Here is a 57671-nt window from a genome sequence, read left to right on the forward strand (position 1 = left end):
GCAGTTCCCCGCGCCCCTGAAAGACACGGCCCCTGCGGGCCGAAAAGCAAGGGGCGCAGCCCCTGCTTTTCAGGGGCGCGGGGAACTGCGCGAGCAACCACACACGACCCGCAGTCGCCCCACAACCCCCACCCCCGAGCCAATTGACGGGTCCAGGGGCGCAGCCCCTGGGCCGGGCGGGGTCGAAGGGGCAGCCGCCCCTGGGGACGGGACGGGTAGGGGCGGCGGGGGCGGAAGAACACATACGGAAGGAGACGGTGGCCGATGGTCAACGCGCACAAGGACCCGGGAACACCCGACTGTCGAGGCGGCACCCGCTACCTGTGGTGGTTGGTCAGACAGCAGGCCGACCGGTCCGTGGCCGCGGCCCTCATCTCCTGCGTATGGATGGTGTTCCTGGCGACGAGCCCGTATCTGCTGTCCCAGGCGATCGACGAGGGGCTGCTGCCCGGTGACCACCGGGCGCTGCTGAAGTGGACGGCAGCGCTGTTCGTGGTGGGGGCCTTGAGTTCATGGCTCAACATCCTGCGGCATCGCACGATGATCCGGTTGCGGATGGACGCCAACTTCCGCACGGTCGAGGTCGTGGTCGCTCACGCGGTGCGGCTCGGCGCCGCGCTGCCACGCCGTGTCGGCTCCGGGGAGGTCGTGACCATCGGTGTCAGCGACGTGACCACGATCGCCACCTCCTTGACGGTCATCGGCCCCGGAGTGGGCGCGATTGCCGCGTACGGGGTGGTCGCCGGTCTGCTGGTGCCGCTGTCCCTGCCGATCGCGGCGGTCGTACTGCTCGGCATTCCACTGATCGCCGTGATCGTGGGGCCGCTGCTGCGGCGGTTGCAGAGCATCGAAACGGATTACCGGGAACGCCAGAGCGTGCTGACCGCGCGGATCGCGGATCTCGCGGGTGGACTGCGCGTGCTCAACGGGCTGGGCGGCAAGGGGCCCGTCCGGGACGCGTTCCGGCATGACTCCCGGCAACTGCGGGCCCAGGGCTACCGGTTCGCGGCGACGGCGAGCTGGGTGCAGGCGCTCGGTGTGGGCCTGCCGACGCTGTTCCTCGCCGTGGTGACCTGGCTCGCGGCTCGACTCGCCGTCCAAGGCGCCCTCACCGTGGGCGAGTTGGTGTCGGTGTACGGGTACGTCACCGTGCTGGTGCGGCCGACGGGGTACTTCGTCGAGTGGGGCTATCAGGTCAGCAGCGGCGTGGTGGCGGCGAGGCGCGTCATCCGGTTCCTGCTCCTGGAACCCCTACCGGACCACGGAATCCGGAACGCCCCCGCGGCACCCTCGGCACTGCACGACCCCGTCTCGGGCGCGCGGGTGCTGCCGGGACGGCTGACGGCGCTGGCCACCGCCCGGCCGGCCGAGGCCACGGCCCTGGTGGACCGCCTCGGCCGGTACGCCCCCACAGCGGTCACCTGGGGCGGGACACCGCTCGACGAGATCCCGTTGGCGCAGATCCGCGAGCGCATCCTCGTCGCGGACCACGAGGCGGACCTGTTCGCCGGGCCGATCCGCGCACTCGTCGGTGGACGACACGACCGCGATGACGTCACCATCACACGGGCTCTGCACGCGGCCGTCGCGGAGGACATCGTCCAGGGCCTGCCGGACGGGCTCGACTCGGCCATCGAGGCCCAGGGGCGCAACCTCTCCGGCGGGCAGCGCCAGCGCGTACGGCTGGTGCGGGCACTGTTGAGCGACCCCGAGATCCTCCTGGCCGTTGAACCGACCTCGGCACTCGACGCCCACACCGAGGCGCAGGTGGCGAGGCGGCTACGGGCAGCTCGCGAGGGCCGTACGACGGTCGTCACCAGCACGTCCCCGCTCATGCTGGATCACGCGGACACCGTCCACTATCTGGTCGACGGCAAGGTCGTCGCCACGGGCAGACACCGCGAACTGCTGGCGGAGGAGCCGGGGTACAGAGCGCTCGTGGCACGGGATTCGGGAGAGGACGGAGACACACCAGGTCTCCGCCGTACGACCCCGGCCGAAGACACACCAGGCATCCGCCATACGACGGCCCAAGACACACCAGGCATCCGCCATACGACGGCCCAGGACACACCAGGCCTCCACCGCACGGCGACCGAGGACACCCTCGACCGTCCGGCACCGCGCACGAGCATGACTCCGCCGCCCGAGGAGGCCGTACGGTGACCACGGATTCCCTGAGGAAATCCGCCAGTTCTTCCAGGACGCCTGCCGCCGTGGCCGTTCCCGGCCGGCTGCCCGTCGCCGAACCGGCCGAGGTGAGGCGGGCTGCCGTACAACTGGTGCGGACCGATGGACGGGCCTTTCTCGCCGTGCTGGTCCTGAACTCGGCCGCCGCCGGGGCGGGGTTGGCAGGGCCGTGGCTGCTGGGCCGGATCATCGATGAGGTGCGCGGCGGAGGTGGTGTCGGCACGGTCGACCGGCTGGCCCTGGCGATTCTGCTCGGTGCGGGAGCCCAACTGCTGCTGGCACGCTGGGCCCGGTATCTGGGGCACCGGTTCGGGGAACGGACCCTGGCGCGGGTGCGCGAGGAATTCGTGGACCGGACACTGGCGCTGCCCGCGTCGGTCGTGGAGCGGGCCGGGTCCGGTGATCTGACGGCACGCGGAACCGCCGATGTGGCGACGGTCGGTAAGACACTGCGTGATGTCGCCCCGGAGATCCTCATCAATGGCGTGCAGGCGGTGTTCCTTCTCAGCGCCGTGTTCGTGCTGGACCCGTTGCTCGGTGCCTTGGCGCTGTTCGGACTGAGCGGCATCTGGTTCGTGGTGCGCTGGTACATGCGCCGGGCGCGCGCCGGCTATCTCGCCGAGGGGCAGGCGAATTCCGAGGTCGCCGAGATCGTCGCCACGACCGCGTCCGGCGCCCGCACCATCGAGGCGTTGCGTCTGGAACAGCGGAGGATCGCCGCGAACCGGGACGCGCTTGAGGTGTCCCGGCGACGACGCATGTACACGCTGTTCCTGCGCACGGTGTTCTTCCCCGGTATCGACTTCTCGCATCTCGTGCCCGTCGTCACGGTCCTGCTGGCCGGTGGGGTACTGCACGAGCGTGGATCGATGAGCCTGGGCGCGGTCGTGGCGGCGTCACTGTATCTGCAACAGCTCAGAGGACCGCTCGACGAGATCTTGATGCGCGTCGAGCAACTGCAGAGCGGCAGTGCCTCGTACGCCCGGGTAGAGGGCCTGGCCGGGGCTCCACGGGCCGTCTCGCGCGAGTACCCGGTACCTGCGGACGACCGGATCGAGGTGGCCGGCGTGCGCTATGCCTACGATCACGGCGGCGAAGTCCTCCGCGGTGTCGACCTGACCGTCCGGCCCGGTGAGCGGCTGGCCGTGGTCGGGCCGTCGGGTGCCGGCAAGACCACGCTCAGCCGGCTCCTGGCCGGGATCGACGCGCCGACCGCCGGCACGGTGACGGTGGGCGGCGTCCCGATCACCGGCCTCGACCCCGAACGTCTGCGCCGCCAAGTCGTGTTGGTCACCCAGGAGCACCATGTCTTCCTGGGCACGGTCCGCGACAACCTCCTGATCGCCGAACCGGCCGCCACGGACGGGGAGTTGTGGGCGGCGCTGACGGCCGTGGGCGCGGACCAGTGGGTCCGTGACCTTCCTGAGGGCCTCGACACCCCGCTCTCCGAGGGCGGTCGCCGTACGGACGGCCCCCAGGCCCAGCAACTCGCCCTGGCCCGTGTGGTCCTGGCCGACCCGCACACCCTGATCCTCGACGAGGCGACCGCCCTCCTCGACCCCACGACCGCCCGTCACACCGAACGCGCTCTCGCCGCAGTCCTCCGGGGCCGCACCGTCATCGCCATCGCCCACCGCCTCCACACCGCCCACGATGCCGACCGCGTGGCCGTGATGGAGAACGGCCGCGTCACGGAACTGGGCACCCACGAGGAGTTGGTGGCGGCGAAGGGCGCGTACGCGGCGCTGTGGCGGAGGTGGCACGGGGAGGGGGCGCGCTGACTGCGGAAAACCGTACGATTCGCCTCCCCCCGCCGGTCCTGACGTGGCACTCTGGCCCAAGGTCATGGCGGTCGGGAACGGGAGGGGCTGGGCGATTTGGGTGTGGTGGGCAAGGGGGAACCGTACGTCTCGTTCATCGAGGCGGCGGGCGAACGCGTCCAGGTGGAGGTCCAGCCGCCCCAGGGCGGGTTCCGCCCGGTCTCCCGGGAGCGAGGGCTCGGCCATCTGTCGGAGACGTTCCGACCGGTGATGCGTGTGGCGGAGACGTTCGTCCGGGAGGTGAGGGACTCCCCGGCGCGGCCTGACGAGGTGCAACTGCGCTTCGGCGTCAAGTTGGCCGCGACCGGCGAGGCGGTGCTGTCGCAGGGCATCGCCGACGGGCACTTCGAAGTGACGCTCAGCTGGAGCCGGACCGAGCCGGTCACGGTGGAACGGGCGGCCCGGCTGGACGACTACGCCGACGCGGAGGAACCGCCTCGGCTGCGCGGCCCGGAATCGGACGACGTCTGGTGAGAGTCTTCATCAGCTGGTCGGGCCCCCAGGCACAACTGATGGCGGAGTCGCTCAAGGAGTGGCTCCCGCTCGTCATCCAGGTCGCTCAGCCCTTCGTCTCCTCCCAGGACATCTCCGTGGGCGATCGGCCGCTGCCGGTGATCGCCCAGGAGCTGGAGCAGACCTCCTCGGGGATCATCTGTGTCACCCGCGAGAACAGTCTCAAGCCCTGGATCAACTTCGAGGCGGGAGCCCTGTCGAAGACGGTGGGGCAATCCCGGGTGATCCCCTGTCTGCTGGATCTGCCGCCCAGCGATCTCACCGGCCCGATCGCGCAGTTCCAGGCCGTGCCCAGTAGCGACAAGGCCAAGGTCCTCGCCATGGTGCAGTCCCTGCGGGACCACGCCGGTCTGTCGCATCCGACGGACGCGCAGCTGGCCGCGACGTTCAACGCCTTCTGGCCGAACCTGGAGGCCAAGTTCGACGAGGCGCGCAGTGTGGCCGCTCCGGCCGACTCGGCGACTCCGACGCGTGACGCCGGCGAGATCCTCGAAGAGGTCCTGGTCCTGGCCCGCCGCCAGGAGAGCGTGCTGCGCACCATCGCCGAGCGCGTCGACTCCGCCGCACCGCTCCAGCACATCAGCAAGGGCAGAGCGAGCGCGTCGAGTGAGAGACCCGAGACGGACCGGCTGATCCTCGACGAACTGCTTACGGCTCTCTCCCTCCCCGCCGACCGCGCGACGGCCTACAGCTACGACCCCCATCGCCTCCCGGAGTCGTTCCAGGCCGTGTACGAGGCGGAGACGATCTCCACGGACAACATGGACGCGATCCAGGCGGAGGTGGAGGCGTTCGCCACTCTCAAGAGCCTGTTGGTGACGGTTCGTTCCACGGACGGCTACGAGATCATCTCCAGCCCCGGCAAACCCTCGGTCGTCCTCACCCCGCCCAAGCCGCCCGAGCCGGCGCCCGAGCCCCCTGGGCCCGCACCGACCGAGGCCCTACCGATCGAGGCGCCGAAGCACACGTGAGTCCCCTGCGTTCCCCTTGAGTTCCCCGGCCCCCGAGCCAACGGTCCGCATAGCGAACATGACCACCCGGCCAACGAACGATTTCCGGCCAACTTTTTGACGCGCTCCTGACAGGACCGCCACACTCCTGCCACTCTGCCCACAACCGCGTCACAGCAACCTCACAAGCGCCGTTTGCCGTGCCGCGCGGCACCCCCCACTCATGTGGTCGCGACACCCGTACACACCGCGTGCTTCCCGCACAACCGCACGACCCGCACGCGCCCCGTACACCCCGTTCTGCCCGGGCGGCGTCCACCCGCCCGGTCTCCCCTGGCCGTGCCAGTGGCGCGCGGCCGTGCAGAAGGAGTCAGTGTTGAGACGCCAGTCCCACAGACGCACCTCCCACACCGGCAACACCCCCCGCACCACCCCGCGACGCGCCGCCGCCGGCGCGCTCGTCGCCGTGACCGCCCTGTTGGCCGCGGCCGTCCAGACGGGCGCCGCCACCGCCGCCCCGGAGAAGGCACCGTCGGCCGCGGACAAGGCCGACTCGGGCTCGGTCTCGGTGAAACTCACCCCCGCCCAGCGCGCCGAGCTGATACGCGAGGCCAACGCCACGAAGGCGGAGACCGCCGACGAGCTGAGCCTCGGCGCCAAGGAGAAGCTGGTCGTCCGCGATGTCGTCAAGGACGCCGACGGCACCGTGCACACCCGGTACGAGCGGACGTACGACGGTCTCCCGGTCCTCGGCGGTGACCTCGTCGTGGAGACGACCAAGGCGGGCGAGACCGAGGGCGTCGTCAAGGCCACCAAGGCGAAGATCGAGGTCAAGTCCCTCACCCCGGCCGTCTCCGCCGGCAAGGCCGAGCGGCAGGCGCTCGGCGCGGCGAAGGCGGAGGACGCCAAGAGCCCCGACATCAACCGCGCCCCGCGCAAGGTGGTCTGGGCGGCGAGCGGCAAGCCGGTCCTCGCGTACGAGACGGTCGTCGGCGGCTTCCAGCACGACGGCACCCCGCAGGAGCTGCACGTCATCACCGACGCCACCTCCGGCGCCCAGTTGTACGAGTGGGAGGCCATCGAGACCGGCACCGGCAACACGGTGTACTCGGGCACGGTCGACCTGACCACCACACAGTCGGGTTCGACGTACAACCTGACCGACGGCGCGCGCGGCAACCACCGTACGTACAACCTGAACCGGGGCACCTCCGGCACCGGCACGCTCTTCTCCGGCTCGGACGACGTGTGGGGCAACGGCTCGCCGTCGAACCTGGAGTCGGCCGCCGCCGACGCCCACTACGGCGCGGCGCTGACCTGGGACTACTACAAGAACGTGCACGGCCGCAATGGCATCCGGGGCGATGGCGTCGGCGCCTACTCGCGGGTCCACTACGGCAACAACTACGTCAACGCGTTCTGGTCCGACTCCTGCTTCTGCATGACGTACGGCGACGGCTCGGGCAACGCCAACCCGCTGACGTCGATCGACGTGGCCGCGCACGAGATGACCCACGGGCTGACGTCCAACACGGCCGGGCTGAACTACTCCGGCGAGTCCGGCGGTCTGAACGAGGCCACCTCGGACATCTTCGGCTCGACCGTCGAGTTCTACGCGGGCAACTCCTCCGACGTCGGTGACTACCTCATCGGCGAGGAGATCAACATCAACGGAGACGGCACCCCGCTGCGTTACATGGACCAGCCGAGCAAGGACGGCTCGTCCAGGGACAGCTGGTACTCGGGCATCGGCTCGATCGACGTGCACTACTCGTCGGGCCCCGCGAACCACTTCTTCTATCTGCTCTCCGAGGGCAGCGGTGCCAAGACCATCAACGGCGTCAGCTACAACTCGCCCACCTCGGACGGCCTCGCGGTGACGGGTATCGGCCGCGACAAGGCGGAGAAGATCTGGTTCCGCGCGCTGACCACGAAGTTCACGTCCACGACCAACTACGCTGCCGCCCGCACCGGCACCCTCGCGGCGGCCGGTGAGCTGTACGGGACGACGTCCGCCGAGTACACGGCGGTCGCGGGCGCCTGGGCGGGCGTGAACGTCGGCACCCGGCCCGGCGGTGGCTCGGGCGGCGGCACCTCGTTCGAGAGCACGACCGACGTATCGATTCCGGACAACGGCTCGGCGGTCACATCGTCGATCACCGTCTCGGGCCGTACGGGCAACGCGCCCTCCAACCTCGCGGTCGCCGTGGACATCGTCCACACCTATGTCGGTGACCTCCAGGTGCAGTTGGTGGCCCCGGACGGCACGGCGTACACGCTGAAGGCGTACGGCACCGGTGGCAGCGCGGACAACCTCAACACCACGTACACCGTGAACGCGTCCTCCGAAGTCGCCAACGGGGTCTGGCAGTTGCGGGTCCAGGACAACGCGGCGCAGGACACCGGGTACATCAACAGCTGGAAGCTGACGTTCCCGTAGGCCCCGCGGATTCCATGGGACCGACGCGTCGTCAGGGCGCCGCCCCGGAGGTTCGACTCTCCGGGGCGGCGCCTTTTTTACCCGACGACGAGGGCCGCTTGGGCTTCCCTTTACCGCGCGTGACCTGCTTTTACGTGGCCGCAACATGGCCGGACCGTTGACTTTCGGCCAACATCACCGACCCCTCCTGACATGCACACGCCCCAGGTGTCACTCTTCCTCCACCCGCCGCACCAGCACCAGTACTTCCCCCACATAAGGAGCTTGTGTGACTCCCCTCTACGCGCGTCACAAGCGCACCACTCTGGCCATCGCGACCGCCGTCGCCGCCGGAGCCCTGCTGACCACCGGTCTGACCACGACCGGTGCCACCGCCCAGCCCACCGCCCCCGTCGCCGACAAGGCCGACCCGGGCGGCGCCCAGGTCCTGCTGACGCCGGCCGCGCGCACCGCGCTGATCAAGCAGGCCGACGCCACCACGACCGAGACGGCGGACGAGCTGAACCTCGGCGCCCAGGAGGAACTGGTCGTCCGCGATGTCGTCAAGGACGCCGACGGCACGGTCCACACGCGCTACGAGCGCACCTACGGCGGACTCCCGGTCCTCGGCGGCGACCTGGTCGTCCACGAGTCGAAGGCCGGCGACATCCAGAGCGTCACCAAGGCGACGAAGGCCGCCATCGAGGTCACCGACCTCACCGCGGACATCACCAAGGCCGCCGCCGAGAAGCAGGCGCTGAAGGCCGCCAAGGCCGAGGGCTCCACCAAGACGGCGGCCGACAAGGCCCCGCGCAAGGTCGTCTGGGCCGCGAGCGGCACACCCGTCCTCGCGTACGAGACGGTCGTCGGCGGCTTCCAGCACGACGGGACCCCGCAGGAGATGCACGTCATCACCGACGCGGAGTCCGGCAAGAAGCTGTACGAGTGGGAAGCCATCCAGACCGGCACCGGCAACAGCCAGTACAACGGCACGGTCACCCTCGGCACGACCCTCTCGGGCTCGACGTACCAGCTGAACGACACCACGCGCGGCAACCACAAGACGTACAACAAGGCCCGCGCGACATCCTCCTCCGCCGGCACCCTGTTCACCGACACGAACGACATCTGGGGCACCGGCAGCGCCTCCAGCTCCTCCACCGACCAGAACGCCGCGGTCGACGCCCATTACGGCGCCCAGGTCACCTGGGACTTCTACAAGAACGTCCTCGGCCGCAACGGCATCAAGAACAACGGCGTCGCCGCCTACTCCCGCGTCCACTACGGCAACGCGTACGTCAACGCCTTCTGGTCCGACAGCTGCTTCTGCATGACGTACGGCGACGGCGAGGGCAACGTCAAGCCGCTGACCTCCCTGGACGTGGCGGGCCACGAGATGACCCACGGCCTGACCTCGAACACGGCTGGCCTGAACTACTCCGGCGAGTCCGGCGGTCTGAACGAGGCCACCTCCGACATCCTCGGCACGGCGGTCGAGTTCTACGCGGCCAACTCCTCCGACGTCGGTGACTACCTCATCGGCGAGAAGATCGACATCAACGGCGACGGCAGCCCGCTCCGCTACATGGACCAGCCGAGCAAGGACGGCTCGTCGGCGAACTACTGGTCGTCGTCGCTGGGCAACCTGGACGTCCACTACTCGTCGGGCCCGGCGAACCACTTCTTCTTCCTGCTGAGCGAGGGCAGCGGCAGCAAGACGATCAACGGCGTCTCGTACAACTCCCCGACCTCCAACGGCTCGACCCTCACGGGCATAGGCCGGGACAAGGCCGTACAGATCTGGTACAAGGCCCTGTCGACGTACATGACCTCGACGACCAACTACAAGGGCGCCCGCACGGCGACCCTGAACGCGGCGTCCTCGCTCTACGGCTCCAGCAGCACGGAGTACGCGGCGGTGAACGCGGCCTGGGCGGCGGTGAACGTCACGGCGTAACCCCGACGTGGTGGTGTAGGTGAGTGGGGCGGCCCCCGGAGAGAAGGCGACTCCGGGTGCCGCCCTACGCTGTCCCCCATGCCCGGAACCGACAGCCCGTCCCCCGAAAACCCCTTCACCTACACCGAGGTGGGCGCCACCCGAGAGGGCCGCACCCCACCCGGCTTCAACCCCCTCCATGTCCGCACCCGCATCGGCGAGGGCGAGGCGGTCTTCGCGCGGGCGGCGGAGGCGGTCATGACCTGGGAGATGCACAGGGCGATGGGCGTGGGCATCAGGACGGACGCGCCGGAGGCGACCCCCGGCGCGGACGTGACGGTGACGCTGGCCGGCGTCATCAAGGCCCCTTGCCGAGTCGTCTGGACGGTCGACGAACCCCGCCGCAAGGGCTGGGCCTACGGCACGCTCCCCGGCCACCCGGAGTGCGGCGAGGAGTCCTTCGTGGTCGACCGCACGGGCGACGGCACGGTCTGGCTGACGGTGACGGCGTTCAGCCGGGGCGCGAAGTGGTACGCCCGCGCGGCCGGCCCGGCGACGCGAGGCTTGCAGCACGCGTACGCGAAGCGGTGCGGGGCGGTACTGCGGAGGTTGGCGGGGGACCCGGAGGACTGAGACCGCGCGTCACCCGCCGCCGATGAACCTCCGCCCTCGGCGTCTCCTGGTCGCCCGCACCCGGCCTCACCGCATCAACACCCCCGCCCCCTCGCCCACCCCCTCCAAAGGCACCGCCATCAACCCCAGTTCGGCGGAGGAGGCGAGCAGGCGGTGGGACGGAAGGACTCGGACCGTGTAGCCGAAGGGGCCGGTGCGGTCCAGGGTGAGGGGGCCCTCGTAGGTCCAGCGGCCTCCTTCGTTCGGGCCGCCCGCCGATTTCAGGGGGACGTAGGTCGCGTCCGTGATCCGGTCGTCGCCGTTCACCCGGCCCGAGACCGCTTGGACCTCGACGTCGTCGGGGGAGAGGTCGCCCAGGCCCACCTGCACCCGCAGCACCAGGGAGGCCCCGAGTTCCGCCGCCGTCACGTTCGTCGGGATCGCCGAGGTCTCCACATGGTCCACCGTCACCCGGTGCCAGGCGCCCCGGACGCGGGCCTTCCACTCGGCCAGCTCCCGCGCCGTGTCCGGCGGCAACGCGCGATGGGCGCGCGCGGCCGGGGCGTACAGGCGCTCCACGTACTCGCGGACCATCCGTCCGGCCAGCACCTTCGGGCCCAGATGGGTGAGGGTCTCGCGGACCATCTCGATCCAGCGGTCCGGCAGTCCGCTGCGGCCCCGCTCGTAGAAGCGGGGCGCCACCCGCTGTTCCAGCAGGTCGTACAGGGCCGCCGCCTCCACATCGTCCCGGCGGTCCTGGTCCAGCGTCGTACCGTCCGTCGCCGTGCCGTCCGCCGTCGGGATCGCCCAGCCGAAGTCCGGCCGGAACCATTCATCCCACCAGCCGTCCAGGACGGAGAGGTTGAGGCAGCCGTTGAGGGCCGCCTTCATCCCGCTCGTGCCGCACGCCTCCAGGGGGCGCAGCGGGTTGTTCAGCCAGACGTCGCAGCCGGGGTACAGCTTCTGCGCCATCGCCATGCCGTAGTCGGGGAGGAACACGATCCGGTGGCGTACGCGCGGGTCGTCGGCGAAGCGGACCAGTTCCTGGATGAGGCGTTTGCCGCCGTCGTCCGCCGGGTGGGCCTTGCCCGCGACCACGATCTGGATCGGGTGTTCGGGGTGCAGGAGCAGGTCCATCAGACGGTCCTGGTCGCGCAGCATGAGGGTCAGGCGTTTGTAGGAGGGGACTCGGCGGGCGAAGCCGATCGTCAGGACGTCCGGGTCCAGTACGTTCTCGATCCAGCCCAACTCGGCGGTCCCCGCGCCGCGTTGGCGCCAGGAGGCGTACAGGCGCTCCCGTACCTCCACCACCAGCTGTTCGCGCAGGACCCGCCGTAGCTCCCAGATGTCCTGGTCGGGGATGTCGCCGACGGCGTCCCAGCGCTCGGAGCCGCCCACCGTCATCGCGTCCTCGGTGCGCTCGGCGCCGATCTGGCGGGCGCCGAGGCGGAACACCTCGGGGGCCACCCACGTGGGCGCGTGCACCCCGTTCGTCACGGAGGTGATCGGGACCTCGTCGGCGTCGAAGCCCGGCCACAGGCCCGAGAACATCTCCCGGCTGACGTTGCCGTGCAGCAGGGAGACACCGTTGGCGCGCTGGGCGAGCCGTAGGCCCATCACGGCCATGTTGAAGACGTTCGGGTCGCCGCCCGAGTACGTCTCCATGCCGAGGCCGAGGACGCGTTCGACGTCGATGCGCGGGAGTTCGGCGTCGGGGCCGAAGTGGCGGGCGACCAGTTCGCGGTCGAAGCGGTCGATGCCGGCCGGGACCGGGGTGTGGGTGGTGAAGACCGTGCCGGCCCGGGCGGCCTCCAGGGCGGCGTCGAAGTCGAGGCCCTGGTCGCGGAGTTCGGCGATGCGCTCCAGGCCGAGGAAGCCGGCGTGGCCCTCGTTGGTGTGGAAGACCTCGGGGGCGGCGTGGCCGGTGAGGCGGCAGTACATGCGTACCGCGCGGACTCCGCCTATGCCGAGCAGCATCTCCTGGAGGAGGCGGTGTTCGCTGCCGCCGCCGTAGAGCCGGTCGGTCACCCCGCGTTCGCCGAGGTCGTTCTCCTCGACATCCGAGTCCAGCAGCAGCAACGGCACCCGGCCCACCTGCGCCTGCCAGACGCGGGCGTGCAGCCTGCGGCCGCCGGGCAACGCCAGATTCACCTGGGCCGGGGAGCCGTCCGCCTCCCGCAGCGGGACCAGGGGCAGCTCGTTGGGGTCCAGCACCGGATAGTGCTCCTGCTGCCAGCCGTCCCTCGACAGGGTCTGGCGGAAGTAGCCGTGCCGGTAGAGCAGACCGACGCCGATCAGCGGTACGCCGAGGTCGCTGGCCGCCTTCAGATGGTCACCAGCGAGGATGCCGAGGCCGCCGGAGTACTGCGGCAGCGCGGCCGTGATGCCGAACTCGGGGGAGAAGTAGGCGATGGCGGAGGGGAGTTCGGCGGACTGCCCTCGCAACGGGGTGTGCCCCTCCCCTTGCCCCAGCCCTTGCGTCTGCGTCTGGTACCAGCGGTCGCCGGTGACGTAGTCGCGCAGTTCGTCGGCGGCCACCGTGAGGCGGCGCAGGAAGCGGCGGTCCTCGGCGAGTTCGGCGAGGCGGCCGGTGGAGACGGAGCCGAGGAGTCGTACGGGGTCGCCGCCGGAGGCGGTCCAGCGCTCCGGGTCGACCGACTGGAAGAGATCACGGGTCTCCGCGTGCCAGGACCAGCGCAGATTGCGCGCCAGTTCGCTGAGCGGACGCAGGGCTTCGGGGAGGACGGGTCGGACGGTGAATCTGCGGATGGCCTTCACAGAGGATTCCACCTTCACGCCAGGACGTACGGGCCGGAAGGACGCACTCCGCTGTGCGCCCGCTCGTCACCCACGACGGTAACGGCGGAAGCGGCTCGGCAACTACGGTGCGTCCCACGGCTGTGCGGTTCGGTTGTCGGTACGGGGTGTCGTCTGTTGGTACGGGGTGTCGCCTGTTCGGTACGAGGTGTCGCCTATCGCTACGAGGTGCCGCCTCCGGGCAACTGCGACCCGTATGCGAGCACGGCGCATCCGTACCCCGGCTCCCCCGGCGGACAGTCCATCCCCCCACGTTCAGTCCTGAATTCGCCGCAACCTCCACATGTACCCCACGGGCGATATGGCCGATTCCGCCCCTCTGCACGACCTTGTGGCACTTCACACCGCACGAGAGGCTGCCGAGTGGCGTACCGGCCGACCTCGGCCGGTACGCCGACTTGAGGAGGGGGTACGCACACATGCCATATCTGTCAGCGGCCAGAGACAGGTGTCCGCGCCGGCCGGGAGGGCTGACGGCGGCCGTCACGGCGGTGGTGCTTTCGGCCATCGCCCTGCCCGCGCACGCCGCCGCCCCGGAGGGGGTCGTCCTCGGAGCCGGTGCCCCCGGTTCCGTCAGCGACAGTTACATCGTGACACTGAAGCCGGGCACACGGGCACCGTCGGAGGCGGGGAAGAGTGTCGCGGAGCGGTACGGGGCGAAAATACGCCACACATACAGCTCGGTCCTGAACGGATATTCCGTGAAGGTCAGCGAGAATCAGGCCAAACGACTCGCGGCGGACTCCCGGGTGGCGTCGGTCGTCCAGGACACGAAGGTCGCGTACGACCACAACCAGCGAAACCCGCCCTCCTGGGGCCTGGACCGCCTCGATCAGCCGAACCTGCCGCTCGACAAGAGCTACACCTGGCCGGAGTCGGCGGGCCGGGGCGTCACCGTGTACGTGATCGACACCGGCATACGCACCTCCCACAAGGACTTCGGCGGCCGGGCCTCCTCCGGCTGGGACTTCGTCCAGAACGACAGGAACGCCCAGGACGGCAACGGCCACGGCACCCATGTCGCCGCCACCGCCGTCGGCACCCGGTACGGCGTCGCCAAGAAGGCCGAGGTGGTCGCCGTACGCGTCCTCGACAACGCGGGCGCCGGGACGACGGCCCGGGTCATCGCGGGCATCGACTGGGTGACCAGGCACGCCGAGAAACCGGCCGTCGCCAATATGAGCCTCGGCGGCTACCGCAACGCGCAGTTGGACGCCGCCGTCCGCAACTCCATAGCCTCCGGGGTCACCTACACGGTCGCGGCGGGCAACGACGGGCTGCCCGCCGCCCTGTACTCGCCCGCGGGGGTGAAGTCGGCCATCACCGTCGGCGCCACCGACAAGAAGGACGCGCGGGCGAGCTTCTCCAACCTCGGCACGGCACTGGATCTGTTCGCGCCAGGCGTGGACATCACTTCCGCGTCACACAGGAGCGACACCGGAAAAGTGACCTATTCCGGTACGTCCATGGCGACCCCGCATGTCACCGGGGCCGCCGCGCTCTATCTCGCCGACCATCCGAAGGCGACACCGGCCCAGGTCAGCGAGGCGCTGGTGGGGCAGGCGGCTTCGGGCAAGGTGTCCGGGCGGGGGCTCGGCTCGCCGAACAAACTCCTCCAGGTCGACAATCCGTAGACAGCTGTAACACCACAGGTGAACAACCCTTTACCCAGAGCGACTAGAGTGGCCGGCCTCGTCCCCCTCGGACGAGGCCGGTCTTCTGTGTAGACATACGCGTGAGTAGTTAACAAAGTGCCGGAATGCCCACCCGCACTCCGTGGGAAGGCTCCACCGGTACGTCCCGCTGGCCCCACCTCCCCACACTCTCATCCGCCCACCCACGTTGACGCGGACAGGAGCGGTCATGCCCGCCACGCACCACTCGTCAGCACCCCCGACGACCAGTACCACCGGCGCGTCCAGTACCACCAGCACGTCCCGTACGCCCCCGGCCGCGCCCGACACCACCCCGGACGCGACCGACAGCACCCCCGCAAGCCCCGCGCGCCCGGCGCACACCGCCTCGCACGCGCCCACGAACACCGCCTCGCCTCCGGAGTTCCCGGCCATCGGCCGCATACCGGTCCTCGACGTACGGCCGTTGGTCCAGCGGGGCCGCCGGCCGGCGAAGGCCGTCGTGGGCGAGGCGTTCGAGGTCTCGGCCACCGTCTTCCGCGAGGGCCATGACGCGGTCGCCGCGAACGTCGTCCTGAGGGACCCGGAGGGCCGCCCGGCCCCGTGGACCCCGATGCGGGAACTCGCCCCCGGCACCGACCGCTGGGGCGCCACCGTCTCCGCCACCGGCGAGGGCCTGTGGACGTACACCGTCGAGGCCTGGAGCGACCCGGTCGCCACCTGGCGCCACGCCGCCCGCATCAAGATCCCGGCCGGTATCGACACCGAACTGGTCCTGGAGGAGGGCGCACGCCTGTACGAACAGGCCGCCGCCGGGGTCCCCGAGCAGGAGGTCGGCCATGACATCCTGCTCGCCTCGGTGGACGCCCTCCGCGACCCCGCCCGCCCGGCCGCGTCCCGCCTGGCGGCCGCGCTGACCCCGGAGGTGGACGAGGTCCTGGCCCGCCACCCCCTACGGGAGCTGGTCACCTCCTCCGACCCGCTGCCCCTGCTGGTCGAGCGCGAACGGGCCCTGTTCGGCTCCTGGTACGAGTTCTTCCCCCGTTCCGAGGGCACCCCCGAGCAGCCCCACGGCACCTTCCGAACCGCCGCCCGCCGCCTGCCCGCCATCGCCGCCATGGGCTTCGACGTCATCTACCTCCCCCCCATCCACCCCATCGGCACCACCCACCGCAAAGGCCGCAACAACACCCTCTCCCCCACCCCCGACGACGTCGGCGTCCCCTGGGCCATCGGCTCCCCCGAAGGCGGCCACGACACCGTCCACCCGGGCCTGGGCACCCTCGACGACTTCGACCACTTCGTCGACCGGGCACGCGAGCTGGGCCTTGAGGTGGCCCTCGACTTCGCCCTCCAGTGCAGCCCGGACCACCCCTGGGTGGAGAAGCACCCCGAGTGGTTCCACCACCGCCCCGACGGCACCATCGCCTACGCCGAGAACCCGCCCAAGAAGTACCAGGACATCTACCCCATCGCCTTCGACGCCGACATGCCCGGCCTCATCGCCGAGACCCTGCGCGTCCTGCGGCACTGGATGGACCACGGGGTCCGCGTCTTCCGCGTCGACAACCCCCACACCAAACCCGTCGTGTTCTGGGAGAAGGTCATCGCGGACATCAACCGCACCGACCCCGACGTCATCTTCCTCGCCGAGGCCTTCACCCGCCCCGCGATGATGCACACCCTCGGCGCGACCGGCTTCCAGCAGTCCTACACCTACTTCACCTGGCGCAACACGAAACAGGAACTCACCGAGTACGCCACCGAACTCGCCGGCGAGGCAGCGGCGTACATGCGGCCGAACTTCTTCGCCAACACCCCCGACATCCTCCACGAGTTCCTCCAGCACGGCGGACGCCCCGCCTTCGAACTCCGCGCCGTCCTCGCCGCCACCCTCTCCCCCACCTGGGGCATCTACTCCGGCTACGAACTCTGCGAGAACACCCCCCTCAAACCCGGCAGCGAGGAATACCTCGACTCCGAGAAATACCAACTCAAGCCCCGCGACTGGGAAACCGCCGAACACGACGGCCGCACCATCACCCCCCTCATCACCAGGCTCAACGCGATCCGGCGTCGGAGCCCGGCGCTGCGCCAGTTGCGGGACCTGCACTTCCATCACGCCGACAAGGAAGCGGTGATCGCCTACTCGAAACGCGCGGGCTCGAACACGGTTCTGGTGGTCGTGAACCTCGACCCCCACCACACCCAGGAGGCCACGGTCTCGTTGGACATGCCGCGACTCGGGCTCGACTGGCACGAGTCCGTGCTGGTGCGCGACGAGCTCACCGGCGAGGTCTACACCTGGGGCAGGAGCAACTACGTACGTCTCGAACCGGGCCGCGCGCCCGCGCACGTACTGACCGTCCTGCGACCGTCCAACCCGCAGATCGGAGGGTCACCCGCAAAATGATCGTCAACGAGCCCGTTCCGGACACCTTCGAGGACACTCCGCAGAAGGACCGGGACCCGGACTGGTTCAAACGCGCCGTCTTCTACGAAGTCCTCGTGCGCTCCTTCCAGGACAGCAACGGCGACGGCATCGGCGACCTCAAAGGCCTCACCGCCAAACTCGACTATCTGCAATGGCTGGGCATCGACTGCATCTGGCTTCCGCCCTTTTTCAAATCCCCGCTGAGGGACGGCGGTTACGACGTCTCCGACTACACCGCCGTACTCCCCGAATTCGGTGACCTCGCCGACTTCGTGGAATTCGTCGACGCCGCCCACCAGCGCGGAATGCGCGTCATCATCGACTTCGTCATGAACCACACCAGCGACCAGCACCCGTGGTTCCAGGAGTCGAGAAGGGACCCCGAAGGCCCCTACGGCGACTACTACGTCTGGGCCGAGAAGGACGACCAGTACCAGGACGCCCGGATCATCTTCGTCGACACCGAGGCGTCGAACTGGACCTTCGACCCGGTCCGCAAGCAGTACTACTGGCACCGCTTCTTCTCCCACCAGCCGGACCTCAACTACGAGAACCCGGCCGTCCAGGAGGAGATCATCTCGGCCCTGCGTTTCTGGCTGGACCTGGGCATCGACGGCTTCCGCCTCGACGCCGTGCCCTATCTGTACCAACAGGAGGGCACCAACTGCGAAAACCTTCCGGCTACCCATGACTTCCTGAAGCGGGTACGGAAGGAGATCGACGCCCACTACCCCGACACGGTGCTGCTGGCCGAGGCGAACCAGTGGCCGGAGGACGTCGTCGACTACTTCGGGGACTACACGAGCGGCGGCGACGAATGCCATATGGCGTTCCATTTCCCGGTGATGCCGAGGATCTTCATGGCGGTACGCCGTGAATCCCGCTACCCGGTCTCGGAAATCCTCGCCAAGACCCCCTCGATCCCGTCCAGCTGCCAGTGGGGCATCTTCCTCCGCAACCACGACGAACTCACCCTCGAAATGGTCACGGACGAAGAACGCGACTACATGTACGCGGAATACGCGAAAGACCCGCGTATGCGCGCGAACATCGGCATCCGCCGCCGACTGGCCCCGCTGCTGGACAACGACCGGAATCAGATCGAACTGTTCACGGCCCTGTTGTTGTCCCTGCCGGGTTCGCCCATCTTGTATTACGGAGACGAGATCGGCATGGGCGACAACATCTGGCTCGGCGACCGGGACGCCGTACGCACCCCCATGCAGTGGACCCCGGACCGCAACGCGGGCTTCTCGTCCAGCGATCCGGGGCGGCTGTTCCTGCCCACGATCATGGACCCGGTCTACGGCTACCAGGTGACGAACGTCGAGGCGTCCATGTCCTCGCCGTCGTCGCTGCTGCACTGGACCCGGCGCATGATCGAGATCCGTAAGCAGAACCCGGCGTTCGGGCTCGGCACCTACACGGAGTTGCAGTCGTCGAACCCGGCGGTGCTGGCGTATCTCCGGGACTACCAGGACGACTTGGTGCTGTGCGTGAACAACTTCTCGCGCTTCGCCCAGCCCACCGAACTCGACCTGAGCGCCTACAAGGGCCGCCATCCGGTCGAGTTGATCGGCGGGGTCCGCTTCCCCGCCATCGGTCAACTGCCCTATCTCCTCACCCTCGCGGGCCACGGCTTCTACTGGTTCCGCCTGCGGAAGGACACCGTGTAGACCGACCGGAACCCTCGCGCGGGCCGGTTTCCCCCGGCCCGCCCGGGGCACGCACACAGCAAACCCCGACCACCCGGGGAAAGGACGCGACGCCATGTCGGAAGCCGCCACGCACTCCACAGCTGCGACAAGTCCTGCCGCACCGCCCACCGCCGCCACACCCGCCCCCGACTGGCTCGCCTCGTTGGAGCCACTGCTGAGGGAGTGGTTGCCACGGCAGCGGTGGTTCGCGGGGAAGGGGCGGCCGATCAGCGGGTTCGGGCTGGTGGCGGCGACCGAGGTACTCCCCGCGGAGTCGGCCAAGGCGGGGCTGCTGCATCTCCTCGTACGCGCCCGGCAGCCGCTCGTACCCACCCAGAGCGCCGCCCCATCCGCCCCGGGCGACTGCTACCAACTCCTGCTCGGCGTACGACGGACGCTGCCGCCCCGGCTCGCCCCCGCCCTCATCGGCCACGTCACCGAGGGCCCGCTGTCCGGCCGTACGGTCTACGAGGCACTGCACGACCCCCGCCTCACGGACGTCCTCCTGGAGGCACTGCGCACCAAGGCCCGCATAGGGGAACTCCGCTGCGAGCGGGACATGCGCCACGACATCCCCCAGGGCCTGGTGCCGCGCCTGGTGACGTCGGAGCAGTCCAACTCCTCGCTCGTCTACGGGGATACGTTCATCCTGAAGCTCTTCCGGCGGGTGGTGCCCGGGGCCAACCCGGACCTGGAACTGCCGTTGACGCTGTCGCGCGAGGGCTGCCCCCGGGTGCCCGCCCCCGCGGCCTGGATGCTGGCCGACCTCGACTCCGCGCCCGACAGCCATGTCCTCGGCGTGCTCCAGCCGTATCTGCAGGGCGCGGCGGACGGCTGGGAGCTGGCGCTGAGCGTGCTGGCCAAGGGTGAGGACTTCTCGGCGGAGGCACGGGCGCTGGGCCGGGCCACGGCCGAGGTGCACCTGGCGCTCGCCCAGGCCCTGCCGACGGTCACGCTCGGCCGGGCCCAACTGGAGTTCCTGGTCGGCGGCATGACCGAGCGCCTGGAGGCCGCCGCCCAGGCCGTACCGGCGCTCCGCCCGTACGCGCCCGCGCTGCGCACGGCGTTCACGGCGCTCGCGGATCTGGCCGCCGAGGGGCGCACCTGGACGGCTCAGCGCATCCATGGGGATCTGCATCTGGGGCAGTGTCTGAGGTCGCCGGCCGACGGCCGGTGGTCGCTCATAGATTTCGAGGGCGAGCCGTCGAAGCCGCTGGCCGAGCGGCGCATGCCCTCGCCGGTCGCCCGCGACATCGCCGGGATGCTCCGCTCCTTCGACTACGCGGCGCACTCCGTACGCCCCCCGGCCGACGACTGGTCGTCCGTGTGCCGGGCCGCGTACTGCTCCGGCTACGCGGAGGCCGCCGGGGAGGACCCGCGTACCGATCCCGTCCTGCTGCGCGCCTACGAAACCGACAAGGCGGTGTACGAGGTCGTCTACGAGGCCCGCCACCGCCCCGACTGGCTGCCCGTCCCCCTGGCCGCGGTCCACCGCCTCGCCACCAACACCGAACCCGCTCCCTGACCCCGTATCCGCCCCGTATCAGCTCCGCCGAGGAGGCCGTACCTGTGACTCCCCGCCCGTCGTCCGACGACAGCACCCCGCACCCCGAAGCCGCCACCACCGAACTGCCGACCCCGGCGAGCCCCTCCGGGAAGAAGGCCGCGACAAAGAAAACGGCGGCAAAGAAGACGACGACGGCCGACAAGGCCCCGGCGAGGCCCACCGGGAAGAAGACCACGACAGAGGGGACAACGGCGAAGAGGGCGACGGCGAAGAAGGCGACGGCGGGCAAGCCCCCGGCCAAGAAGGCGGCAGCCAGGACGGCGGCAGCCAAGAAGAGCCCCGCGAAGAAGACGGCGGCGAAGGTCGCTGAGGGGACGGAGTCGGCGCGGGCGACGACGGCCGAGGGAACGGGGGCCGAGGGGACGGCCATTGGGGGGACGGTTGTAGCCGGGCAGCCCGCCACCGAGGGGACGGCTGCGGCCAAGAAAACGGCCGCCGCAGGGAGGGCCACGGCCAAGAGGACAGCCACCAAGGAGACGGCCACCAAGGGGACGGCTGCGGCGGGGAGCACGGCCGCCGAGGGAAGGAACGCGGCGAAGAAGACCGCCGCCGGGAAGAGGGCTACGGCTAAGAAGACGGCCGCCGGGGGGACGGCTGTAGCCAGGGAGACCGCCGCTGAGGGGACAGCTGCGGCCAAGAGGACGGCTACCGCGGGGAGGGCCACAGCCAAGAAGACGGCCGCCAAGAAGAGCGCCGCGAAGAAGGCGACGGCCAAGAAGGCTCCGGCCAAGAAAGCCGCTGCCAAGAAGACCACGGCCAAGGTTGCGGCGGTCAAGAAGACCGTCGCGAAGAAGGCGGTTGGGTCGCGGGGAGGGGCGGCGAAGCCGCAGACCGAGGCGGTGGGGCCACTGGCAGCGGCAACCGAGGCTCCGGTAGAGGCCGTCGAACCGCAGGCCGCAGCGACCGATGCGCGGCCCGCAGCAGCCGTGCCGCAGGCAGAGGCTGTCGTGCCACGGGCAGCGGCAGCCGAGGGGCGGGCACCGGCCGTCGAACCACAGGCAGCGGCAGCCGAGGCGCCGACACCGGCCGGCGAACCGCTCGCCGCAACAACCGCAGCGGTGCCGGCGACGGCCGAGGTGCCGGCACCGGCGGTCGAGGTGCCCGAGAAGGCCGAGCGGGCGGCGCTGGTTTCGGCTGGTTCGGCGGCCTCCGGAAGGGCCGCCGTCACCGGCTCTTCGCCCAGCGAGCCCACGGCCACCGCCCCCACCATCCCCGGCCCCTCGCCCGCCGGCCCCTCGGACACCGGCCCCACCGCCATCCCCGCCCCGGCCACCGAGCCGGACAGCACGCCCACCCCCACCCCCACCGCCGAGCCGATCAGCATCCCCTCCCCGGCCGGCGAACCCACCGGCGCGGCCACCCCACCCCCCACCTCCGCCCCGATCCTCACCCGCCCCGCCTACACCCCCGCCATGGACGGTCACGACCGGCAGCGGCTGCTGGACGGGAGCCATCACTCACCGCACTCGGTCCTCGGGGCCCACCCGGCCCCCGGTGGTGTCGTGTTCCGCGCCTTCCGGCCGTACGCGCTCGGGGTGAGTGTGGTCGTCGGATCGTTGCGGGCCGAGCTGCACGACGACGGGGAGGGCTTCTTCTCGGCGCTGTTGCCGCTGCGGGAGGTTCCGGCCTCGTACCGCCTCCTGATCTCGTACGAGGGCAGCGAGCAGGACACGGAGGACGCGTACCGCTTCCTGCCCGCTCTCGGGGAACTGGACCTGCACCTCATCAATGAGGGTCGCCACGAGGAGTTGTGGCAGGCGCTCGGGGCGCGGCCGATGACCCACCAGGGCGTCACCGGCACCCGTTTCACGGTGTGGGCGCCGAACGCGCGGGGCGTACGCCTGGCGGGGACGTTCAACTTCTGGGACGGCACCGGATATCCGCTGCGCGCCCTCGGCTCGTCCGGTGTCTGGGAGCTGTTCGTGCCGTCGATCGGCGAGGGCGAGCTGTACAAGTTCGAGATCACCCGCCCGGACGGCTCCAGGACCCTGCGCGCGGACCCGTTGGCCCGCCGTACGCAGGTCCCGCCCGAGACGTCGTCGATCGTCCACGCCTCGCACTACGAGTGGGGCGACGAGGAGTGGCTGTCGAAGCGGGCCGAGACGCCGGTCCACGAGGCGCCCTTCTCCGTCTACGAGGTCCATCTCGCCTCCTGGCGGCCGGGATTGACATACCGTCAGCTCGCTGAGCAGCTCCCCTCCTATGTCTCCGACCTCGGCTTCACCCACGTCGAACTGCTGCCCATCGCCGAGCACCCCTTCGGCGGCTCCTGGGGCTACCAGGTCACCGGCTTCTACGCCCCCACCGCGCGCCTGGGCACCCCGGACGACTTCAAGTACCTGGTCGACTCCCTGCACCGCGCCGGGATCGGCGTCCTCATGGACTGGGTTCCGGCGCACTTCCCGCGCGACGACTGGGCGTTGGCGGAGTTCGACGGGCGGCCGCTGTACGAGCACCAGGACCCGGCGCGGGCCGCGCACCCCGACTGGGGAACGCTGGAGTTCGACTACGGTCGGCGCGAGGTGCGCAACTTCCTTGTGGCGAACGCCCTTTACTGGTGCGAGGAGTACCACATCGACGGTCTGCGGGTGGATGCCGTCGCGTCGATGCTGTATCTCGACTACTCGCGCGAGCCGGGGCAGTGGTCGCCGAACGAGCACGGCGGCCGGGAGAACCTGGACGCCGTCGCCTTCCTCCAGGAGATGAACGCGACGGTGTACCGCAAGGTGCCGGGCGTCGTGACGATCGCCGAGGAGTCCACGGCCTGGGACGGCGTCACCCGCGCCACCCATCACACCGGCCCCGGCGGCTTCGGCGGTCTCGGCTTCGGGCTGAAGTGGAACATGGGCTGGATGCACGACTCACTGGGCTACATGGCGCACGAGCCGGTGCACCGCAAGTACCACCACAACGAGATGACGTTCTCGATGGTGTACGCGTACAGCGAGAACTACGTCCTGCCGATCTCCCACGACGAGGTCGTCCACGGCAAGTCCTCGCTGGTGTCGAAGATGCCGGGCGACTGGTGGCAGCAGCGTGCCAACCACCGCGCCTACCTGGGCTTCATGTGGGCCCACCCCGGCAAGCAACTCCTCTTCATGGGGCAGGAGTTCGCCCAGGGCGCGGAGTGGAGCGAGGCACACGGCCCGGACTGGTGGCTGCTGGACCCGGCGTACGGCGCGGAGGCCGACCACAGGGGCGTACGCGACCTCGTCCGCGACCTGAACCGGACCTACGTCACCACCCCCGCCCTCTGGCAGCGCGACACCCACCCCTCGGGCTTCTCCTGGATCACCGGCGACTCGGCCGAGGACAACGTCCTGGCCTTCCTCCGCTACGACGCCACCGGCACGCCTCTCCTCGCCGTCTCCCACTTCTCCCCGGTGGTCCGCCACAACTTCCGCCTGGGCGTCCCCGACGAGATCCCGGCCTGGCACGAACTCCTCAACACCGACGCGGCGTCGTACGGCGGCACCGACGCCACCAACCCCGCCCCCCTGAAGCCCGACCCCCGCCCCTGGCACGGCCGCCCGACGAGCATCACCCTCACCCTCCCCCCACTGTCCACACTCTGGCTCCGCCCGGCCTAGTACTCCAGCAGGACTCGACGTTGAAACCAGACAAGATCACTTCACGCAAAGACCCTCGAACGCCTTCCTCGCCCTGTCCGATGTCACTCCAAAGAAGGGGATTTAAGCGGCCGTCACACGAAAAGCCGAACCTGAAATGTTGAATCTTAAAACCGGAATCCGCTCAGCTGCGCTTTCTCCTTCCGAAGCCCCTGATCGGATCGTGAATCCATCCTGTTCTCACGCGAGTTGACAGAAAATCATGAGGAACTCAAAGTCCTCTTAGGTGCCCATCACAGTGCCCGGCGATCAGATTCCCCCGTCCCCAGAAAGGCGATGAAAGGAATCTGAGTTGCAAGCCAAAAACGCTCACCGCAGGTCGTCGCGGCGTGGCAGGAAGACGGCCGCCGCCATCGCCGCCGCCACGGCCCTCCTGGGCGGCGTGCTCTACGCCAGCGCGAACGCCGCCCCCGTCCAGGACAGCGGCACCTCCGCCGCCGCCTCGGCCGAGCCGACCGCCTCGACCGCCGCCTCCTCCTCCGCCTCGGACCTCGTGGACGCCGCCAGCGCGTTCGTGGCCACCCTGGACGAGGACCAGCAGGCCGAGGTGCTCCTCGACCTCACGGAGGAGAACGCCACCGCGTGGTCGAACCTGCCGTGTGGATCGACGTGCCGGGTCGGCATCGAGCTCGGCACGCTCAGCGACACCCAGCTCACCGCCGCCAAGGCGGTGCTGGAGGCCGCGACGGGCACCGGTACCGACACCGGGTACGACCAGATCTCGCAGATCCTGGCGGCCGACGACTACCTCGGCGAGACCGCCAGTGGCTACAGCAGCGACAACTACTACCTGGCGTTCCTCGGCACCCCGAGCACGGACGGCAGCTGGCAGTTGCACTTCGGCGGCCACCACCTCGCGGTGAACCTCTCGTACAAGGACGGCGAGGTCGAGGGAAGCACCCCGTACTTCGTCGGTGTCGAGCCGACCACCTGGACCGGCGACGACGGCACCTCTTATGCCCCCCTGGCCGGGATGTACGACGGGATCAAGGCCATGGTCGACGGCCTGACCGACGACGAACTGACGGAGGCGAAGCTCTCCGATTCGTTCAGCGACGTGCTGCTCGGCCCGGACGAGGACGGCCAGTTCCCGGCGACCAAGGAGGGCCTCGCGGTCAGCGAACTCACCGATGACCAGAAGGAACTGGTGCTCGACGCCATCAAGCCGTGGGTCGAGGTGGCGGACGACGACACCGCCGCCTCCCTGCTGAGCGACTACGAGTCCGAGCTGGACGAGACCTACATCTCGTACTCCGGTACCACCGACCTGGACACCCAGGGCGACTACGTCCGTATCGACGGACCGGGCGTCTGGATCGAGTTCGTCTGCCAGGACGGCGTGATCTACCAGAACCAGATCCACTACCACACGGTCTACCGTGACCACACCCGCGACTACGGGGGAGAGTTCTCGTTCTGATGAGTCGCCTGCCGATCCCACTGTCGTCCGCACTGCGCGGGCTCGCCGGGATCGCGCTGGCGGTGACGGCGGCGCTGCTCCTGGCAGCGCCGCCGGCCGTCGCGCATCCCATGCCCCACTCGGTGCTCCTGCTCGACGTGCACGAGACCTCGGTGACCGCCGAACTCGAACTGCCCGTCCAGGACTTCGCCACGGCGAGCGGCATCGACCTGACCGACGCGACCGACGCGGGCGGGCGATCCGGGGCGATCCGCCGCTACCTGGCCGCCCACCTGCGCCCCACCACCGTCCAGGGCAAGGCCTGGACCGTCACGTTCGGTGACATCACGCTGACCCAGGCGGAGCAGACCTCCACCGGCCCCTACCGCGAACTGACCGTTCAGGCCACACTCACCGCGCCCTCGGGCGGGGACACCCGCCACTTCATCCTCGGCTACGACGCCGTGGTGCACCAAGTCGTCACGCACACCGCACTGGTGTCGATCGGCCAGGACTGGGCGGCCGGCCAAGTCGCCGAAGAGGACCAGGAGTCCGCCACCCAGGTGGGTCTCATCCGCGTCGACACCCGCACCATGGAGGTCACGCCCCTCACCATCGACCTGGAGACGGGGAGCGCCTGGAACGGCACGTACGCGATGTTCCGGCTCGGCGCCGACCACATCCTCGAAGGCACCGACCACCTCCTGTTCCTGCTGATCCTTCTGCTGCCGGCGCCTCTGCTGGCGGCCGGACACCGCTGGCGCACAGCGGTGGGCGCGAAGACCGCCATGGGCCGTATCGCCCGCACGACGCTCGCGTTCACGGCCGGGCATTCTCTGGCGCTCGCTCTGAGCGCTTTCGGAAAACTCGATATTCCGGCCCAACCGGTGGAGGCGTTCATCGCCTTCAGTATTCTGGTCGGCGCGGTCCATGCCGTTCGTCCGCTTTTCCCCGGCCACGAGGCGGTCGTAGCGGGTTTCTTCGGTCTGGGGCACGGAATGGCGTTCTCTTTCGTGCTGGCGGACATGCGGCTCTCCACGGCCCAACTGGCCCTCAGCCTGGCCGGCTTCAACCTCGGCATCGAGGCGATGCAGCTCCTGCTGGTCCTCCTCGCTCTGCCGAGCCTGCTCCTGCTGACCCGACTGCCGCATCACTCCGCCGTGCGCCGCGTCTGCGCGACGCTGACGGCCCTCGCCGCCCTGGGCTGGTTGCTGGACCGCCTAGGCCTGCCGAACCCGGTGGCCCGCGCGGCGGACAGCGCCGGAACCCACACCTCCCAGCTGCTCCTCACCCTCACGGTCACGGCCGCCCTCTCCCTGCTGGGCCTGACCATGCTCCGTCACCGTCACCGTCACCGTGACCGGGCACGGCCGGAGGCAAGCCCGGCCCCGCTCCCGGAGCAGGGTCTGTGCGTGAAGTGATCTCCCGACGATCAGCCCGCCCGGGCCACGGTCGACTCCAGCGCACGACTTGGAGGGCCTGGCGGGCGTCGGGGCAGTCGAGGTCGAGGTGGGCGAACGCGGCGGTCTTCAGCCGGCGAATCCCGTCGCGGTCATGGGTACCTTCGCGACTGGCCGGGGCCAAAGGGCCCGACGGGCGGCTTCTTCGACGCGGCCGGCTTCGGTGCCCTGGTGAGACGCCGACCGACATCCCGCCCCGTAGCCGTCATTCCCCCTTCCTGCCCCCGAACATCAGCCTCCGCAGGGCCCCCAACAACCCACTCGGCTGTCTCCCACCGGAGGCGACAGTCTCCATCGGCGCGGCCGAGATCAGCTCTTCGTTCCCCCGCCGAACGGCCGGCACCCGTACCGCCGAGCTGTTGGGGCTCAGCTCGTACCGAACCGGCAGCAGGCGCAGCCCCCGCACCACCGGCCCCGACCGCCACGGCAACTGATCCGGCGGCAGCGTCAGTTCCGCCCGGGCGAAGTGGTCGAAGACCCGCCCCACGGCGGTGGTGACGATCGTCCCGGCCAGCTCGCGCGCGGCGCTGGGGCACTGGTGCGCCCCGGCCCCCCACGCGAGATGCGCCCGGGTACTGATCGTGGAGTCGACGAGGTGGGACGACTGCGCGGCGATCAGATCACGATGGGCGGCGGCCACGGACGGCGAGACGATGTCCCCGGCGCGAATCCAGAAGTTGCCCAACCGCACATCCCGCGCCGCGAACCGGAAGCAGAGGTTGGCGACCGGCGGATTGGCGAGCGCCGCCCGGTTGACGGTCTCGCCGATCTGCCCGGCGGACAGACTGCGCCGTACGTTCGCGTTGCCGCGCAACACCTCCAGCAGGGTGTTGCAGACCATGTTCCCGGTGACGTCGTTGAGGTAGACGGCGTTCATGAACAGCTCACGCCCCAACTGCTCATCACTCAGGGAGGGGTTGGACAGCAGCATGTACGAGGTGAGGTCCTCCCCGGGCCGTGATCGCCGGTGCGCGGCCAGCCGGATCATCGCGCCGAGCGCCCGCCCGGTGGCCGGCCCGGCGTCGGGGCCGCCGTCCAGCATCCGCCACATGTCCATCACCATCTCGTCGCCCATGTCGACCGGGTAGCCGAAGAGCTTGGTCGTGACCATGAGCAGCAGCGGCCGGGTGTACTGCGCGGCGAGATCGGCGAAGCCACTCGTGCCGGACTCGGCGGCGAGCATCCCGATCAGTTCGTCGGCGTACTTGGCGACGGCGGCCCGCAGTTCCCAGCCCTCGGGGCTGTGCCCGTCCTGGAAGGGCCGCATCGCCGAGTGGTAGGTCCCCCTGGCGGCGCGGTGCTCGTCGTCGTCGAAGAACATGGTCTGCCGCACCTCGTACCCGGCGAGCAGCGGCCAGTCCCTGGGCAGCCGCCCCTCCGCGCGGGCCCGCCAGTGCCGTACGTCCCGCCGCCACAGAGTGTCGTTGCGCAGGACCTCCAGCACCTCGCGGTAGTCGAGAACCAGCCACACCGGCACGCCCATCAGCCCCACCGGCGCCACGGGGCCGTACGTACTCCGCAGTCGCTCGTAGACGCTGCCCGGGTCCGTGTCGAACTCCGAGGTCAGCAACGGCTCCACGGGCAGCTGGTCGAGCGTCGGGCTGCCGGGCGGAGCGGCCGCGAACGGATGAGTTTCCATGACCGACACGCATACCGCATCGGACATGCACTGGCAGTGACGGTGACGAGAACTGTTACGGCTTGGTGATCCCTGATGCACCTGTGGTGACGGGGACGGATGGGAGGCGGCGCGCGACGAGGGCGCGTGCGCCGGGTCCCATCCCGCGCCTCACGCTCCGAAGCCCGTCAGCAAGCCGCGCCCGCAGCCTTCCCGCAAGCCCCTCCCAAGCCCCTACGCGACCCCCTCCGCCAGCCCCTCCGCCAATGCCTTCGGCAGTTCCTCGGCGTGCACCACGCCCAACGCCTGTGTGGCCCTCGTGAGCGCCACATACAGATCGCTGATCCCGAAGCGACCCGGCTCCACCACCAGCACCGAGTCGAACTCCAGCCCTTTGGCCTGACGGGGGTCGAGGAGGACGACGCCCCTGGTCAGGTCGGGTTCCGCGCCGGCCGTCACCCCGTCGAGCCGGGTGGCGAGCGCCCGGTGCAGTTCGCGCGGCGCGATCACGGCGAGCCGCCCCTCGGCCGGGGCCAGCTCGGCGACCGCCTCGGCCACGGCCCCCGGCAGCTCCCGTACGCCCGCACACCGCGCCCAGGGCCGTACGCCCGTCGACCGCACGGAACTCGGCGGCTCGAAGTCCGGCCGTTCGGCGCGTACGACGGCGGCGGCGACCTCCATGATCTCGGCGGGAGTGCGGTAGTTGACGCCGAGGCGGGTGTGCTGCCAGCGGTCCTCGACGTACGGGGCGAGGATGTCCGCCCAGGAGCCGACACCGGCCGCCTCCGCGGTCTGGGCCGGGTCGCCGACGAGGGTCATCGAGCGGGTCGGCGAGCGCCGCATCAGCAGCCGCCACGCCATCGGCGACAACTCCTGCGCCTCGTCGACGATGATGTGCCCGAACGCCCAGGTCCGGTCGGCCGCCGCCCGCTCGGCCGCGCTGCGGTGGTCCCCCTCCTCGTGCCGCTCCGCGAACCGCTCGGCGTCGATGATGTCGTGCGCGGACAGCACCTCCGAACCGTCCCCGTCCGGGTCGCTGCCCTCCCTGTCCTCGAACTCGTACGTCCGGGACGCGTACGACACCTCCAGCACGCCCTGCGCGTAGGCGACCTGGGTCTCCCGCTCCCGTTCGGCCCGCGCCCGCGCCATCCGGTCGTCCACGCCCAGCAGCTCCGCCGCCTCGTCCAGCAGCGGCACGTCGGCGACCGTCCACGCGCGCGTGACGGGACGGCGTACGGCGTCGGCGTCCTCCGGGGGCAGGAACCGCTCAGGCTCGGCGAGAAAGTCGGCGATCAGTCGGCGCGGGGTGATCCGGGGCCACAGCTGGTCGATGGCGGACCAGACCTCGGGGTTCTCGGCCAGCTCGTCGCGGATCTGGGTGATGTCGCTGGCGTCGAGGAGGTTGGAGCCGTCGTAGGGGTCGGTGCCGATGCGTTCGGCGACCATGTCGGTGAGGGTGTTGAGGATGTAGCCCTCGAAGTGCTCGCGGGCCGCGTTGTGCGGGAGCCGCGCCTCACGGGTGCGCTCGCGGGCGACCCGTACGAGGTCGTCGTCGAGCATCAGGATCTCCCGGTCGTGCTCGATGGCGATCACCGGGTCGGGCAGCGACTGCCGGTCCCGTACGACGGCGGCCAGTACCTCGGCCATGCCGGCCTGCCCCTTCACTCGGGCGGCCTCCGGGCTGTCGGCGGCGGTGGCCCGTACGCCCGGGAACAGTTCCCCGACCGTCGACAGCAGCACGCCCGTCTCGCCCAGGGAGGGCAGGACCTCGCCGATATAGCCGAGGAAGGCCGGGTTGGGCCCGACGACGAGGACGGCACGCTTGGCCAGCAGCTCCCGCTGCTCGTAGAGCAGGAACGCGGCCCGGTGCAGCGCGACGGCCGTCTTTCCTGTGCCCGGCCCGCCCTCGACGACCATCACGCCCTGGTGCGGGGCGCGGATGATCCGGTCCTGCTCGGCCTGGATGGTCTGCACGATGTCGCCCATGCGGCCCGTGCGGGCGGAGTTGAGGGCGGCGAGGAGGACGGCGTCGCCGGTGGGGTCCTCGTAGCCGGTGCGGGTCTCGTCGCCGAGGTCGAGGATCTCGTCGTGCAGGGCGGTGACCTTGCGGCCCTCGGTGGTGATGTGACGGCGGCGGCGCAGCCCCATCGGGGTGTGCCCGGTGGCGAGGTAGAAGGGCCGGGCGACATCGGCCCGCCAGTCGATGAGGATCGGGGTGCGGTCGGCGTCGTCCTCACGCAGCCCGATCCGGCCGATGTGGAGGGTCCCCCCGTCCGCGAGATCGAGCCGTCCGAAGCACAGCGAGCCGTCGACGGCGTTCAGCGCGGCCAGCAGTCCCGAGCGCTCGGCGACCAGGATGTCCCGTTCGAGGCGTGCCTGCATGGGGGTGTTGCCCTGCGCCAGCGCGTCATCGACCGAGGTCTCGGTCTCGCCGCGCAGGGCGTCGACGCGTGCGTAGAGCCCGTCGATGAATTCCTGCTCCCTCGGCAATTCATCGTGTTCGTCGGTCGAAAAGCCGGTGTTTGACAATTCTACTCCCGCCCGGATATACTGCGTTCACTGAACTTCTTTGCGATTCAAGTGGGTTGAAGTCGCGAACCAATAAATATACGCAAAAGAATCCCCCGAGCGCAATTGCTCGGGGGATTCTTTCGTGAAGCCGCTCATGAGGGGTTCACAGCACGTCGGCCAGCTCCTCCAGCAGCTTCCGCTTCGGCCGGGCGCCGACCATCGCCCGCACCGGCTCACCGCCCTTGAACACCATGAACGTCGGCATCGACAGCACCTTGTACGCATGGGTCGTCGTGGGGTTGGTGTCCACGTCCAGCTGTACGACCTTGAGCCGCTCGCCCTCCTCGGCGGCCAGCGCGCTGAGCACCGGCCCCATCTGCCGGCACGGCGGGCACCAGTCGGCGGTGAATTCCACCAGCACCGGCACCTCCGCGCCGATCACCTCGGTCTGGAAATCGGCGTCTGTCACCTCGGCCACTCCCGCTGCCCTGATCACCTGATGTCCCCTCCCCACTCACACTCCGGTTCCGGACCGCCCGGAACCGCCGCCTCGGCGGCCAGCCGCTCCCGTGCCGCCTCCGCCCGCGCCAACTGCTCACCGACCCGCGCCCGTACGGCCGCCAACTCGCCGATCAGCTCGTCGAGTTCGGTGAGCTTGCGGCGGTACACCGCGAGCGACGCCGGGCACGAGTCGCCCTCCGGGTGACCCGCCCTGAGGCACTCCACGAAGGGGCGCGTCTCCTCCAGGTCGAACCCGAAGTCCTGCAGCGTACGGATCTGCCGCAGCAGCTTGAGGTCGTGCTCGTCGTACGTCCGATACCCGTTCCGGGCACGCCGCGCGGGCAGAAGCCCCCGCGTCTCGTAATACCTGAGCGTCCGTGTCGTGGTCCCGGCCCTCGCCGCCAGCTCGCCGATGCGCATACGCCCGACGCTATTCCTTGACGTCGGGGTCAAGGCAAACCCCTGAAGGGACCCAACGAAAACGACCGAGCGACCAGGTCAATAGGGGGAGGACCTGGCCGCTCGGGGTTTGGGGAGTTGCTGTTCAGTTGTTGAGCTGGTCCGGGGGACCTCAGGGTGCGTGCCCCGATGGGCCGCAGGCCCAAAAGGGGCGCGGGGAACGGCGCGACCGGCCACGACGAACCTGCGGCCTACAACGAAGCGATCCCTACGGCGCTTGGTACACGGCGCCCCCTGCGGAAGGCCTACGCCTTGGCTAGGGCCTTCTCTTCACCCGCGGCGGAGCCGACCTCGGCCTCCGGCGCAACCCCATGCTCATCCAGCAACGTCGCCTCATCGAACGGCAGCTGCCCGGCGAGCACCTGGTCCACCCGCCCCCGATCGATCTCCTTGGTCCACGTACCGATGAGAACCGTCGCGACGGCGTTACCGGCGAAGTTCGTCAGCGCGCGAGCCTCGCTCATGAACCGGTCGATACCGACGATGAGCCCGACACCGTCCACAAGGGCCGGCTTGTGGGACTGGAGACCACCCGCGAGGGTGGCGAGCCCGGCCCCGGTCACACCGGCGGCACCCTTCGACGCGATCAGCAGGAACAGCAGCAGCGAGACCTGCTCACCGATCGACATCGGCGTACCCATGGCGTCGGCGATGAAGAGGGACGCCATGGTCATGTAGATCATGGTGCCGTCGAGGTTGAAGGAGTACCCGGTCGGAACGGTGATGCCGACGACGGGCTTGCTGACACCCAGGTGCTCCATCTTCGCGATGAGCCGCGGCAGCGCGGACTCGGAGGAGGAGGTGGACAGGATCAGCAGGAACTCGCGGCCGAGGTACTTGAAGAGCGTGAAGATGTTGAGCCCGGAGACGATCTTCAGCAGGGCGCCGAGGACGATGAAGACGAAGAGCACACAGGTGATGTAGAAGCCGAGCATCAGCACGGCGAGGCTCTTCAGGGCGTCGAGACCGGCGGACCCGGTGACGGCGGCGATGGCACCGAAGGCACCGATCGGCGCGGCCCACATGACCATGGCGAGGATGCGGAAGACGAGGCGCTGGATGTGCTCGATGCCGCGGATGATCGGCTGACCGGCGTTGCCCATGGCCTGGAGCGCGAAGCCGGCGAGGAGGGCGACGAGCAGCGTCTGGAGGACCTCGCCGCCGGTGAACGCGGAGACGATCGTGGTCGGGATGATGCCGAGCAGGAACTCGGTGGTGTCCTTGGCCTCCGCCGAGACCTGTGCCTGACCGGTCTCCTTGATCGCGTCGGTGACGGCGAGACCGGTGCCGGGCTCGACGATGTTGCCGACGACGAGACCGATCGCGAGGGCGACCAGCGACATGATCAGGAAGTAGACCAGGGCGATACCGCCGACGGCGCCGACCTTGGCCGCCTTCCGTACGGAGCCGATGCCCAGCACGATCGTGCAGAAGATGATCGGGGAGATCATCATCTTGATCAGGTTCACGAAGCCGGTGCCGATGGGCTTCAGCTCGACGGCGAAGTCCGGGGCGATGAGACCGACGGCGATGCCGAGGGCCACGGCCACGATCACGGCGATGTACAGGTAGTGGGTGCGGTCCCGCTTGGCGGGTGCGGTAGGTGCCGTATGGGTGGTGCTGGCCACGGCTGCCCTCCTCGTCGACGACGTCGTCGGCTCGTTCGTCCGGCGTGCGGCTCACGACCGGGGAAAGTGGGATGTTCGGGAGACGGACTCCCGGGACGGGAGCCTGACGACTCCCGGACGGACGGGAACTCGGGGGCTCCCTCGATCGGGAACCGGGGGAGGCTCCCTGGGATCGGGAACCCGGAGAGGCTCCCTGTGGCTGGAAGGTGCGGTATGTCTTCCGGTCAGTGGGAGACGGATCTCCCGGCGGCTCGGGATCGGAATCCCGGGGTGGGAGGGGTGACTCCCTGTCGATTTATGTCCATGTGTTGGCCATCTCGACGATGTGACTATCCACCGCCCTGTGAGGGCGGTCACCCTTCCGTTCATTTAGTTCACGCCGACGCGTCGATGCAGACTGTTGCCATGCGCGTCCCGTCCCTGATCCGTCCCCGCAGCCTGGCCGGCCAGCTCTTCGCCGTGCAGGCGGTGCTGATCGCCGCCGTGCTGGCCGGATATGCGCTGTTCACCTACGTCAGCGACCGCACCCAGGCGGAGGAGGCGGCGGGCCGCCAGGCCATGGCGGTGGCGGTTTCGGTCGCCGACGCCCCGTCCGTACGGGAGGCCATCCACACCCCGGAGCCGACCGAGGACCTTCAGCCGTACGCCACCGAGGTGCAGGAGCACGCGGGCGTCGACTTCGTGACGATCATGACGCCGGACGGCATCCGCTGGACGCACCCGGTGAAGGAACGGATAGGGCAGAAGTTCGTCGGCCATATCGAGAAGGCCCAGAACGGCGAGTCCTTCACCGAGACCTACACCGGCACCCTCGGCCCGTCCGTCCGCGCGGTGACCCCGGTCATGGAGAACGGCGAGGTCATCGGCCTGGTCAGCGCCGGTATCAAGGTCCAGGCGATCAGCGCCCGCGTCCAGGACCAGCTGACGGCCCTCGTCGGCGTGGCGGCCGGTGCCCTGGCCCTCGGCGGCATCGGCACGTACATCGTGAACGCCCGTCTGCGCCGCCACACCCACAACATGAACGCCGCCGAGCTGAGCAATATGCACGACTATCATCAGGCCGCCCTCCACGCCGTACGCGAGGGCCTGCTGATGCTGGACGGCCAGTTCCGGGTGGCGTTGATGAACGACGGGGCGCGGGAGCTGCTGGGTGTGGCGGACAGCGAGGGGGCGGACGGCGAGGGGGCGGAGGGCCGGTCGACGGTCAGTCGGTCGGTGGTGGGCCGGTCGGTGGCCGACCTGGGCCTGCCGGCGCCCCTGACGGGCGTACTGCTCTCGTCCGAGCCCCGGGTGGACGAGGTCCTGCTGACGGCGGACCGGGTGCTGGTGGTGAACACCTCCCCGGTGTCGGGCGGCCACCGCCGAGGCACGGTGGTGACCTTGCGTGATGTGACCGAGCTGCAGTCCCTGATGGGCGAGCTGAACTCCGAGCGCGGCTTCACCCAGGCCCTGCGCTCCCAGGCCCATGAGGCGGCGAACCGTCTCCACACGGTGGTCTCCCTGATCGAGTTGGGCCGCGCCGACGAGGCGGTCGACTTCGCGACGGCGGAGCTGGAGCTGGCGCAGGCCCTGACGGACCAGGTGGTGGCGGCGGTCACCGAGCCGGTGCTCGCGGCGCTGCTGCTGGGCAAGACCGCCCAGGCGAACGAGCGGGGCGTGGAGCTGGTCGTCTCGGAGGACAGCCGTATCGACGACGGTCTCCTCCCGGAGTCCCTCCCGGCGAGGGACCTGGTCACGGTCCTCGGCAACCTGATCGACAACGCGGTGGACGCGGCACAGGGGACGGTGGGCGCACGGGTGACGGTGACGGCGTATACGGACGAGAACGACTACGACTCGGACTCCGTCGCGAACTCCGTCGCGAACTCCGCCTCGGACTCCGTACTGGTCCTGTGTGTCTCCGACACGGGTGCGGGCGTGGACCCCGCCCACAGCGAGATGGTCTTCGAACGCGGCTTCTCGACGAAGCCGGCGGGCCCCGGCGGCCGGGGCCTGGGCCTGGCTCTCGTACGACAGGTCGTGCGCCGCCATGAGGGTTCGCTGACGGTGTCGGAGGCGGAGGAGGGCGGGGCGGAGTTCGAGGTCCGTCTGCCGTTGCGTACGGCCTCCCCCACTCCGCCCGCCGCCGAGCCCCCCGTTCGATCCACGCACCCCACCCACTCCGCCCGATCCGTTCGATCCGCCGCGCCTGGAGGCGACCGCTCATGACCAAGTCGGAGCCCATCAGAGTCCTGGTCGTGGAGGACGACCCGGTGGCGGCGGACGCGCACATGATGTACGTGGGCCGGGTCCCCGGTTTCACGGCGGTGGGCAAGGCGCACACGGGCGCGGAGGCCCGCCGCGCCCTGGACCGCACGCCCGTGGACCTCCTTCTGCTGGACCTCCACCTCCCGGACGTCCACGGTCTGCAGCTGGCCCGTTCCCTGCGGGCGGCCGGCTATCACGCGGACGTCATAGCGGTGACGTCGGCGCGGGACCTGACGGTGGTCCGGGAGGGCGTGTCGCTCGGGGTCGTCCAGTACGTCCTGAAGCCCTTCACGTTCGCAACCCTCCGTGACCGTCTGGTGCGCTACGCCGAGTTCCACGCGGCGGCGGGTGAGGCGAGCGGCCAGGACGAGGTGGACCGGGCGCTGGCGACACTGCGGGCGCCGGGCCCGGCGGCGCTGCCGAAGGGTTTGAGCGCCCCGACGCTGGAACGCGTGACGGTGGCGATCCGCGACGCGGCGGAGGGCCTGACGGCGGCCGGTATCGCGGAGGCGGTGGGCATCTCCCGCATCACGGCGAGACGCTATCTGGAGCACCTGGTGGACGCGGGCCGGGCCCGCCGGGAACCGCAGTACGGGCAAGTGGGGCGGCCGGAGCTGGTGTACCGGTGGGTGAAGGGCCAGTGAGCGGGCGGGGGACGACGGTCGACGGTGGTCACCGCAGCGGCCGGGCGTAGACCACGACCTGGACTCCCAACCCCACGACGGTGAGCGCTTCGACGGCGGAGAGCGCGACCAGCCCGGAACTGGTCTTCCCGCTCACCCAGTAGACGAGCAACCCGGCGATCGGGACGACGCAGAAGGCGAGCAGGTCGATCCCGCACTGTATGACCTTGCGGGAGCGGCGCCGGGCGTCCGCCCGATGAGCCACCTCCCACTCGAACGCCCTGTCCGTACGGGCGAGTTGAGCGAGCCGTGGCCCGAGTTCACCCCGCACGTACGTGCCGATCGCGGAGATCTTCTGGTCGTTGACGAGGTAGGTCCACCCGAGCACGACGCACACGGGCGGCAGCGCGAGCAGCATGGCGGGCTGCTTGGCCTGCGCGGTGGCCGCGATGACGGCGGCGAGGATGGTGAGGGTGACGTAGAGGAGGTTGTCCCGAAAGCCGATACGGGTCTTCTGCTCGTCCTTGACGGCTTGGTACTCGGCAAGCAGGAGCTGCCCCACATTGATGTCGGGCAGGAGCTGCCCCACGTTGACGTCATCCGGCGCCGTCATGCGTCCCCCTTCATCGCACCACCATGATTCTGTCAGCTCGCCCCAACGCCGAGAACGCCGGAACTGCGGGGACTCCAGGAACTCCGGTGACTCCGCGAACTACTGTCGTGACCATGGCCGAACTCGATGCCCTCAGCGCCACCCGCGACGCCTACGACGCCGCCGCCCCCACCTACGCGGACCTGTTCCGCGACTCGCTGCGCGACAGCCCCCTGGACCGCGCGATCCTGGGCGCCTTCGCCGAGGTCGTCCATGCCTCGGGTGGGGACGGCCGGGTCGCGGACCTGGGCTGTGGCCCCGGCTATGTCACCGCTCATCTGGACGAGCTGGGGCTGTCGGCGTTCGGTGTCGACGCCTCGCCCACGATGATCGAACTGGCTCGGCAGACCTATCCGCACCTGCGCTTCGACGTGGGCTCGATGGAGTCGCTGAAGTCACTGGACATCGCCGACGGCACGCTGGACGGCGTACTCTCACGCTGGTCCATCATCCACACCCCGCCGCATGAACTCCCCACCATCCTCGCGGAGTTCCACCGCGTACTGTCCCCCGGCGGCTACCTCCTGATCGGCTTCTGGGCAACCGAGGACCCGTCCCACCCACCTCAGATCTTCGACCACGCGGTCACCCCGGCCTACCGCTGGTCCCCCGACCACCTGGCCACCCTCCTACGCGACTTGGGCCTGTCCGAGGTGGCCCGAATGATCACCGAACCCCGGCCCAGCGACCGCCGGCAGTTCCAGAGCGTTCATCTGCTCACCCGCAAGGCGGAATCTTCCTGATGACCCGGCCGCTGCAGACGGATTGACCTGACTAGACCACTCCTCTTACGTTCACTGGGCAGACAATTCCCGGCCACTGCCCCGTGAGCCATAGGAGGTCGTGCCCGTGCGCCCCACCGCACCCAACTCCCGCCCCCGCCTCGCCCGCCGCCGTCCGCTCCTCACCGCGGCGATCGCCCTCGCCGCCGCCTCGACCGCCCTCACCGCCTGCGGCAACGGCGCCGGCAGCGATCCGGACACCGTCGAGGTCTCGTACAAGCAGTCCACGGACAACTCGATCAAAATCCTGGACACCTATCTCGCCGACATCAAGAAGCAGTTCGAGAAGGCGAACCCGGGCAAGAAGGTGAAGCTGGTCCCGATCAAGGCCCCGGATTCGGAGTACTACACCAAGGTCCAGCAAATGCTCCGCTCTCCGAAAACGGCCCCCGATCTGGTCTACGAGGACACCTTCCTCATCAATTCGGACATCACCAGCGGCTATCTCAAGCCCCTCGACGACTACTTGGCCGACTGGAAGGACTGGGACCAGTTCATCGACACGGCCAAGACGGCGGCGAAGGCCGAGGACGGAAAGACGTACGGCATTCCGGACGGCACGGACACGCGTGGCCTGTGGTTCGACAAGGCGATCTTCGCGAAGGCCGGTCTGCCCTCCGACTGGCAGCCGAAGACATGGGAGGACGTTCTCGACGCCGCCCGGACCGTCAAACAGAAGGTCCCGGACGTCATTCCCCTGAATGTCTACACGGGCAAACCGGCAGGCGAAGCGGCGACCATGCAGGGCTTCGAAATGCTGCTCTACGGAACGGAGGGCGCGACCGCCGCCGCCTCCGGGTCCGACCCCTTGTACGACGAGAAGTCAAAGAAATGGAAGGCCGGAACCCAGGGCTTCAAGGACGCCCTCACCTTCGTCGAAACGGTCTACAAGGAAAAACTGGGCCCCGAGGTCTCCGACGCCCTCGACCCCAACATCACCACCCGCGTCCGTGGCGAACTCCTCCCCCAGGGCAAACTCGCCATCAATCTGGACGGCTCCTGGCTCCCCCAGGACTGGCTCCCGGGCAGCGGCCACGAATGGCCGGAGTGGTCGGAGAAGTTGGGCCTCGCCTACATGCCCACCCAGAACGGCCAAGCCCCCGGCAAGGTGAGCATGTCCGGCGGCTGGACTTGGGCGATCCCCGACAAGGCGGCCAACCCCGACCTCGCTTTCGAGTTCATCAAGACGATGCAGACGAAAGCGAACGCCCAGAAGTGGTACATCGCCAATTCCGGTATCGCCGTCCGCAAGGATGTCGCCGCCGACCCCACCTACGCCGAAGCCCAACCCGGAATCAAGTTCTTCACGGACCTGGTGGCGAGCACCCACTACCGCCCCGCCTACCCCGCGTATCCCAAGGTCTCCACCGCCATCCAGGAGGCCATGGAAGGCGTGACGACGGGCGACATGTCGGTGGCCGAAGCCGCGAAGAACTACGACGAGGAACTGAAGTCGGCCACGGACGACCAGGTGACAGAGGGGTGAGTGGGTGAGTCTCCGACGGTTCCTCCCCCTCACTCCCGCCACCGTCCTCCTGCTCCTCTTCCTCGCCGGCCCCATCGCCTACTGCGCGTACATCGCCTTCACCGACCTCCAGCTCACCGGTCAGGCGGAGGATTCCTTCGTAGGCTTCGAGAACTTCCGTACGGCCTTCACGGACGAGGCATTCCTCAACGCGGTCTGGCTGACGCTGGTCTTCACGGTCGTCTCGGCGTTGCTGGGCCAGAACACCCTGGGCCTGGCCCTGGCAGCGCTGATGCAACGCGCGTCGAAGCCCGTCCGCACGCTGATCGGCGGAATCGTCGTCACGGCATGGGTACTCCCCGAAGTGGTCGCCGGTTTCCTGCTCTACGCCTTCTTCCGCCGGGAAGGCACCCTGAACGCCATCCTGGATTGGCTCCATCTCCCCACCCAGAACTGGCTGTACACCCTCCCGATACTGGCCGTCTCGTTCGCGAACGTCTGGCGGGGCACGGCATTCTCGATGCTGGTGTACTCAGCGGCCCTGAACGAAATCCCGAAGGAAATCACGGAAGCGGCGGAGGTCGACGGCGCGGGCGGCTGGCGCCGGATGTGGCACATCACGCTCCCCATGATCCGCCGCTCCATCGGCACCAACCTGATGCTCATCACACTGCAGACGTTGTCGGTCTTCGGCCTGATCTGGGTGATGACGCGGGGCGGCCCGGGTGGCAAGAGCCAGACATTGCCGCTGTTCATGTACGAGGAGGCGTTCCAGAAGAGCATGATCGGCTACGGCACGGCGGTGGCGCTGTTGTTGCTGGTGGTGGGGTCGCTGTTCTCGGTCGTGTACTTGCGGCTGCTGCGGACGGAGGTCTGATCCCCGTGTCTCCCTCGTCCTCCGCCCGCTCTCGCTCTGGCTCCGGCCCTGGCTCCCGCTCCCGCCCTGGCTCCCGCTCTCAGTCCCGCCGAACCCGCCATCGCCTGGCGGCGGATGCCGTGCTGCTCCTGCTGGCCGCCGCGTTCGTACTGCCACTCGCCTGGGTGGTCCTCTCCTCCCTGGACCGGAGCGCGAACCTCCAGGTGAAACTCCCGGACGGTGTCACGTTCGCCAACTACGAGGCGGTCCTGACCCCGGAGATCACCTTCACCCCGCTCCTCAACAGCCTCATCCTCTGCGGCGGAGGCACAGCTCTCACGGTCATCTGCGCGGCCCTCGCCGCCTACCCCCTCTCCCGCTACCGCTCCCGCCTCAACCGCCCCTACCTCCTCACCATCCTCTTCGCGACCAGTCTCCCCATCACCGCGATCATGGTCCCGGTGTACGCGTTGTTCGTTCAGATCAATCTGATCGACACGATCGAAGGCACGGTCTTCTTCTTCGCCGCGTCCCAACTCCCCTTCGCCATCTGGCTGATGAAGAACTTCATGGACGGCGTACCGAAGGAGCTGGAGGAGGCGGCCTGGACGGACGGCGCGTCGTCATTCCAGTCCCTGGTGCGGGTGGTACTGCCGCTGATGGGGCCGGGGGTCGCGGTGGTGACCGTCTTCTCGTTCGTGATGATGTGGGGGAACTTCTTCGTCCCCTTCATGCTGCTCCTCACCCCGGATCAGATGCCGGCGGCGGTGAGCATCAATGAGTTCTTCGGGAATCGGGGGACGGTTGTTTATGGGCAGTTGGCGGCGTTCTCGGTTATTTACTCGACGCCGGTGATTTTGCTGTATGTGGGGGTGGCGCGGCGGTTGGGTGGGGGGTTTGCTTTGGGTGGGGCGGTTAAGGGGTGAGTTCACCGGCCCGGGCACGGCATTGGGAGGCGTCGTCGGGGGCGTTGGCGCGGGTGAAGGCGTCGGCGGCCATGAGCCAGCAACTACGGGCCCCGGACAAGTCATCGACGAACTCCAAAACGACGGCCAGGCTTTGAAGTGTCTCGCCCTCACCATGCCAGTCCTCAAGCTCCCTGAAGATCCCCAAAGCCTCGTCGTGTGCCTCCAACGCCTCCTCAACTCGGCCGTCAGTCTGCCGGATGACGCCGATCCTGCTCCACGCCACACCCTCATGGTGACGGTCTCCTATGGTCCGGAACAGTTCGCGGGCCAGGGTATGGGCCTCGATCGCTTCCTCTGTCTGGCCCGCCTTCTGCAAGGCGCTGCCAAGGTTGCCCCACGCGATAGCCTCACGGCGGATGCTCCCGGCAGCCCGATGCAGGTCAGCAGCGCGGCTGTGGGCATCGATCGCCTCCTGCACCCGACCCGCCTTTCGCAAGACGATGCCAAGGCCGTCCCACGCAGCAGCCTCGCCCTCGCGGTGCCCGGCAGCCTCGAACAGGTCGCGAGCGTGCGCATGGGCGTCAATGGCCTCCTCCACCCGGCCCAAGCGTCCCAAGGTGGCGCCAAGGTTGTCCCATGCCACGGCCTCACCGGGCTGATCGCCAGTGTGGTGGGCGGCCTCCTGAGCAGTCTGGTTGATGACGATCAAGTCGTCGAAATACCGTCGCCACTCCAGGTAATCCGTCAAACACTGGGCAAGCTGCACCGCCGCGACCTCGTGTCGCTCCTCCCTTGCCCACTGGACGGCTCCCACCAACCCCGCCCGCTCGGCATCCAGCCAGGCCAGTGCGTGCCCCCGGTCAGCGAACCGCTCCGGCTCCACTGTCCCCGGAACCCACCGCAGCCGATCACCAGCCGCATCTGCCCAGTGGCAGTAGAACTCCAGTACTCGCTCTCGCGCCCTCTCTCCCTCCTCCCGCAAACCCTCATCCCCCGCCACCACACCCACCCCGAACGCCCTCACCAAGTCATGCAACCGCCACCACCCACGCCCACTCCCCCTCTCAACGAGGTGCGCACGGGCCAGCGCCCGCAGTTCCCCCAGCGGAAGCGCCTCGGCCCCCACCAGCGCGGCGGCGACCTCGTCGCTCACCTCGGGCCCCGGCGCGAGGGCGAGCAGTCGCAGTAGCCGGGCCTGTTCGGGTGGCAGGCGGCGGTAGGACAGTTCGAAGGCGGCACGGACATTGCGCGCCCCGTCGTCGAGGTGGGCGAGCCGGTCGTGCGAGGCCGCAAGCTCGTCCACAAGTTCCGCGACCGGCATGCCCGGGTCCTCGACGAGGAGCGCCGCCGCGATCTGGAGGGCCAGCGGCAGGTGTCCGCAAAGGTCTGCGAGTCGCCCGGCCGCGTCGATGTCGTCCGTGACGCGGCTGTCCTCGGGGTCGGCGATCCGCAGGGCAAGGTCGAGAAGTCCCCGGGCGTCCTCGGGTGCGAGCTGGTCCAACGGTACGAGCCGGGCGCCCAGTTGGGTCAGACGGTCACGGGAGGTGACCAGCACCCGATGCCGCTCATCGCCCGGCAGCAGCGGCCGTACCTGGTCCGGCGACGACGCGTTGTCGGCCAGTACCAGTACCGCCCCTCGCTCCCGCCCCCGCTCCGCGAGCACCGAGCGATAAAGCCCCGCCCGATCGTCGGCCCTGGCCGGAATCTGCTCCGGCGGAACCCCAAGCGCCCGCAACAACGACTGGAGCGCCTGATCGGCGGTGACGGGTTCCTCGTCGTACCCATGCAGATCGACGAAGAGCACCCCGCCCGGGAACAACCCCTTCGCACACGCCAGATGCGCGGTCTCGACGGCGAGCGCGGTCTTCCCGATACCTCCGAGCCCGGACACGGCGCTGACCAGGACGGCAGCCGAGCCATCGGGCGAAGCGGAGCTATCCAGCGCACTCAGCAACTCGGACGTCTCCCCGTCCCGCCCGGTGAACCCACCGGGCCTCGGCGGCAGCCCGGCCATCGCCTCCGGCGCGGCGGCGGCCCCGCCGAACTGGATCACAACCTGAACGCCGATCACCTCGCGCAGAAAAACCCCACCACGGAAGTCGGAGTGGTCCCCGCCGTACCAGGCCGCCGTGCTGCCCGGCGTATGCCGCTCCATGGCCGCCGCCACGGCGCCCGCACCCCTCGGATCGGCGGCGAGCAGCCCCTCCAGCCGCTCACCCCACTCCCGTACGGCATCCCGCTGAGCCGGGTCCCGCGCCACGTCGGCGAGTTCCGCGACCGACACAACTGGCTCGCCCGTGTCCAGCCCGACGGCCCGCGCCAGCGACTCCACCGCCCGGCGTCCGTCATCCCCGTACGCGCCCTCGGCCAGGGCCGCCAGCAACGCCGCTTTCATGTGCTGTTCCGTCCCCCGGTGTCCATTACCGACAGTGCGTCAACGGTAGGGCCTCCGAGGCAAGTCAGCACCGACTCCCGAACGCCCCCCTTCCCGCAACAGCCAACCCCCGCCCCCAGCACACCACTTGGCGTACCGTGATGATGTGCCGCAAACTCACCCCACCGTCGTCGTCCTGACCGCACTCGCGCTGGAGTACGCCGCCATGCGCCGCCTCATCGAGGACCGGCAGGATCTCGTCCACCCTGATGACGCCGGAACCCGAGTCGAGTGGGGCAGGCTCCCCGGTACCGACTGGCATGTCGCCCTCGCCGAACTGGGCGAGGGCAACACGAACGCCGCCGCGCTCACCACGCAAATCATCGGCTGGCTGAAGCCGGAGGCCGTGCTGTTCGTAGGTGTCGCGGGCAGCCTCAAGGCCGACATCGACCTCGGGGACGTCGTGGTCGGCACGAAGGTGTACGGCTACCACGGCGGCAAGCGGACGCCGGACGGCTTCCTTGCCCGCCCCGAGTCATGGCAGGCCTCGAACGCGCTGGTGCAGGCGGCGCGTTCCGCGGTGCGGGACATGGCCGGCGTACGGGCGCACTTCAAGCCGATCGCCTCCGGTGACGTGGTCCTGGCCGACGCCCAGTCCGAGATCGCCCAGCATCTCCGCGAGAACTACAACGACGCGGCGGCGATCGAGATGGAGGGCGCGGGCGCGGTCCGCGCCGCCCATCTGAACGGCCAGTTGCACGCCCTCGTGCTCCGGGGCATCAGCGACCACGCCGACGCCGCGAAACACGAGGCCGACGCGACGGGCTCGCAGGAACGGGCGGCGGCCCAGGCGGCGTCGGTGGCGGTGGCGACGCTACGCAAACACCGCCCGCGCGGAGGCCCCGGCAGCTCCGGGATCTCCGGCCCCTCCGACACCAAGGAGGGTCCCCAACGACGCGACGGGGACGGCGGAGCCACATACGGAGGCGACCACAACGACTTCCGAGGCGGCACCTTCTACGGACCCGTCATCGGCAAACAGACCGTCCACAAACAGGCCGGCCACCGGCCGTAGCCATAGAGGCACCCTCCACGGCCCGGTCCCGGTCGCGACCACCGCCCTCCCGCCCCGCCCTCCCGGCTTCACCGGCCGCACGGCAGAACTGAACCGCCTACTCCCCCGCCTCGCCCCCTCTCCCGACAAGGGCACCCCCCTCCTCATCTCGGCCGTCACCGGCATGGGCGGCATCGGCAAAACGGCCCTCGCGGTGGAGGCGGCACACCGGGCACGAGTGGAGGGCTGGTTCCCGGGCGGCTTCCTCTTCGTCGACCTGCGCGGCTACGACGACAACCCGGCGACGGCGGACCAGGCCGTCCTGGCCCTGCTGGACGCGATGGGGGTACGAGGCACGGATCTGCCGCCGACGACAGCACGCCAGTACGACGCATTCCACTCACTCCTCACCGAACGACGAGACCGCACGCTACTGATCCTGGACAACGCCTCGGCCCCGTCTCAGTACCTCCCCCTGCTCCCCGGCACGGACCACCACCAGGTACTGATCACATCCCGAGACCGCCCGGACGCCCTCCCGGTACGCGTCATCGACCTCGAAACGCTCGACCCGGACGAGTCCGCCGCCCTCATCACCCGAGCCCTGCACGACGCCGACGAACGCGACGACCGCCCGACCCGCGAACTGGACGCCCTCCACGAACTCACCACCCTCTGCGGCCACTTGCCCCTCGCCCTACACATCGCCGCAGCGATGTTGCGACGACGACGTCACCGGGGCATCGCGTCACTGGTCGCCGAAATCAGGGAGGCCGGCGATCCGACGATCGCGCTCGACAACGGCAGCCCCGGCACCGACCTGTACGGCCGCTCACTGGTCCTGCGGCCGGTGCTGGAGACCTCCTACCGCAGGCTGCCGCCCGACCAGGCCCGGTTGCTGCGGCTGCTATGCCTCGCGCCGGGTGCGGAGACCGGGACGGAGGCGGTGGCGGCGTTGGCGCAACTGGCCGAGGAAACCGCCTTGTCTTTGCTGGAGAGCTTGGCCGCCGCGTATCTGGTCACGCCGGTCCGCGGTGACCAGAAGACAGCTTCCATGCTGCGGTGGCGGGTGCATGACTTGGTGCGGGCCTTCGGGGTGGGCGTGGTGGCGGGGGATGAGGAGTTGCGGGAGGAAGGGGAGGCATCTCGGGGGCGTGTGCTGGACTTCTACTGGCGGTGGGCGGATGCGGCGGATGACCGGTTGCGGTGGCTGCCCGGCGCTCCGGTGCCGAAGCGGTTCAGCGACAGGGGGGAGGCATTGGAGTGGTTCGATGGGGAGCGGGCGGCGTTGGTGGACGCGGTGTCGTGGGGGCGGGAGGAGCGGTTCGCGGACGCGACGGTGGGCCTGGCCTCGTGCCTGGTGGAGTATCTCCAATGGCGACGATATTTCGACGACTGGATCACGGTCTGCCGGGCGGCGCGGGAGGCCGCTCACAGTTCCGGGAACCGAGGCGACGAGGCCATGGCGTGGAACAACCTCGGCTGCGCACTGCGCGAAGCAGGCAGGGCACGGGAGGCCATCGACGCCCACACCCGCGCCCGCGACCTGTACCAGGCCACCAAGGATCATCAAGACGAGGCCATGGCGTGGAACAACCTCGGCCTCGCCCTGCGAGAGGTGGGCCGGGTGGAGGAGGCCGTCGACGCCCACACCCACGCGCGCGACCTGTACCAGTTCACCGGGGTCCCTAGCGACCTGTACCAGGTCACTGGGGACCACCACGGTGAGGCCACGGCGTGGAACAACCTCGGCTGCGCACTGGAAGTGGCAGGCCGGGTGGAGGAGGCGGTCGACGCTCTCAGCCGGGCCCGCGAACTGCACCAGGCCGCCGGGGACCGCCACGGTGAGGCCATGGCATGGAACAACCTCGGCGTCGCCCTACGGAAGGCAGGCCGGGTGGAGGAGGGGGCTGAAGCACATGGCAAGGCCCTGGAGATCTACCTGGACTTCGAGGACTGGTACCGCGCGGGCACCGCCCTGCACAACCTAGCCCTCTCTCACGAGGCCGCACGCCGCCCCGCCGAAGCCCGCACCCACTGGCTCCAGGCCGCCGACGCCTACACCCGAGGCAACGCCCCCACCGAAGCCGCCCAAGCCCGCACCCAGGCCAAGCGGCTGGCCTAACCACCGCACTCTCACCCCGCCTCCGCATACCCCACCGCCCCCCACCTAGGCAGCACCGCCCACATCCTGGTCCCACCCCCCGGCTCCCAAGCCTCCCCGAACCCCCACTCCCCCCTGCACGCCCGCACCACGCACCCCATCACCCTCAACGCGCTCCTCCGCCGCGCATCGCAAGCCGCCACCAGCTTCGGGTGTTCATGCCGGGGATGCCCGTCGTAGAGGACCACCTCAAGGTGCCCCTCCCGGTACCGCAGCGACACATACGCCACAGCGTCCGGCGTGAACTTCCAGGCACACGCGACGAGTTCACCGACGATCTGAACCGTCGGGTCGAGGAGCCCCCGCATCCCGTACGCCGCCAGCACGGCCCGCGTGGAGTCCCGCGCGATCCGGGGGCTGAGCGGTCCGAGTGGCATGGTGAGCCGGTAGTCGAGATGGTCCGGATGCACCGGCGCCACGGACTGGGGCACCTCTCCGAAGACGGGGCACTGCAGGATGGCGAGTTGTTCATGCATGGGGCAACTCCCTTTCACGCAGGGGGATTTGAGACATACGACAGCACCACCGCTCCCACAGGCGGAACACCCCGCACCGTGAGCGACTCGTCACCGACCGTACCGCAAATCCGGAGTACGCGTACTACGCTCGACTCGCCCGAAGTGGACCAACCCCCCACCACGACGGCAGACTGACTCCGTCTCAGAGCCGGAAGCGAGGGAACAGATGCCGCCGAGGAGTTCACCGACGGAGCGTCAGCGGCGGCTCGGTGCGGAATTGCGCAAGATGCGTACGGCCGCCGGGATGACCACCGAACAGGCGGCCAAACTCCTCGGCGTACCCCGCACGAACGTGCCCAACATGGAGTCCGGCCGCTCCGGCATCAGCCCCGAACGCGTACGCGCCCTCGCGGACAACTACGGCTGCGCCGACACGGAGTACGTGGACGCTCTTGCCGCCATGGCCGCCCATCGCAAAAAGGGGTGGTGGGAGGCGTACCGCAACAAGCTCCGGGCCGGGTTCATGGATATCGCCGAGATGGAGTGGCACGCGAGGCGGCTCCGGGTCGCGGTGACCGTACATCTCCCCGGACTTCTCCAGACCGAGGACCACGCCCGCGCCGTCTTCACCGCCGTGATCCCGCCGCTTCCCCAGGGCGAAGTCGAACTCCGGTTGGCCCACCGCATGGACCGACAGCAGGTGCTCGACCGACCCAACCCTCCAGCCCTGGACACCATCGTCCACGAGGCAGGTCTCCGCATGGAGTTCGGCGGCCCGACCGTCGCCAAGCGGCAGCTCCAGCACCTGCTGCACATGACCGAGCGCGACAACGTCACCATCCGCGTCATCCCGTTCAAGGCAGGCGGCTTTCCCGGCGCCGGACAGTCCGTCATCTACGCCGAGGGCGCCGTCCCCCGCCTTGACACCGTCGAACTCGACAGCACCCACGGCGCCGAATTCATCGACCACGAGGCCCAGCTCGACAAGTACCGGACCCAACTCGACGCGGCCGAAGCCGTCGCGCTCACCCCTGACGCCTCACACGACTTCATCCGCGCTGTCGCCGCCGACCTCGACACCCCCTAGGACCCCCATGCCCGACATCACCTGGGAAGAGCCCTTCTGCGGCGAAGCCGCCAACTGCTTCCGCATAGGCACCGACCCCACCGGCAACGCCTACATAGCCATCGCCGGCCGCGAGGACCACTACCTCACCGACACCCGCGAAGCCCTCCGCACCCTCATCCGCGACATCAAGGCAGGCAGAGCCGACCACCTCCTCTGAACACCCCCTAGCGGGTCGCCCCCTCACCCCTCCTCCAACACCCCCGCCCGAAACGGCTCCACCCCCACAACCCGTCGCACCCGCAGCGGCTCGATCAGGATCATCAGCCGCCGTTCCCCGGGCAGCAGCCACGGATACCGCTCCTGCCCGATGTACTTCCGAGTCAGGCGGTCCATGGAACGCGACGCCTCCTCCCCCTCCACGAACCGCGCCACCCGCCCCCGGATCTCGGCCCGGTCGTACGGATTCTCCGCATCGATATGAGAAAGCGAGACATACGGGTTCCGCCGAAGGTTCTCCTCCTTCACGCGCCCCACCGACGTATTGACCATGACGTAATCACGCCCGTCAGCCATCCCGTCAGCCATCCCGCCACCCGTCTCGCCATCCACCTCGATGTCCACCCACATGGGTGACACCTGAGGCGCCCCATCCAGCCCCACCGTCGCCAAATGCCAGAAGTTCGGCGCCAACAACCGCTCACGTATGTGCCCATCCAGCTTCGCCATACGGTCACCTCTACCCAAGGGCCCCACTCACGTCACTCGAACCACACCCTTCCCACAAACCGTAGATTCCTACAATCCGTGTTTGTGGCCGAACAGCCCGTAGTCACCACCCCCCGGCGCCCTTACGTTGTGCGCGTGCACCGACGCTCAGCGCAACCGCAGAATCCGCACCAACCGCACATCCCACCACCGGTCCAACCCCAGGCCCCCTTCGACTCCCCCACCGCCCGAAGACTCCGCGTAGCCCTCAACATGGGCCCGGAGCATGTCGCCTACGGGATGCGTTCCTCGTACGGGCTCCCCTACGTCACCCCGGACCTGGTCATCGCCTGGGAACACGGCACCGTCGCCCCCACGAACCAGGAACTCACCGCACTCGCGGGCGTGTTGTGGTGCGCCCCGGCCGAACTCATCGGCACCCCACGCACCTTGCGCGAACACCGGCTCGCCCGCGCCCTCGCCCCGGAGGACCTGGCGCGGGCCATCGGTATGGAACTGTCCGCCTATCTCCGCATGGAGGAGGCGGACATCTGGCGCGGAACCGACCGTCAGGCCGCCGCGCTCGCCAAGGAGTTGGAGCTGTCGCTGCCGGACCTGATCACGGTCACGGGGCGCGAGCCGAAGCTGATCGAGCTGCTCCACAACGCGGTCACGACCCGCTGGCAGACGCACGTACGACCGGCGGCCAGGCTCCTCTCGCTCGACCGCCGCCTCCTCGAAGACGTCCTCCAGGAGATGCACACCGAGTACCAGAACCTGACAACCCCCGGCCCCGGCAACTCCAGCCGCACCTACCTCGACCAGTTGATCGAACGCTTCTGGTCACACATCGAGAGAACCGAGAGGACCGCGTACTAGACCAACGGCCTCCTAGAACACCGACTCCGCCTCGTCCATCCGATCCTTCGGCACCGTCTTCAGCTCGGTCACCGCCTCCGCCAGCGGGACCATGACGATGTCGGTGCCGCGCAGTGCGGTCATCCGGCCGTAGTCGCCCCGGTGCGCGGCCTCGACCGCGTGCCAGCCGAAGCGCGTGGCGAGCACCCTGTCGTACGCGGTCGGGGTGCCGCCCCGCTGGACGTGGCCCAGGATGACCGGCTTGGCCTCCTTGCCGAGGCGGCGCTCCAGTTCGTACGCCAGTGCCGTACCGATGCCCTGGAAGCGCTCGTGGCCGAACTGGTCGATCTCGCCGTGGCCGTAGTCCATCGTGCCCTCGGCGGGGTGCGCGCCCTCCGCGACGCAGATGACCGCGAACTTCTTCCCTCGCGAGAAGCGCTCCTCCACCATCTTCACCAAGCCGGCGGGGTCGAAGGCCCGTTCCGGCAGACAGATGCCGTGGACGCCCGCCGCCATCCCGGACTCCAGGGCGATCCATCCGGCGTGGCGGCCCATGACCTCCACCACCATCACCCGCTGGTGTGACTCGGCGGTCGTCTTCAGGCGGTCCATCGCCTCCGTGGCGACCCCGACGGCCGTGTCGAAGCCGAAGGTGCGGTCGGTGGAGGAGATGTCGTTGTCGATGGTCTTGGGGACGCCGACCACCGGCAGACCGGCGTCGCTGAGCATCCGCGCGGCCGTGAGCGTGCCCTCGCCGCCGATCGGGATCAGGACGTCGATGCCGAACCGGTGGGCCATGTCCTGCGCGTTCTCGCAGGCCTCGCGGAGGCGGTCGCGCTGGAGGCGGGAGGAGCCGAGGATCGTGCCGCCACGGGCCAGGATGCCGCTGACGGACTCCAGGTCGAGGGTGCGGTAGCGGCCGTCGAGCAGGCCCGCGTAGCCGTCCTCGAAGCCGATGACCTCGTCGCCGTACTGGGCGACCGCTCGGTGCACGACCGACCGGATCACTGCGTTCAGGCCGGGGCAGTCGCCGCCTGCGGTGAGAACTCCGATACGCATCGTGCTGTGTCTCCTGCTCGTCTGTCATGTGTGAGCCGGTCCGATTGTTTCACGGCCCGCACGGACCCGTTGTTCACGGCCAAGCGTCTCAACCTGGCGGGCGCTTTATCCATCCCCAAGGGTATTGTCAAGAGGGTTTCCGTCCGCCAGGGCGGTGATTTTCACTCTTTCACCCACCTCGAACAACTTCACCCACCTCGAACAACACCACAGCCGATCCAACTGTCACATGAAACGGAGAGCCCACGTGACGCGCAGCGTGTACGTGACCGGAGTCGATCGCGGCGACGGCCGCCAGGTCGTCGAGCTGGGAGTCATGGAGCTTCTGACCCGGCAGGTCGACCGGGTGGGGGTGTTCCGCCCGCTGCTGCACCACGGCCCGGACCGGCTCTTCGATCTGCTGCGCGCCCGCTATCGGCTGTCCCAGGACCCGGCCACGGTCTACGGCATGGACTACCACGAGGCGTCCACCCTCCAGGCGGAGCACGGCACCGATGAACTGATCTCCACGCTCGTCGACCGGTTCCACGCCGTGGCCCGTGAGTACGACGTCGTCCTCGTCCTCGGGACGGACTTCGCCGATACGCAGTTCCCCGACGAGCTGTCCCTGAACGCCCGGCTCGCCAACGAGTTCGGCGCGTCCGTCATCTCCGTGGTCGGGGGCCGCAAGCAGACCGCCGAGTCCGTCGCCGCCGAGACGCACAACGCGTACCGCGCCTACGACACCCTCGGCTGCGACGTCCTCGCGATGGTCGTCAACCGGGTCGCGCCCGGCGACCGCGCGGAGATAGCCGAGCGGCTGGGCGACGCACGCCACACCCTCCCCGTGCCGTTCTACGTGCTGCCCGACGAGCCCGCGCTCTCCGCCCCGACGGTCGCCCAGATCACCCATGCCCTCGACGGCAAGGTCCTCCTCGGTGACGACTCCGGCCTCGCCCGTGACGCCCTGAACTTCGTCTTCGGCGGCGCCATGCTGCCGAACTTCCTCAACGCCCTCACCCCGGGCTGTCTCGTCGTCACCCCGGGCGACCGCGCGGACCTGGTCGTCGGCGCCCTCGCCGCCCACAGCGCCGGCACCCCGCCCATCGCCGGTGTGCTGCTCACCCTGAACGAGCGGCCCAGCGAGGAGGTCCTCACCCTCGCCGCCCGCCTCGCCCCCGGCACCCCGGTGGTCGCCGTCGAGTCCGGGTCCTTCCTCACCGCCTCCGAACTCTTCTCCATGGAGGGGAAGCTGAGCGCGGCCACCCCGCGCAAGGCGGAGACGGCCATCGGCCTCTTCGAGCGGTACGTGGACACCGCCGAGCTGCGCACCCGGGTCTCGGCGCCGAGCAGCGACCGGATCACTCCGATGATGTTCGAGCACACCCTCCTCGAACAGGCCCGCTCCGACCGGCGCCGGGTCGTCCTCCCCGAGGGCACGGAGGAGCGCGTCCTGCACGCCGCCGAGGTGCTGCTGCGCCGGGGCGTCTGCGACCTCACCCTGCTCGGGCCGGTCGACCAGATCCGCAAGAAGGCCGCCGACCTGGGCATCGACCTCGGCGACAGCCAGCTGATCGACCCGGGGACCTCCGAGATCCGCGACTCGTTCGCCGAGAAGTACGCCCAGTACCGGGCCCACAAGAACGTCAGCATGGAGCTGGCGTACGACGTCGTGTCCGACGCCAACTACTTCGGGACCCTGATGGTCCAGGAGGGGCTGGCCGACGGCATGGTGTCGGGGTCCGTGCACTCCACGGCCGCGACCATCCGGCCCGCCTTCGAGATCATCAAGACCAAGCCGGACGCGGCCATCGTCTCGTCCGTCTTCTTCATGTGCCTCGCCGACAAGGTCCTCGTCTACGGCGACTGCGCCGTGAACCCCGACCCGAACGCCGAGCAGCTGGCCGACATCGCCATCCAGTCCGCCGCCACGGCACGGCAGTTCGGGGTCGAGCCGCGGATCGCGATGCTGTCGTACTCCACGGGTACCTCCGGCTCGGGCGCGGACGTCGACAAGGTGCGGGAGGCGACGGAGATCGTGCGCTCCCGGCGGCCCGATCTGAAGATCGAGGGGCCGATCCAGTACGACGCCGCCGTCGAGCCCTCCGTGGCGGCGACCAAGCTGCCGGACTCCGAGGTCGCCGGGCAGGCCACCGTGCTGATCTTCCCGGACCTCAACACCGGCAACAACACCTACAAGGCCGTCCAGCGCTCGGCCGGCGCGCTCGCTGTCGGGCCGGTCCTCCAGGGTCTGCGCAAGCCGGTCAACGATCTGTCCCGGGGCGCCCTCGTCCAGGACATCGTGACCACGGTCGCCATCACGGCCATCCAGGCCCAGAGCGCCACGACCGCCCCGGCCCCCACCGCCGCCCGGTGAACCCCGGCCCCACCGCCCTCACCGCCGACAGAAAGCACCCGACCTCCGTGATCGCCACCCGTGTCCTCGTCCTCAACTCCGGTTCCTCCTCGGTGAAGTACCAGCTGCTCGACATGCGGGCCGGCAGCCGGCTGGCCGTGGGGCTGGTCGAGCGCATCGGTGAGACGTCCTCCCGGCTGAAGCACACCCCGCTGAACGACGGCGGCGCCTCCCGTGAGCGCGTGGAGCCGATCGCCGACCACGAGGCCGCCCTGAAGGCCGTCGCCGAGGAGCTGGCCGCCGACGGGCTGGGCCTCGACTCCCCGGAGCTGGCCGCCATCGGCCATCGCGTCGTGCACGGCGGGCAGAGCTTCACCGAGCCGACCGTGGTCGACGAGGCCGTGCTCGCGGAGATCGAGCGGCTGATCCCGGTGGCCCCGCTGCACAACCCGGCCAACCTCACCGGTATCCGCACCGCCCAGGGGCTGCGCCCCGACCTGCCGCAGGTCGCCGTCTTCGACACCGCGTTCCACACGACGATGCCGGAGTCCGCCGCCCGCTACGCCATCGACGTGGAGACCGCCGACGCCCACCGCATCCGCCGCTACGGCTTCCACGGCACCTCGCACGCGTATGTCTCGCGGGCCACGGCCGAGCTGCTGGGCAAGGACCCGTCCGAGGTGAACGTGATCGTGCTGCACCTCGGCAACGGGGCGTCCGCCTCCGCCGTGCGCGGCGGCCGTTGCGTGGACACCTCGATGGGGCTCACGCCTTTGGAGGGGCTCGTGATGGGTACGCGCTCCGGTGACCTGGACCCGGCCGTCATCTTTCATTTGATGCGTGTTGGCGGAATGTCCACGGACGAGATCGACACTCTCCTCAACAAGAAGAGCGGTCTGATCGGACTGTGCGGCGACAACGACATGAGGGAAATACGCCGGCGTATCGACGAGGGCGACGAGCGCGCGACGCTGGCCTTCGACATCTACATTCACCGGTTGAAGAAGTACATCGGCGCCTACTACGCGGTGCTCGGCCGGGTGGACGCGGTCGCGTTCACGGCGGGTGTCGGCGAGAACGCGGCACCGGTGCGGGAGGCGGCCGTAGGGGGCCTGGAAGGGCTGGGCCTGGTCGTGGACGGCGACCTCAACGCCGTACGGGGCGACGGGCCGCGGCTGATCTCGCCGGCCGGCGCTCGGGTCGCGGTCGCGGTGGTGCCGACGGACGAGGAACTGGAGATCGCGGCACAGACGTACGCCCTGGTCGGAAAGAACGACTGAACGACAACATCTGAGCTTCGAAAAGAACAACTGAGCAATACAGACCGGTAACACGATTGAGCGCAGAGCCGCCCATCTGCATTCCGTCGGCCGAATATTCCGTAGCGAAACAAACCGATAGGATCGCCCCATGCGCCGTTCGAAAATCGTCTGTACTCTCGGCCCCGCGGTCGACTCCCACGAACAACTGGTCGGGCTGATCGAAGCCGGTATGAACGTGGCCCGTTTCAATTTCAGCCACGGCAGCCACGCCGAGCACCAGGGTCGCTACGACCGCCTCCGGGCCGCCTGCGCCGAGACCGGCAAGGCCATCGGTGTCCTCGCCGACCTCCAGGGCCCGAAGATCCGTCTGGAGACCTTCGCCGAGGGTCCGGTGGAGCTGGTGCGCGGTGACGCGTTCACCATCACCACCGAGGACGTCCCCGGCGACAAGCAGATCTGCGGGACGACGTACAAGGGCCTGCCCGGTGATGTCACCGCCGGTGACCAGGTGCTGATCAACGACGGCAACGTCGAGTTGAGGGTCGTCGAGGTCGACGGCCCCCGGGTGCGTACCGAGGTCGTCGAGGGCGGTGTCATCTCGGACCACAAGGGCATCAACCTGCCCGGCGCGGCCGTGAACGTCCCGGCGCTGTCCGAGAAGGACGTCGAGGACCTGCGGTTCGCGCTGCGGATGGGCTGCGACCTGGTGGCGCTGTCCTTCGTGCGGGACGCCGACGACGTGCGGGACGTCCACAAGGTGATGGACGAGGTGGGCCGCCGGGTCCCCGTCATCGCCAAGGTGGAGAAGCCGCAGGCGGTGGAGAACATGGAGGACGTCGTGATGGCGTTCGACGGTGTGATGGTCGCCCGTGGCGACCTCGCCGTCGAGTATCCGCTGGAGCGGGTCCCCATGGTGCAGAAGCGCCTCATCGAGCTGTGCCGCCGCAACGCCAAGCCGGTGATCGTGGCGACCCAGATGATGGAGTCGATGATCACCAACTCCCGCCCCACGCGCGCCGAGGCCTCCGACGTGGCCAACGCGATCCTGGACGGCGCGGACGCGGTGATGCTGTCGGCGGAGTCCAGCGTGGGCGCGTACCCGCTGGAGACGGTCCGGACGATGTCGAAGATCGTCGCGGCGGCCGAGCAGGAGCTGCTCTCCAAGGGCCTCCAGCCGCTGGTGCCGGGCAAGAAGCCGCGTACGCAGGGTGGTTCGATCGCCCGTGCCGCCTGCGAGATCGCCGACTTCCTCGGCGGCCGTGCGCTGGTGGCCTTCACCCAGTCCGGTGACACCGCGCGCCGGCTCTCCCGCTACCGCGCCGAGCAGCCGATCATCGCGTACACCACGGACGAGTCCACCCGTAACCAGCTGGCGCTGAGCTGGGGTGTCGAGTCGCATGTGGTGCCGTTCGTGAACAGCACGGACGAGATGGTCGACCTGGTCGACCAGGAGATGGTCAAGCTCAGCGGCTACAACGAGGGCGACATCGTCCTCATCACCGCCGGCTCGCCCCCCGGTGTCCCGGGCACCACCAACATGGTCCGGGTCCACCACCTGGGCGGCGGCTCCCGCGACTGACGCGACAGCGGTACGTACGCCTCCACCGGCGTACGTACGCGGCCTCCGTACGAACGAACGCCGAGGGCGCCCCCTGCGAACAGGGGGCGCCCTCGGTGTTGTGCGGCTCCCGGTGGGGTTCTGTGGTCGACCTGTGAGCGGCCGCTCAGTCGGTCATGTACTGGTGCATACCGGGAACGGTCAGGTCGCCCCCGAACTGGCCCGCCTGGACCACCTTCACGTTGGTGAAGTAGATCAGCGGGATGTCCAGCGGCGGCGGGTGCTCCGGGTCGAAGGTGACCGGGATCAGACCGAGCAGATTGCCGGAGATGCTCTCGGTGTACATGACCGTGGCGCCGTCGCGGATCGTGGACGTGGTGCCCTTGCCGGCCTGGACGTGGTAGGTCACGCCGGCCTGCTTGTCGATGACCGTCTGGTGCAGGTCGCCGATGTCCGAGCCGTCGGAGATGACGTACTTCAGGACCTCCTTGACCGTGCCGTCGGCGGTCTTCACCTTGACGATGCCCTTGTAGGAGGCGCCCTTCAGCAGCAGCGAGCTGGCGTTGAGGTACCAGGGGTCGTCCGGCAGCGGCGGGATGCCCTGCTCGACGCCGCTCTCGTCGTCCGTGGCGGCCGGGCAGTCCTCGGCGTCCACGTCGGTGGCGGTCTCGGTCGGGGACGGCTCGTCGGTGGCGTCGGTCGCGGTGTCGTCCGGCGAGTCGGCGGTGTCCTCGGTGGTGGTGTCGGCCGAGTCGGCGGCGTCCTGCACCTTCTCCGAGGTGTCGTCGGCGGCGTCCTGGGCGTCGTTGCCGGAGTCGCCCGTGTCGGAGGAACCGGAGCCGGTGTCGGAGGTGTCCTCCGTGGCGGAGGGCGTCTCGGTCGGGGACGGCGTCTCGGTGGGCGTCTCGGTGGACGTGGAGTCGTCACCGGTCTCGCCCGTGAAGAAGTCCTCCAGGGCGCTGCCGATGTCCTCCAGCACATTGCCGCTGCTGTCCGTGGCGGTCGGCGACGGCGAGGCCGTACTCGTGTCGGCGGAGGTCTCCTCGGTGGTCTCGGTCGTCGTGGACTCGCCCGTGGCGTCCTGGTCGTCGGAACCTGAATCCGACGAAGAGGAGTCGTCACCGGAGGAGTCACCCGCCGCCGAGTCGCCCGATCCGGAGCCCGAGTCCGCGTCGGAGTCGGAGGAGCCCGAGTCCGTCGAGGTGTCGTCGCCGGCCGAGTCGTCCGAGGTGCCGGTGTCGTCGTCCGTGCCGTCCGTGGCGGTCTCGGACGGTGTGGGCGTCGGGGAGGCCGAGGTGTCCTCGCCGTCCTCCGCGGCTTCCAGGGCCGCCACACAGTCCTTGTACTCGTCCGCGGTCAGGCTCTGCGTCGCCGGGTCCTCGGCGCGGGCGAGGGTGAGGGTCGGTGTGAAGCCCGTGCCCATGAGGACCGCGGTCGGCATCGCCGCC

General features: G+C 69.5%; 40 protein-coding genes (1 of these 40 running past the window's edge). 28 read left to right on the top strand and 12 right to left on the bottom strand.

Annotated elements, in window-relative coordinates; translation table 11 throughout:
* The first annotated feature begins 264 nt into the window (after nucleotides 1-264).
* The 7 genes from ACWD4G_RS23090 (at nucleotide 265) to ACWD4G_RS23120 (ending at nucleotide 10461) form a co-directional block, all read left to right on the top strand.
* On the top strand, nucleotides 265-2166 hold the full coding sequence (locus ACWD4G_RS23090; protein ID WP_451296254.1) for an ABC transporter ATP-binding protein: 1902 nt from the start codon (nucleotides 265-267) through the stop codon (nucleotides 2164-2166).
* A gap of 50 nt (nucleotides 2167-2216) precedes the next feature.
* Nucleotides 2217-3971, top strand: a complete 1755-nt coding sequence (locus ACWD4G_RS23095; protein WP_451296642.1) for an ABC transporter ATP-binding protein — start codon at nucleotides 2217-2219, stop codon at nucleotides 3969-3971.
* Between the two features lie 102 nt (nucleotides 3972-4073).
* Entirely contained in the window at nucleotides 4074-4484 is a 411-nt protein-coding gene (locus tag ACWD4G_RS23100; RefSeq protein WP_451296256.1) for a CU044_2847 family protein, read from the top strand.
* Nucleotides 4481-5494, top strand: a complete 1014-nt coding sequence (locus ACWD4G_RS23105; protein ID WP_451296258.1) for a hypothetical protein — start codon at nucleotides 4481-4483, stop codon at nucleotides 5492-5494. The genes ACWD4G_RS23100 and ACWD4G_RS23105 overlap by 4 nt, the downstream gene beginning before the upstream one ends.
* Nucleotides 5495-5846: 352 nt before the next feature.
* Entirely contained in the window at nucleotides 5847-7913 is a 2067-nt protein-coding gene (locus ACWD4G_RS23110; protein WP_451296260.1) for a M4 family metallopeptidase, read from the top strand.
* 268 nt (nucleotides 7914-8181) lie between these two features.
* Nucleotides 8182-9849, top strand: a complete 1668-nt coding sequence (locus ACWD4G_RS23115) for a M4 family metallopeptidase (protein WP_451296262.1) — start codon at nucleotides 8182-8184, stop codon at nucleotides 9847-9849.
* Between the two features lie 78 nt (nucleotides 9850-9927).
* Complete coding sequence (locus tag ACWD4G_RS23120) at nucleotides 9928-10461, top strand: DUF1990 family protein (protein WP_451296264.1); 534 nt, start codon at nucleotides 9928-9930, stop codon at nucleotides 10459-10461.
* Nucleotides 10462-10527: 66 nt separating this feature from the next.
* Here the strand turns inward: ACWD4G_RS23120 and ACWD4G_RS23125 are convergent, their stop codons facing one another.
* Complete coding sequence (locus tag ACWD4G_RS23125) at nucleotides 10528-13218, bottom strand: glycosyltransferase family 1 protein (RefSeq protein ID WP_451296266.1); 2691 nt, start codon at nucleotides 13216-13218, stop codon at nucleotides 10528-10530.
* 458 nt (nucleotides 13219-13676) lie between these two features.
* Here ACWD4G_RS23125 and ACWD4G_RS23130 point away from each other — a divergent pair, with 458 nt between their 5' ends.
* From ACWD4G_RS23130 to ACWD4G_RS23160, 7 genes are all read left to right on the top strand, one after another.
* The gene (locus ACWD4G_RS23130; RefSeq protein ID WP_451296268.1) at nucleotides 13677-14891 is read left to right on the top strand and encodes a S8 family peptidase; all 1215 of its coding nucleotides are present in this window, start codon (nucleotides 13677-13679) and stop codon (nucleotides 14889-14891) included.
* A gap of 229 nt (nucleotides 14892-15120) precedes the next feature.
* Nucleotides 15121-17304 (top strand): maltotransferase domain-containing protein, encoded by a 2184-nt coding sequence (locus tag ACWD4G_RS23135; protein ID WP_451296269.1) that lies wholly within the window; start codon nucleotides 15121-15123, stop codon nucleotides 17302-17304.
* A complete protein-coding gene (treS, locus tag ACWD4G_RS23140; RefSeq protein ID WP_451296271.1) occupies nucleotides 17301-19001 on the top strand; it encodes a maltose alpha-D-glucosyltransferase in 1701 nt (566 codons plus the stop codon). Before ACWD4G_RS23135 ends, treS begins: the two co-directional genes overlap by 4 nt.
* A 94-nt stretch (nucleotides 19002-19095) precedes the next feature.
* Nucleotides 19096-20547 (top strand): maltokinase N-terminal cap-like domain-containing protein, encoded by a 1452-nt coding sequence (locus ACWD4G_RS23145; RefSeq protein WP_451296273.1) that lies wholly within the window; start codon nucleotides 19096-19098, stop codon nucleotides 20545-20547.
* Between the two features lie 989 nt (nucleotides 20548-21536).
* Nucleotides 21537-24179, top strand: coding sequence for a 1,4-alpha-glucan branching enzyme (gene glgB / locus ACWD4G_RS23150; protein ID WP_451296644.1), 2643 nt, complete (start codon nucleotides 21537-21539; stop codon nucleotides 24177-24179).
* A gap of 331 nt (nucleotides 24180-24510) precedes the next feature.
* Nucleotides 24511-25638, top strand: a complete 1128-nt coding sequence (locus ACWD4G_RS23155) for a DUF3500 domain-containing protein (protein WP_451296275.1) — start codon at nucleotides 24511-24513, stop codon at nucleotides 25636-25638.
* A complete protein-coding gene (locus tag ACWD4G_RS23160) occupies nucleotides 25638-27038 on the top strand; it encodes a HupE/UreJ family protein (protein ID WP_451296277.1) in 1401 nt (466 codons plus the stop codon). Before ACWD4G_RS23155 ends, ACWD4G_RS23160 begins: the two co-directional genes overlap by 1 nt.
* A gap of 244 nt (nucleotides 27039-27282) precedes the next feature.
* Here the strand turns inward: ACWD4G_RS23160 and ACWD4G_RS23165 are convergent, their stop codons facing one another.
* The 5 genes from ACWD4G_RS23165 to ACWD4G_RS23185 all read right to left on the bottom strand — a co-directional run bounded on the left by ACWD4G_RS23165 (nucleotide 27283) and on the right by ACWD4G_RS23185 (nucleotide 33794).
* Nucleotides 27283-28716: a cytochrome gene (locus tag ACWD4G_RS23165; RefSeq protein ID WP_451296279.1), complete on the bottom strand. Its 1434-nt coding sequence runs from the start codon at nucleotides 28714-28716 to the stop codon at nucleotides 27283-27285.
* Between the two features lie 213 nt (nucleotides 28717-28929).
* Nucleotides 28930-31185 carry a HelD family protein gene (locus ACWD4G_RS23170; protein ID WP_451296646.1) on the bottom strand — a complete coding sequence of 752 codons (2256 nt, stop codon included), beginning with the start codon at nucleotides 31183-31185 and terminating at the stop codon, nucleotides 28930-28932.
* A gap of 184 nt (nucleotides 31186-31369) precedes the next feature.
* A complete protein-coding gene (locus ACWD4G_RS23175; RefSeq protein ID WP_451296648.1) occupies nucleotides 31370-31684 on the bottom strand; it encodes a thioredoxin family protein in 315 nt (104 codons plus the stop codon).
* A 14-nt stretch (nucleotides 31685-31698) separates the two neighbouring features.
* Entirely contained in the window at nucleotides 31699-32127 is a 429-nt protein-coding gene (locus tag ACWD4G_RS23180; protein ID WP_451296281.1) for a MerR family transcriptional regulator, read from the bottom strand.
* Between the two features lie 284 nt (nucleotides 32128-32411).
* Nucleotides 32412-33794, bottom strand: a complete 1383-nt coding sequence (locus tag ACWD4G_RS23185) for a cation:dicarboxylate symporter family transporter (RefSeq protein WP_451296283.1) — start codon at nucleotides 33792-33794, stop codon at nucleotides 32412-32414.
* A 405-nt stretch (nucleotides 33795-34199) separates the two neighbouring features.
* On the opposite strand from ACWD4G_RS23185, the gene ACWD4G_RS23190 reads away from it, so the two are divergent.
* Together ACWD4G_RS23190 and ACWD4G_RS23195 are read left to right on the top strand one after the other, a co-directional pair.
* The gene (locus ACWD4G_RS23190) at nucleotides 34200-36002 is read left to right on the top strand and encodes an ATP-binding protein (RefSeq protein WP_451296285.1); all 1803 of its coding nucleotides are present in this window, start codon (nucleotides 34200-34202) and stop codon (nucleotides 36000-36002) included.
* Nucleotides 35999-36685, top strand: a complete 687-nt coding sequence (locus ACWD4G_RS23195; protein WP_451296287.1) for a response regulator — start codon at nucleotides 35999-36001, stop codon at nucleotides 36683-36685. Before ACWD4G_RS23190 ends, ACWD4G_RS23195 begins: the two co-directional genes overlap by 4 nt.
* A gap of 28 nt (nucleotides 36686-36713) precedes the next feature.
* Here ACWD4G_RS23195 and ACWD4G_RS23200 read toward each other — a convergent pair whose 3' ends face one another.
* Nucleotides 36714-37277 (bottom strand): hypothetical protein, encoded by a 564-nt coding sequence (locus ACWD4G_RS23200; protein ID WP_451296289.1) that lies wholly within the window; start codon nucleotides 37275-37277, stop codon nucleotides 36714-36716.
* Nucleotides 37278-37390: 113 nt separating this feature from the next.
* Here ACWD4G_RS23200 and ACWD4G_RS23205 point away from each other — a divergent pair, with 113 nt between their 5' ends.
* The 4 genes from ACWD4G_RS23205 to ACWD4G_RS23220 all read left to right on the top strand — a co-directional run bounded on the left by ACWD4G_RS23205 (nucleotide 37391) and on the right by ACWD4G_RS23220 (nucleotide 41345).
* Nucleotides 37391-38059, top strand: coding sequence for a class I SAM-dependent methyltransferase (locus tag ACWD4G_RS23205; protein ID WP_451296291.1), 669 nt, complete (start codon nucleotides 37391-37393; stop codon nucleotides 38057-38059).
* A gap of 106 nt (nucleotides 38060-38165) precedes the next feature.
* Nucleotides 38166-39584, top strand: coding sequence for an extracellular solute-binding protein (locus ACWD4G_RS23210; RefSeq protein ID WP_451296293.1), 1419 nt, complete (start codon nucleotides 38166-38168; stop codon nucleotides 39582-39584).
* Between the two features lie 4 nt (nucleotides 39585-39588).
* A complete protein-coding gene (locus ACWD4G_RS23215; protein WP_451296295.1) occupies nucleotides 39589-40440 on the top strand; it encodes a carbohydrate ABC transporter permease in 852 nt (283 codons plus the stop codon).
* Nucleotides 40441-40544: 104 nt separating this feature from the next.
* Nucleotides 40545-41345, top strand: coding sequence for a carbohydrate ABC transporter permease (locus ACWD4G_RS23220; RefSeq protein ID WP_451296650.1), 801 nt, complete (start codon nucleotides 40545-40547; stop codon nucleotides 41343-41345).
* Here the strand turns inward: ACWD4G_RS23220 and ACWD4G_RS23225 are convergent.
* Nucleotides 41335-43722, bottom strand: a complete 2388-nt coding sequence (locus ACWD4G_RS23225; protein WP_451296297.1) for a tetratricopeptide repeat protein — start codon at nucleotides 43720-43722, stop codon at nucleotides 41335-41337. The two genes, ACWD4G_RS23220 and ACWD4G_RS23225, sit on opposite strands and share 11 nt — an antisense overlap.
* A 145-nt stretch (nucleotides 43723-43867) precedes the next feature.
* On the opposite strand from ACWD4G_RS23225, the gene ACWD4G_RS23230 reads away from it, so the two are divergent.
* Both ACWD4G_RS23230 and ACWD4G_RS23235 read left to right on the top strand, forming a co-directional pair.
* Nucleotides 43868-44776, top strand: coding sequence for a 5'-methylthioadenosine/S-adenosylhomocysteine nucleosidase (locus ACWD4G_RS23230; RefSeq protein ID WP_451296299.1), 909 nt, complete (start codon nucleotides 43868-43870; stop codon nucleotides 44774-44776).
* An 88-nt stretch (nucleotides 44777-44864) separates the two neighbouring features.
* Nucleotides 44865-46880: a tetratricopeptide repeat protein gene (locus ACWD4G_RS23235; protein ID WP_451296652.1), complete on the top strand. Its 2016-nt coding sequence runs from the start codon at nucleotides 44865-44867 to the stop codon at nucleotides 46878-46880.
* A gap of 11 nt (nucleotides 46881-46891) precedes the next feature.
* On the opposite strand, the gene ACWD4G_RS23240 is transcribed toward ACWD4G_RS23235, so the two are convergent.
* Complete coding sequence (locus ACWD4G_RS23240; RefSeq protein ID WP_451296301.1) at nucleotides 46892-47395, bottom strand: ATP-binding protein; 504 nt, start codon at nucleotides 47393-47395, stop codon at nucleotides 46892-46894.
* A 208-nt stretch (nucleotides 47396-47603) separates the two neighbouring features.
* On the opposite strand from ACWD4G_RS23240, the gene ACWD4G_RS23245 reads away from it, so the two are divergent.
* Together ACWD4G_RS23245 and ACWD4G_RS23250 are read left to right on the top strand one after the other, a co-directional pair.
* Entirely contained in the window at nucleotides 47604-48464 is an 861-nt protein-coding gene (locus ACWD4G_RS23245) for a helix-turn-helix domain-containing protein (RefSeq protein WP_451296303.1), read from the top strand.
* A gap of 7 nt (nucleotides 48465-48471) precedes the next feature.
* A complete protein-coding gene (locus tag ACWD4G_RS23250; protein ID WP_451296305.1) occupies nucleotides 48472-48663 on the top strand; it encodes a hypothetical protein in 192 nt (63 codons plus the stop codon).
* Nucleotides 48664-48686: 23 nt separating this feature from the next.
* On the opposite strand, the gene ACWD4G_RS23255 is transcribed toward ACWD4G_RS23250, so the two are convergent.
* A complete protein-coding gene (locus ACWD4G_RS23255) occupies nucleotides 48687-49172 on the bottom strand; it encodes a TIGR03618 family F420-dependent PPOX class oxidoreductase (RefSeq protein ID WP_451296307.1) in 486 nt (161 codons plus the stop codon).
* Nucleotides 49173-49307: 135 nt separating this feature from the next.
* On the opposite strand from ACWD4G_RS23255, the gene ACWD4G_RS23260 reads away from it, so the two are divergent.
* On the top strand, nucleotides 49308-50030 hold the full coding sequence (locus ACWD4G_RS23260) for an XRE family transcriptional regulator (protein WP_451296309.1): 723 nt from the start codon (nucleotides 49308-49310) through the stop codon (nucleotides 50028-50030).
* Nucleotides 50031-50042: 12 nt separating this feature from the next.
* Here ACWD4G_RS23260 and ACWD4G_RS23265 read toward each other — a convergent pair whose 3' ends face one another.
* Nucleotides 50043-51068, bottom strand: a complete 1026-nt coding sequence (locus ACWD4G_RS23265; protein ID WP_451296311.1) for an ATP-dependent 6-phosphofructokinase — start codon at nucleotides 51066-51068, stop codon at nucleotides 50043-50045.
* A gap of 247 nt (nucleotides 51069-51315) precedes the next feature.
* On the opposite strand from ACWD4G_RS23265, the gene pta reads away from it, so the two are divergent.
* The 3 genes from pta to pyk all read left to right on the top strand — a co-directional run bounded on the left by pta (nucleotide 51316) and on the right by pyk (nucleotide 56244).
* Entirely contained in the window at nucleotides 51316-53424 is a 2109-nt protein-coding gene (gene pta / locus ACWD4G_RS23270) for a phosphate acetyltransferase (RefSeq protein ID WP_451296313.1), read from the top strand.
* Nucleotides 53425-53471: 47 nt separating this feature from the next.
* Nucleotides 53472-54683: an acetate kinase gene (locus tag ACWD4G_RS23275; RefSeq protein WP_451296654.1), complete on the top strand. Its 1212-nt coding sequence runs from the start codon at nucleotides 53472-53474 to the stop codon at nucleotides 54681-54683.
* Between the two features lie 130 nt (nucleotides 54684-54813).
* Entirely contained in the window at nucleotides 54814-56244 is a 1431-nt protein-coding gene (gene pyk / locus ACWD4G_RS23280) for a pyruvate kinase (protein ID WP_451296315.1), read from the top strand.
* Nucleotides 56245-56389: 145 nt separating this feature from the next.
* Here the strand turns inward: pyk and ACWD4G_RS23285 are convergent, their stop codons facing one another.
* Nucleotides 56390-57671, bottom strand: partial view of a hypothetical protein gene (locus tag ACWD4G_RS23285; RefSeq protein WP_451296317.1) — the 3' portion only. 131 nt of this gene lie beyond the right edge of the window; 1282 of the gene's 1413 nt are visible here — the last part of the coding sequence; its start codon lies beyond the right edge, outside the window; its stop codon occupies nucleotides 56390-56392.

The organism is Streptomyces sp. NPDC002643 (assembly GCF_053592555.1).

Coding starts and splice junctions, on each gene's coding strand:
- ACWD4G_RS23205 (WP_451296291.1), top strand. CDS start 37,391: ATGGCCGAACTCGATGCCCTCAGCGCCACCCGCGACGCCTACGACGCC.
- ACWD4G_RS23135 (WP_451296269.1), top strand. CDS start 15,121: ATGCCCGCCACGCACCACTCGTCAGCACCCCCGACGACCAGTACCACC.
- ACWD4G_RS23195 (WP_451296287.1), top strand. CDS start 35,999: ATGACCAAGTCGGAGCCCATCAGAGTCCTGGTCGTGGAGGACGACCCG.
- ACWD4G_RS23120 (WP_451296264.1), top strand. CDS start 9,928: ATGCCCGGAACCGACAGCCCGTCCCCCGAAAACCCCTTCACCTACACC.
- ACWD4G_RS23190 (WP_451296285.1), top strand. CDS start 34,200: ATGCGCGTCCCGTCCCTGATCCGTCCCCGCAGCCTGGCCGGCCAGCTC.
- ACWD4G_RS23180 (WP_451296281.1), bottom strand. CDS start 32,127: ATGCGCATCGGCGAGCTGGCGGCGAGGGCCGGGACCACGACACGGACG.
- pyk (WP_451296315.1), top strand. CDS start 54,814: ATGCGCCGTTCGAAAATCGTCTGTACTCTCGGCCCCGCGGTCGACTCC.
- ACWD4G_RS23130 (WP_451296268.1), top strand. CDS start 13,677: ATGCCATATCTGTCAGCGGCCAGAGACAGGTGTCCGCGCCGGCCGGGA.
- ACWD4G_RS23160 (WP_451296277.1), top strand. CDS start 25,638: ATGAGTCGCCTGCCGATCCCACTGTCGTCCGCACTGCGCGGGCTCGCC.
- ACWD4G_RS23225 (WP_451296297.1), bottom strand. CDS start 43,722: ATGAAAGCGGCGTTGCTGGCGGCCCTGGCCGAGGGCGCGTACGGGGAT.
- ACWD4G_RS23255 (WP_451296307.1), bottom strand. CDS start 49,172: ATGGCGAAGCTGGATGGGCACATACGTGAGCGGTTGTTGGCGCCGAAC.
- treS (WP_451296271.1), top strand. CDS start 17,301: ATGATCGTCAACGAGCCCGTTCCGGACACCTTCGAGGACACTCCGCAG.
- ACWD4G_RS23145 (WP_451296273.1), top strand. CDS start 19,096: ATGTCGGAAGCCGCCACGCACTCCACAGCTGCGACAAGTCCTGCCGCA.
- ACWD4G_RS23240 (WP_451296301.1), bottom strand. CDS start 47,395: ATGCATGAACAACTCGCCATCCTGCAGTGCCCCGTCTTCGGAGAGGTG.
- ACWD4G_RS23200 (WP_451296289.1), bottom strand. CDS start 37,277: ATGACGGCGCCGGATGACGTCAACGTGGGGCAGCTCCTGCCCGACATC.
- ACWD4G_RS23090 (WP_451296254.1), top strand. CDS start 265: ATGGTCAACGCGCACAAGGACCCGGGAACACCCGACTGTCGAGGCGGC.
- ACWD4G_RS23265 (WP_451296311.1), bottom strand. CDS start 51,068: ATGCGTATCGGAGTTCTCACCGCAGGCGGCGACTGCCCCGGCCTGAAC.
- ACWD4G_RS23165 (WP_451296279.1), bottom strand. CDS start 28,716: ATGGAAACTCATCCGTTCGCGGCCGCTCCGCCCGGCAGCCCGACGCTC.
- ACWD4G_RS23250 (WP_451296305.1), top strand. CDS start 48,472: ATGCCCGACATCACCTGGGAAGAGCCCTTCTGCGGCGAAGCCGCCAAC.
- ACWD4G_RS23245 (WP_451296303.1), top strand. CDS start 47,604: ATGCCGCCGAGGAGTTCACCGACGGAGCGTCAGCGGCGGCTCGGTGCG.